Below are 57,093 nucleotides of genomic sequence, written 5' to 3'. Positions count from 1 at the left end.
GGCAGATTGACCCCGATCGAGTACGAAGCGATCATGACCACGGCAGCCACTCAGGCCGCCTGACCGAACCCGTCACCAACTCGTGCAGCAGTCCCCCGCGACCACGCTGGGGCGTCTACTGGGCGAGACCGGCCGCCATGCCAAAGCATTCCCTGTCCTCGTCGAGGCCGCCATCGGCTGGTGGCGTACGACCGGCGTGTCCGACACCGGCGACATCGAACTGTTGAACCAACAGCGCCGCCACCTCGACCAGCACACCGTCGATGCGGTGATCGACGCACTCGACCCTGCTACCGCGACCGCACTCCGGAACCAACTCGACCAACACAACAAGACCTAGGCTGAGTTCACCACGCAACCGGGGCGGTTCAGACTTCGTCCTCGGTCCGGCCCCGAGACGCTCTTACAACCGTTGTCGGTTAGCCATCGCGACTGGTACCCGGCAGCGAGCACGAGACAGGCCAGTCCACGCCCCCTTATCGGGGAAGGGCACGTTCAGACGCCCTGACGGCCCACTGAAGGCGAGTAATGAATGCACTCTTCCTGACCTGCGGCAACGGTGGCTGGCGTATGTGTGCTCGCAATTGTGACCTGATTGGAACCGTTTCAGATGTCCCGCGTGTGCCCTCGGCAGGATTCGAACCTGCGACACCGGCTTTAGGAGAGCCGTGCTCTATCCCCTGAGCTACGAGGGCGGGGCCGGGGCCGTCGAGCGGTCCGGGTAGGCGGGAGTCTACCGGGTGGGGGCGGCGGGAGCCGCATCGCGGGGTGGGTGGTCAGTAGGGCGGGTCGAGGCCGCCGGGGTCGTAGGCGCCGCCTTCGTAGCCGCCGAGGTCTTCGTAGCCGCGGGGGCCGCGGGGGCGGTGGCCGTTGCGGGTGCCGGTGTATTCGGCGCCGTTGTTGCCGGGGGCGGGGTGGGCGGCGGTGATGCCGTAGCCGCTGGCGCGGTACTGGGGGTCGTCGTAGGGCAGGTCGCGGGGGTTCGGGGTGGGGGTGGGTGGTGAATGCCGCTCGGGATCCGGGGGTTTCGAGGTACTGCTGTGGCGTGGGGTGGATCGGTCGGTAGCTGCGGGATCTGCGTCGGCTGGCGTTGCGTCAGGAGCCGGTGCTCGGCCGGGCGGGTCGGCGGGGGCCGCCGGTGTTCGGGTGGGTTGAGGGGGAGTGACCTGCTCTGTGTGGTCGAGGCCGATTCCGGCGCCGGGGCGGGGGGATTCCGGGAGTTCGGGGGAGGAGAGGGCGGTGAAGAGGGCGTCGGAGCCGGGAGGCCAGGTGCCGGTGGCGAGGGCGGGGCGCCACCACTGTTCGGAGTACCAGCCTGCGGGGATCGGGCGGTCGGCGATGCGGCCGCCGGGGTGGTGGTGCGGAGTGGTCGGGGAAGGGGTGGGGGAGATGTCGATTCGGTGGTTCAGGAAGGTGAGGGTTCGTGCCTCGGTGATCTCGCCCGCTTCGGCTTGGGCGGGGAGGGCGGGCAGGTCGGGGCCGGGGTCCATGCGCATGGCGGTTCGGGCCGCGCGGATGTAGAAGAGCCCTTCCAGGGCTACGAGTTCGGCTTGTTCGGTGTCGGCGCGGGCGAGGAGGAAGCCGGCGACGCGGCGGCGGTCGGCGGCGGCTTCCAGTGCTTGGCGGGCGGCTTCGGTGCGCGGGGTGTGCACGTCCAGTGCCTGGTTCAGTTGAGTGAGGGTGCGGTGTGCGGGGGAGAGGGGCTCCGAGGGGGGAGCTGGGCCGCGGGGTGCGGCCGGAACGTCGGCGGGGAGGGCTGGATCGTCATCCGCCGGCACCTCCGCGACGTCCGCGGAATCACCCCGCCCGACCCCGCGCTCCCGCAGCAGGTACAACCCGACGACGGCGACGACCAGCACAGCGAGCAGCACCCACAGCATCGCGCACCTCCAGGTCGGAACCGGTGCACCTCAGATTACTGGAGAATTGCTACGGCAGTGCAGAACCGTGGTTACGAGGCTTTTGTGTATTCGCTGTAGTCGGCGGGGTCGAACTTCCTGGTGCGCCACCGGTAGAGCACGGTGGCGCCGGGCCAGTTGTTGGTGATCCGCCCGGCGGCATTCCGGTACCAGCTGGTGCAGAAGTTCCAGGGGGTGTCCTTCAGGCGCCGCTGCAGGTAGTCGTCCCAGTCCTGCTCCGCCTCGACCCGGGCGGCGACGGCGGTCCCGGGCCGCTCGGCGAGGTGACTCACCACCTGGCGGATGTACCGAGCCTGGGATTCCAGCATGTAGATGACCGAGCCCGCCCCGATATTGGTGTTCGGGCCGTACATCATGAACAGGTTGGGAAAGTGCGGCACGGAGAGGCCGAGGAACGCGCGGGCCCCCTCCTCGCCCCAGACGTCGGCGAGCTTGCGGCCGCCGACGCCGGAGATGTTCATGGGCGCGAGGAACTCGGTGCCCTTGAACCCGGTGCCGTAGATGATCACGTCGACCGCGTGCTCGACGCCGTCGATGGTGCGGATTCCCGCAGGCGTGACCTCGGTGATGGCGGCGGTCTCGACGGTGACATTCGGCCGCGCGAGCGCGGGGAAGTACTCGTTCGAGAACAGCCCGCGCTTGCAGCCCGCCGCGTAGTCGGGGGTGAGCTTGGCGAGCAGCTCGGGGTCGGTGACCTGCGTCTTCCGGTGCCGGTCGGCGAGCGCGACGACCGGGCGCTTGATGCCGGGCAGGTCGGTGAGGCCGAGGGCGAGGAACTCGAAGAAGGCCCAGATGGCGAAGCGTTCGGCGAGCCGGGTGGGGGGCAGGTACTTGAAGAGCGCGTGGTGCAGGCGGCTGTACTCGACGTCGGCCTTGGGCAGCACCCAGGCGGCGGAGCGCTGGAACAGGGTGAGGTGCGCGGCGTCGGGGGCGATCCGCGGGATGTACTGCACGGCACTGGCTCCGGTGCCGATGCAGGCGATCCGCTTGCCCGCGAGCTCGACCGAGTGGTCCCACTCGGCGGAGTGGAAGGCGGCGCCGGTGAAGGTGTCGATGCCGGGGATGTTCGGGAGCGCGGGGCGGGAGAGCTGGCCGACGGCGGGAATCAGGACGTCCGCCTCCAGCCGGTCGCCCGCGGCCGTGCGGACGGTCCAGCGGGCGGTCTGCTCGTCGTACTCGGCGTCGGTGACCTCGGTGCCGAAGCGGATGAAGCGCGCCAGGTCGTGCTTCTTCGCGACGCCGCGCATGTACTCGTGGATGTCGCGCTGCTCCGAGAAGCGGCGCGGCCAGTCGGTTCTCGGCTCGTAGGACCACGAGTAGAGCGGCGACGGCACGTCGCAGGCCGCGCCGGGGTAGGTGTTCTCCCGCCAGACGCCGCCGAGGTCGGCCGCGCGCTCCAGGATGGTGAAGTTCTCCAGTCCGGCGCGGCGCAGCTCCATGGCGAGACCGAGGCCGGCGAACCCGGCCCCGATGACGATGATCGACGGCGAAGTCATGCACCCAGCCTAGGGCGCTCCGGTGCTGGTCCGAAGAGAACGACGGACACTGAATCGAGATTTCCGGCCAGAATGGGGTCTTGCGAATTGAAGTCCCCACTTCACTGCTGCATGTGCATTTGTTCACGCACTCCGGCGCTGATCGCGCGGTAATAACCGCAGTTCAGGACGTTTCGTGCATTCTGCTCCCCGGTCCGTTCATCTCGATCAGGTCGCCCTCCGGCGAACAGCTGGTCACCGCGGCGGCCGCCGGGTTACAACGGAGCACGGCTCGACCGGCCGGACCGGCGGTCGGCGGCGTCGCAGGGGGTGTCGCCGGCACCCGGTCCGGCTCACCACCCCTTCGCAACCGAGGGCGGCCGCCCTCATTCCGGTACGTCCCATTCTCCGCCTACTCTTCGGTAGCATCGCCGGTGTGATCTGGCTCATGACCGAAAACCGCTGGTAGCGGCGGGCACGGGCCCCGAGAAGGGAGTTTTGCGGATGTTGAGCACCATGCAGGACGAGCCGTTGTCGCTGGCGACGTTGCTGCGGTACGCGTCGACCTTCCTCGGGGATTCCTCGGTCTCCACCTGGACCGGCTCCGGCGTGCGGACCATGACCTACCGCGAGCTCGGCACCGAGTCGGCCCGGCTGGCGAACGCGCTGCGCGGGCTCGGGGTCGGCGTCGGCGACCGGGTCGGCACCTTCATGTGGAACAACAACGAGCACATGGTCGCCTACATCGCGGTGCCCGCCATGGGCGCGGTGCTGCACGCGCTGAACATCCGGCTCTTCCCGGACCAGCTGGTCTACGTGGCGAACCACGCCGAGGACCGGGTCGTGATCGTGGACGGCACGCTGCTCCCGATGTTCGCCCAGTACCTGCCGAACCTGAAGACGGTGCGGCACGTCATCGTGGCGAACGGCGACGCCGCCGCGCTGGAGGCGCCCGCGGGCGTGCAGGTGCACTCCTACACCGAGTTGCTCGCGGCCCAGCCGGAGAGCTACGACTTCCCGGTCATCGACGAGCGCTCCGCCGCCGCCATGTGTTACACCTCGGGCACCACCGGCGACCCCAAGGGCGTCGTCTACTCGCACCGCTCGAACTGGCTGCACGCCATGCAGGTGCTGAGCCCGGCCAGCATGAACTTCTCCGAGCGCGACAACGTGCTCGCCATCGTCCCGCTGTTCCACGCCAATGCCTGGGGGCTGCCGTACGCGGCGCTCATGTCCGGGGCGAATGTGCTGATGCCGGACCGCTTCCTGCAGCCGGGGCCGCTGCTGGAGATGATGGCCGACCAGCGGCCGACCTTCGCCGCCGCGGTGCCGACCATCTGGGGCGGCGTGCTCGCCGGGCTGGCGGCCAAGCCGCAGGACATCAGCCACCTGCGCTCGGTCGTGGTCGGCGGCTCCGCGGTGCCGCCCGCCATGATGAAGGCCTTCGAGGAGCAGCACGGCGTGAAGATCGTGCACGCCTGGGGCATGACCGAGACCTCCCCGCTCGGCAGCGTGGCGCAGCCGCCCGCCCGGGTGGGCGAGGAGGAGGAGTGGGGCTACCGGATCAGCCAGGGCCGTTTCCCGGCATCGGTGCAGGCGCGGCTGGTCGACGACTCCGGCGCGGTGGTGGCGAACGACGGCAAGTCGCTCGGCGAGCTGGAGGTGCGCGGGCCGTGGATCACCGGCTCCTACTACGCCCCCGACGGCGGCGCGGTGGACCCGGACAAGTTCGACGACGGCTGGCTGCGCACCGGCGACGTCGGCATCATCAGCCCGAACGGCTACCTGACGCTGGTGGACCGGGCCAAGGACGTGATCAAGTCCGGCGGCGAGTGGATCTCGTCGGTGGACCTGGAGAACGCGGTCATGGCGCACCCGGCGGTCGCCGAGGCGGCGGTGATCGGGGTGCCGGACGAGAAGTGGGACGAGCGGCCGCTGGTCGCCATCGTGCTCGCCGACGGCAAGCAGGCCGAGCCGGACGAGCTGCGCGACTTCCTCGCGGACAAGTTCGCCAAGTGGCAGCTGCCGGAGCGCTGGACCTTCATCCCCGAGGTGCCGAAGACCAGCGTCGGCAAGTTCGACAAGAAGCGGCTGCGGGCGCAGTACGCCGACGGCGACCTGGTGGTCAGCACACTGACCTAGCGGGTCACCACTCCAGCATGGGCAGCGGCGACGTGGGGTTGGTGCGCAGCCGCTGCCCGGCCAGGGCGACGAGGCGCCTGTGGAAACCGGCGTCCGGGTAGCGGCGGGTGAGCGCGCGGTAGTCGCGGCGGCGCACGCCGAAGCGGCCGAGCAGGGCGAGCTCCACATCGATGGCGTCGGCCCGGCGGAAGATCTCGACCGGGTCGTCCGCCGGGCCCGCCCGCCTGAGCTTGTGGTGGTGCTCGATCATGCCGGTGACCGTCGGGATCAGCTCCGCCGCACCGGTTTCGCGCAGGTGCGTTTCGGCGAGCGCGACGGACGGCGGCAGGTAGTCGAAGGTGCCCGCGGACCAGATGCCGAGGTCGTGGAAGACGGCGGCGACCCGGAACTCGGTGCGCCCGCTCGGGGGCGGGACGTTCGGCGGTGCCACCAGGTCGCACAGCGTCAGGACCCGCAGCACGTGGTGGGTGTAGGCGGTCTGATCCGCCCCCATCGCCGTGGCCCACGGTGCGAGCCGCGCCGCGATGTCGGCGGCGAGCTCGTCGCCGGGCGAGGTGCTGTCGGTGCCGCTCATGCGCGGAGCCTACGCGCGTCAGCGCGCGCGAAATCCGCGGGAGAGGGCGCGCTTGAGGGCGTCCTTCGCCTCGGCGGCCAGCTTGCGGGTGAGTTCACCCGCGGGGAGTTCGGGGGCGAGCGTATGTGCCTGACCGGCCCAGAGGTTCACCGCGTCCGGATTTCCGGCAGCCCGGGCGGCGGCCCGGAGGCCGGCGGTGGCGTAGTGGATCTCCGGGTAGGCGACCGGCGCCGACGCCCCGAACTCGGCCATGAAGGCATTGCGGATCCCGCGTGCCCTGCGGCCGGTGAAGGCGCGGGTGAGGGCGGTCGGCGCGGCCCCGCCGATCGCGGCGCGGTGCACCGCGTTGGTCCCCGCCTCCGGCGAGCGCAGGTAGGCGGTGCCCACCTGCGCGGCGACCGCGCCCGCGGCGAGTGCGCCCGCGATGCCCGCGCCGGTGGTGAGCCCGCCGGTGGCGACCAACGGCAGCTCGACCGCGGCGCCGACCACCTGCAGCAGCGCGAGCAGGCCGAGCGGGTCGGTCGCATCGTCGGCGACGTCGTCCCGGAAGACGGCGCGATGCCCGCCCGCCTCGGCGCCCTGCACGACGAGCACATCGGCCCCGGCCGCGGCGGCGAGCTCGGCTTCGAAGGCCGAGGTGACCGTTACCCAGATCTCGGTGCCGACGCCGTGCAACCGCTCGATCTCGGCCGCCTCGGGGCACCCGAAGGTCACCGTGACCACCGGGACGGGCTCCCGGACGAGCAGCTCGAGCTTGGCGGACCAGCCATCGCTGTCGTGCCGCGCCGGACTCAGCTCGAACCGGGCGCCGAGCGCCGCCAGGTACTCGGCGTACGCCGCGGGTGCACTGGCGGGCCCCGGCGCGAAGAGGTTCACCCCGAACGGCCCCGAGGTCAGCTCCCTGACCGCGGCGATCCGCTCCGCGGCCTGCTCGGCGCCGAGATAACCGGCGGCCAGCAACCCGAGCCCGCCCGCATCGGTGACGGCCGCGGTGAGCTCGGGGGTGGAGGGGCCGCCCGCCATCGGGGCGAGCACGATGGGCAGGCTGATCCGGTCGATGATCACGGCCCCAGTCTCGCCCATGACCTGCTGTGATCCGGATCGCGCGGCGGATTCGGCGACCGAAGGTTGCGGAATGGTCACGACAGGGTAGAGTTCCCGTCACGACGGATGCCGAAACGTTATCCGAACAGGTTTCGCCGGGCGCCCGTTCTTCTGTCGGTTCGAACGCAAGGACGAGCTTTGTCGCAGCACCGGGTTGGCCCCGATTCGATCACCGTCATGGACCTCATCGGTGCCGCCGAGACCGGCAGGCCCACCCGGCACCGGGCCGAGATCTCGACGGTCGACCGCGTGAAGAACGCCGCGAGCGTCGCGGTCGCCGCGGGCGCCCTGATCGGCACCGCGGGCCAGATCGCCCCCGCGCTCGCGCACGCCGCCCCGCTGCTCCCCACGCACGACGACAACACCGCGTCCGAGCCGATCGCGTTCAAGAGCATCGCCGAGGCGCCGCTCGCCGAGCAGCTCGCCGCCGCGGTGCGGCCGGTGGCGCAGCCCGCCCCCGCGCCGGAGCCGGTGGCGCAGGCCGCCCCGGTGGCGCAGCCGGTGGCCGCGCCGTTCGGCATCCAGAACCTGCCGCCCGAGCTGGCCGCCCCGCTGGCCCAGGTCGAGGACATGATGCGCGGCGTGACCCAGCAGGTCGCCCCCGCGCAGGCCGTCCGCCCGGTGGCGGGCGCGGTCAGCTCCGGCTTCGGCACCCGCTGGGGCGCCTTCCACTACGGCGTCGACTTCGCCGACGCGATCGGCGCCCCGATCCACTCGGTCAGCGGCGGCACCGTGATCGAGGCGGGCCCCGCCTCCGGCTTCGGGCTCTGGGTCCGGGTGCTGCAGGACGACGGCACCACCGCCGTCTACGGCCACGTCAACGAGATGCTGGTGCACGAGGGGCAGCGGGTGAACGCGGGCGACGTGATCGCCACCGTCGGCAACCGCGGCCAGTCCACCGGCCCGCACCTGCACCTGGAGATCTGGGATCAGGGCGGCAACAAGACCGACCCCATCGCCTACCTGGCCGCCAAGGGCGTGCCGCTGCACTGGGGTCCGTCCGCGCACTGAGCGCCGCACCCGGCGTGTGACACGGCACGCCGGGCTCCCGCGCGCCCGCGGCAGGCGGCGCAGCCGCGCCATGTCGCCGGGTGGTGCGCACGGGCCGCACCATTGTGACCTCGGTCATGCCGGGGCAACGGCCGGACTCACGCCCCCGATAACCATCGGTCCGCCGCGAGCAGCACCCGAGCCGGATCGGCGCACCATGCCTTGCTTATATGATTGCCAAGCTGTGCCCACCGGGACGAGCCACTTATTCCTGGGGCTTTCCGGCGGACCCGTCGAAGTGTGGCAAGGCTCGAAGCGAGAGGTGAGATCAGTCGAATGGATGGTGTCCGTCGTTCTGCTCGGGGCAACCGCCGACGGCGTCCGGGGAGCCCGCTGTTCGGACAGCTGCTCACCGCCGCGGTCGAATCCGCCGCCGGGTCGGTGGCCATCCGCTACAACCCCACCGGCGACCCCGCCGACCAGCGCGAGCTGACCTACCACGAGCTGGACCAGGCCTCCTCCCGGTTGGCGCGCGAGCTGATCGACCGCGGCATCGGCCCCGGCGACGTGGTCGCCGTCGGCATCGCGCGCAGCGCCGACTCGGTGCTCGCGGTGTGGTCGATCGCCAAGACCGGGGCGGCCTACGTCCCGGTCGACCCGAACTACCCGGCCGAGCGGATCGGGCACATCGTCGCCGACTCCGGCGCGGTGCTCGGGCTCACCACCGCCGCGCACCGCGGCGCGCTCGGCGACGGCGTCGAGTGGCTGGTGCTGGACGAGCCGGAGCAGGCGGCGCGGATCGCGGCGCGGCCGGAGCACCCCGTCTCCTACACCGACCGGGTGCGCAGGCTGGACGAGCGGCACCCGGCCTACGTCATCTACACGTCGGGCTCCACCGGCAGGCCCAAGGGCGTCGTGGTCACGCACGCCGGGCTGAACGGCCTGGTCGCGGCCGAGCGCGAGCACTACGGGGTCACCGGCGAATCGCGGGTGCTGCACGTCTGCTCGCCGAACTTCGACGTCTCGGTATTGGAGCTGCTGCTCGCCTTCTCCGCGGGCGCGACCCTGGTGATCGCGCCGCCCGCGGTCTTCGGCGGCTTCGAGCTGGCCGACCTGCTGCGCCGCGAGCGGGTCACGCACATGCTGATCACCCCGGGTGCGCTGGAATCGGTGGACCCCGAGGGCCTGGACGACCTGCGCACCGTCGTGGTCGCGGGCGACAAGTTCGGCCCGGAGCTGGTCGGCCGCTGGGCCACGGACGAGCGCGAGTTCTACAACGGCTACGGCCCCACCGAGGCCACCATCCTGGCGACCAGCACCCCGCCCATGGACCCGGCGCAGCCGGTGACCATCGGCGCCTCCATTCCGGGCGTCGGCGCCTTCGTGCTGGACAACCGGCTGCGGCCGGTGCCTGCCGGCGTGGTCGGCGAGCTGTACCTGACCGGGCCCGCGCTGGCCCAGGGCTACCTGAACCGGCCGGGGCTCACCGCGGAGCGCTTCGTGGCCAGCCCGTTCGGCGCCGACTCCGGCAACCCGGGGCTGCGGCTCTACCGCACCGGCGACCTGGTGCGCCGCACCGAGACCGACGGCCCCGACGGCGGGATCATCGAGTACCTGGGCCGCTCCGACTTCCAGGTCAAGGTGCGCGGTTTCCGGATCGAGCTGGGCGAGATCGACAACGCGCTCACCGCGCACCCGGACATCGACTTCGCCGCCACCATCGGCCGCACGCTGCCCTCCGGCGCGACGGCGCTGGTCTCCTACGTGCTGCCGCGCGCGGGCACCGAGGTGGACGTCCCCGCGCTGGACGCGCACCTGGCGGAGACGCTGCCCGGCTACATGATCCCGGCCGCCATCATGGCGCTGGATGCCATCCCGCTCACCCCGGTCGGCAAGCTGGACCGGGCCGCGCTGCCGGAGCCGGTCTTCGCGGCGCGCGAGTTCCGCGCGCCGTCCACCCCGGTCGAGGAGATCGTGGCCGAGGTCTTCGAGGCGCTGCTGATGCCGGGCGCGCCGGACGAGGGCCGGGTCGGCGCGGACGACGACTTCTTCGAGCTCGGCGGCAACTCGCTGCTCGCCGCGCAGGCGGCGGCCAGGATCGGCACCGCGCTCGGCGCGCGGGTGCCGGTGCAGCTGCTCTTCGAGGCGACGACGGTGGCGGCGCTGGCCGAGCGGGTCGAGCACCACACCGGCTCCGCGGTCGGTGCGGAGCTGACCGCGGGCGCGCGCCCGGACCGGGTGCCGCTCTCCTACGCGCAGCAGCGCATGTGGTTCCTGAACCGCTTCGATCCGGAGTCGGCGGTGAACAACATCCCGGTGGCGGTGCGGCTCACCGGCGCGCTGGATGTCGCGGCGCTGCGCACCGCGGTCACCGACCTGGTGACCAGGCACGAGGTGCTGCGCACGGTCTACCCGGAGGTGGACGGCGAGGGGTACCAGCTGGTGCTGCCGGTGCACGACCCGCGCGCCGTCCCGCTCTTCGAGCCGGAGCCCGCGGCCGAGTCCGCGGTGCCCGGGTTGGTCGTCGCCACCGTGACCGGCGGCTTCGACGTCACCGAGGCGCCGCCGCTGCGGCTGCGGCTGCTGCAGCTCAGCGAGACCGAGCACGTGCTGATCTGCGTGGTGCACCACATCGCGGGCGACGGCTTCTCCATGGGCCCGCTGACCCGCGACCTGATGACCGCCTACGTGCGCCGCCGGGACGGCGACGAACCGGACTGGGCGCCGCTGGCCGTGCAGTACGCCGACTTCGCGCTCTGGCAGCGCGCAGTGCTCGGCACCGAGGAGCAGCCGGATTCGCTGCTCGCCCAGCAGATCTCCTACTGGCGGGAAACGCTGGCCGGGCTCCCGGAGCAGCTGGAGCTGCCCGCCGACCGCCCGCGCCCGCCCGCCGCCTCGAACCGCGGCGCCGTGCTCCGCTTCGAGATCGACGCGCACACGCACGCCGGGCTCACCGCGCTGGCGCACCGCGGCAACGCCACGCTCTTCATGGTGGTGCACGCCGCGCTCGCCGTGCTGCTCGGCAGGCTCTCCGGCACCGCCGACGTCGCCGTCGGCACGCCGACCGCGGGCCGCGGCGAGGCCGCGCTGGACGACGTGATCGGCATGTTCGTCAATACCCTCGTGCTGCGCACCGAGATCGACCCGGCGGCGCCCTTCACCGAGCTGCTCGGCGAGGTCAGGGCGAAGGACGTGGCCGCGTTCGGCCACGCCGACGTCCCGTTCGAGCGGCTGGTCGAGCTGCTCGACCCGGTGCGCTCGCCCGCGCGGCACCCGCTCTTCCAGGTCATGCTGACCTTCCAGAACCTGGCCCGCACCGAGCTGGAGCTGCCCGAGCTGACCGTCGGCGGGCTGGACCTCGCGGTGCCGCTGGCCAAGTTCGACCTGCAGTTCTCGCTCGCCGAGCACCTCGACCGACAGGGCACCGCGCACGGCATCGCGGCCGAGATCACCTACGCCACCGACCTCTTCGACGAGGAGACGATCGCGCGCGTCGCCGCGCGCTTCCAGCGGGTGCTCGCCGCCGTCGCTGCCGACCCGCAGGTGCCGGTCGGCGCCATCGAGCTGCTCGACGCCGACGAGCGGAAGGCGGTGCTCACCGGCTGGAACGACACCGCGCGCGAGCTGCCGGACGGCGAGACGCTGGTCTCGCTCTTCCAGGCGCGGGCCGCCGCCACCCCGGACGCGGTCGCGCTGGTCGGCGCGGACGGCGAGCAGCTCACCTACGCGCAGTTCGCCGCGCGGGTGCACCGGCTGGCCCGGGTGCTCACCGCCGAGGGTGTGGAGCCGGATTCGCTGGTGGCGCTGGCCATCCGGCGCTCGGTGGAGCTGGTCGTCGCCATGTACGCGGTGCTGGAGGCGGGCGCGGGGTACGTCCCGCTCGACCCGGACCAGCCCGCCGACCGGATCGACTACGTGCTGGAGACCGCCCGCCCGGCCATGGTGCTCAGCACCGCGCGCGACGGGTTCAGCACCGCCGCGGCGCCGGTCACCGTGCTGGACACGCTGGATCTCACCGACACCGCCGACACCCCGCTCACCGAGCCGGAGCGCGGCGGCCCGGTGCGCGCAGGCTCGATCGCCTACGTCATCTTCACCTCCGGCTCGACCGGGCGGCCCAAGGGCGTCGCGGTGAGCCACCGCGCCATCGTGAACCGGCTGCTCTGGATGCAGGACGAGTACGCGCTCACCGCCGACGACGCGGTGCTGCAGAAGACGCCCGCCACCTTCGACGTGTCGGTGTGGGAGTTCTTCTGGCCGCTGCAGGCGGGCGCCCGGCTGGTGGTCGCCACCCCGGACGGCCACCGCGACCCGGTGTACCTGGCGGAAACCATCGCCGCGCACGGCATCACCACCGCGCACTTCGTCCCCTCCATGCTCGCGGTCTTCGTCGCCACGCTGGACGAGGCGGCGGGGGCGTCCGGCAGGCACGGGGGGCTGCGCCGGGTCTTCGCTTCCGGCGAGGCGCTGCCCGCGGCGACCGCGGCCAGGCTGCGCGAGCTCACCGGGGCCAGGCTGCACAACCTGTACGGCCCCACCGAGGCCGCGGTCGACGTCACCTACCACGAGGTGGTCGCCGCCGACACGGTGAGCGTGCCGATCGGCCGCCCGGTCTGGAACACCACCCTGTACGTGCTCGACTCCCGGCTGCGGCCGGTGCCGCCCGGCGTCCCCGGCGAGCTGTACCTGGCGGGCAGGCAGCTGGCGCTCGGCTACCTCGGCCGCGCCGACCTGACCGCCGACCGCTTCGTGGCCGATCCCTTCGGCCCGGGCGGCGCGCGCATGTACCGCACCGGCGACCTGGTGCGCTGGAACGCGCGCGGCGAGGTGGAGTACCTGGGCCGCACCGACTTCCAGGTGAAGCTGCGCGGCCTGCGGATCGAACTCGGCGAGATCGAGGCGGCGCTGCTGGAGCAGCCCGGCGTCGACCGCGCGGTGGTCGTGCTGCGCCGGGACACCCCGGCGGGCGAGGCGCTCATCGGGTACGTGGCGGGCGCGGGCGTCGAGCCCGAGGCGGTCCGCACCGCGCTCGGCGCGCGGCTGCCCGGGTACATGGTGCCCGCGGCGCTCGTCGTGCTCGACGAGTTCCCGCTGAACGCCAGCGGCAAGCTGGACCGCAAGGCGCTGCCCGCGCCGGTCTTCGTCGGCGCCACCGGGTTCCGCGCCCCGCGCACCCCGATCGAGCAGACCGTGGCCGACGTCTTCGCGAGCCTGCTCGGCGGCGGCGAGGTCGGGCTGGACGACGACTTCTTCGCGCTCGGCGGCAACTCGCTGCTCGCCACCAGGGTGGTGGCGCGGGTGAACGAGGCGCTGCACGCCGACCTCTCGGTGCGCACCCTGTTCGAGGCGCCGACGGTGGCCGCGCTGGCCGGTCGGATCGTGCCAGGCTCGCGCACCGGTGGCCGCCCCGCGCTGGTCGCCGCCGCGCGCCCGGAGCTGATCCCGCTCTCGCCCGCGCAGCAGCGCATGTGGGTGCTGAACCGGTTCGACCCGGAGTCCGGCGTCTACAACATCCCGTTCGCGCTCCGGCTCACCGGCACGCTGGACCTCGGCGCGCTGGAGCGCTCGGTCTTCGACGTGCTGGAGCGGCACGAAGCGCTGCGCACCAGGTTCCCGGTGGCGGGCCCCGACCAGCAGCCGGTGCAGGAGATCCTCGCCCCCGCGGCGGCGCTGCCCGGCGGGCTGCCGGTGGAGCAGCCCGGCGACCTCATGGGCCGGGTGATCGAGCTGATGTCGGCCGGGTTCGACGTGACCGCGGCGCCGCCGGTGCGGATCGCACTGCTGGAGGGCGACGCCCCGGGCGAATACCTGCTGGTCGTGGTGGTGCACCACATCTCGGGCGACGGCGCGTCGCTGGCGCCGCTGGCCCGCGACCTGATGACCGCCTACCTGGCCCGGCTCGCGGGCGACGCGCCGAACTGGGCGCCGCTGCCGGTGCAGTACGCCGACTACGCGCTCTGGCAGCGCGCGGTGATCGGCACCGACGACGACGAGTCGAGCGTCGCCGCCCAGCAGCTCGGGTACTGGAAGCAGCACCTGGCCGGGCTGACCGGCGCGCTGGAGCTGCCGCAGGATCGGCCGCGCCCCGCGCTGCCCTCCATGCGCGGCGCGGCGAGCACCTTCACGCTGCCCGCCGAGGTGCACGCCGGGCTGGCCAGGATCGCCCGCGAGCACAACGCCTCGCTCTTCATGGTGGTGCACGCGGCGCTCGCGGTGCTGCTGGCCCGGCTCTCCGGCAACCGCGACATCGCCATCGGCACCCCCATCGAGGGCCGCGGCGAGCGCGCGCTGGACGACCTGGTCGGCATGTTCGTCAACACCCTGACGCTGCGCACCGCGGTGGACGCGGGCAGCACCTTCGACGCGCTGCTGGAGCAGGCGCGCGAGGTCGACCTGGCCGCCTTCGCCAACGCCGACCTGCCCTTCGAGCGGATCGTCGAGGTGCTGCTGCCCGGCCGCAGCGCCGCCTTCCACCCGCTCTTCCAGGTGGTGCTCGCCTTCCAGAACACCGAGCAGGCCACGCTCGACCTGCCGGGGCTGCAGGTGTCGGCGCTGGACGCCGGGGCCGCGCAGGCCAAGTTCGACCTGCAGCTCAGCGTCTCGCCGACGCACACCGCGGACGGCGCCCCTGGCGAGCTGGTCGCCCAGTTCACCTACGCCACCGACCTCTTCGACGAGGCCACCGTGGCCGGGTTCGGCCGCAGGCTGGCGCGGGTGTGCGCGGCGGTCGCCGCGGACTCGCAGGTCGTGGTCGGCGACATCGACATCCTGGACGAGGCCGAGCGGGACCGCGCGCTGGCCGCGCCGGAGCCGGAGCCGGTGGCCGCGAGCACCAGGGGCACCGCGCTCACCCAGGCGCTCTCGCTGGCGGTGGAGGACGACCCGGAGGGGCCCGCCGTGGTCTCCGGCGAGGACGCCGTCAGCTACCAGGAGCTCGACGCCAGGTCCTCGCAGCTGGCCAGGGTGCTGATCGGGCGCGGCTGCGGGCCGGGGGTCGGGGTCGCGGTGCGGCTGGAGCGCGGGGTGGAGCAGGCGGTCGCGCTCTGGGCGGTGCTCAAGGCGGGCGCCGCGGTGGTGCCGGTCGGGGTGGACGAGGCGGCGCTCCCGCCCGGCGCCGACATCAAGGTCGGGCTGGTGCTCGGCGCCGCGCCGGGGTCGGCGGAGAGTCTGGAGTGGATCGCGCTGGACGACCCGGCGGTGCGCGCCGAGATCGGCAGCGAGTCCGGGCGGCCGGTCACCTACGCCATCCGGACCAGGGCGCTGCGCGGCGCCGACCCGGTCTTCCTCGGGCCGGTGCCCGCCGCGGTGGCGGGCACCAACGGGGCGACCAGGTCGGTGAGTTACGACGGGCTGGCCGCGATCGTGGACCGGCTGCGCGCGCGCACCGAGCTCACCTTCGAATCGCGGACCTTCCAGCACGGGCGCCCCGAGGCGTTCGCCGCGCTGGTCGAGGTGGCGGCGGCCGGGCTGGCCGGTGCCGCGCTGGTGGTGCCGGAGCACGGCCTCGGCGCCGACCCGGCGGCCGCGCTGGCCGACGAGTGGGTGACCCACCTGCTCACCGACCGCGCCGGTTTCGACCGGATCGACAGCGCTCCGCTGGCCGACCTGCAGGCGGTCGTCCTGGACGAGGGGTCGGTCACCGATCCCGGGCACTGGGCCGAGGTGCCCGCGGTGCTCGGCATGCACGATCTCGCCGGTGGTACCGGCCCCGTCGAGTAAGTGAGTTCTCCCATGCCCCCGGTGCCGCGATGACCCGCCCCGCCCGTACCCGCCCGACCCGCACCAGGGGACCGCGCACGGTCACGCTGCCGCAGCTGCTCGCGACCGCGGTCGAGGCGAACCCGGAGGGTGCGGCGCTGGTCTTCGCCGAGGCGGAGGGGAGCGGCCCCGCGGTTGGTTACGCCGAGCTGGACGCGCGCTCCAGCAGGCTGGCCCGGCTGCTCATCGGGCGCGGGATCGGCCCGGAGGACCTGGTCGCGGTCGGCATCCGGCGCTCGGTGGAGTCGGTGCTCGCGGTCTGGGCGGTGGCCAAGACCGGGGCCGGCTTCGTCCCGGTCGACCCGAACTACCCGGCCGACCGGGTGCGGCACATGCTCACCGACTCCGGCGCCGCGCTCGGCCTCACCGTCGCCGCCGCGCGCGGCGCGCTGCCGGACGACACCGAGTGGCTGGTCCTCGACGACCCCGATACCGTGCGCCGCCTGGCCGAGCAGCCCGCCGACGCGGTCACCCAGGCCGATCGGGGGCGCCCGGTGCGCGCCGAGCACCCGGCCTACGCCATCTACACCTCGGGCTCCACCGGGCTGCCCAAGGGCGTGGTGGTCACCCAGGCCGGGCTGGCCGGGTTCTGCGCCGAGCAGCGCGAGCGGTACGGCGTCGACGCCGGCTCCCGCACGCTGCACTTCGCCTCGCCCTCGTTCGACGCCTCGGTGCTGGAGCTGCTGCTCGCGCTCGGCGGCGGCGCGACCATGGTGGTGGTCGCGCCGGAGGTCTTCGGCGGCACCGAGCTGGCCGAGGTGCTGCGCCGCGAGCGGGTGACGCACGCCTTCGTCACCCCGGCCGCGCTGGCCTCGGTCGATCCGGCCGGGCTGGACCGGCTGCGGGTGGTGGTGACCGGCGGCGAGGCCTGCCCGCCCGACCTCGTGCGGCGCTGGGTCGCCCCGCTGCCGGACGGCACGCAGCGGCACTTCCACAATGCCTACGGCCCCACCGAGGCCACCGTCGCCACCCATATCAGCGCCCCCATGCGCCCCGGCGAGCCGGTGACCATCGGCGCGCCGATCCGCGGCATCGCGGCGCACGTGCTGGACGCCAGGCTCATGCCGGTGCCGGACCGGGTGGCGGGCGAGCTCTACGTGGCGGGCCCGGCGCTGGCCCGCGGCTACCACGGCAAGCCCGGCCTGACCGCCACCCGCTTCGTCGCCGACCCGCTCGGCGCGCCCGGCTCCCGGCTCTACCGCACCGGCGACGTGGTGCGCGGCGCGGGCGCGGGGGAGCTGGAGTACCTGGGCCGCAACGACTTCCAGGTGAAGATCCGTGGCTTCCGGATCGAGCTGGGCGAGATCGACGCGGTGCTCGCCGAGCAGCCGGGTGTCGACTTCGCCGCCACCGTCGGGCACGAGCTGGACAGCGGCGCCACGGTGCTCGTCTCCTACGTGCACGGCGACCGGCCGGACACCGCCGCGCTGGCGAGCGCGGCCGGGCAGCGGCTGCCCGCGCACATGGTGCCCGCGGCGATCGTCGTGCTCGACGAGATCCCGCTCACCCCCGGCGGCAAGCTGGACCGGAGGGCGCTGCCCGCCCCGGTCTTCGCCGCCAGGGAGTTCCGCGCGCCCGCGGGCAGGCTGGAGGAGCTGGTCGCCGGGATCTTCACCGAGCTGCTGCGCGCCAGAGAGATCGGCGCCGACGACGACTTCTTCGAGCTGGGCGGCAACTCGCTGATCGCCACCCAGGTGATCGCCAGGCTGAACGACGCGCTGGAGACCAGGATCCCGGTGCCGGTGCTCTTCGAGGCGCCGACCGTGGCCGGGCTGGCGCTGCGGCTGGTGGAGTTCACCGAGAACCCGGAGCGGCTGGCGCTCACCGCGGGCCCGCGCCCGGACCGCATCCCGCTCTCCCCCGCGCAGCGGCGCATGTGGTTCCTGAACCGCTTCGACCCGGAGTCCACCGCCTACAACATCCCGATCGCGGTGCGGTTCAGCGGCGCGCTCGACGTCGACGCGCTGCGCGCGGCCGTCGCCGACCTGGCCGCCAGGCACGAGGTGCTGCGCACGCTCTACCCGCAGACCGAGGACGGCCCGGTGCAGGTGGTGCTGCCGGTCGCGCAGTCGGTGCCGGAGGTGGAGTACCGCACGGTGCCCGCCGAGCGGCTCCGCGACGCGGTCGCCGAGGTGATCGGCACGCACTTCGACGTCACCGCCGAGGTGCCGCTGCGGGTGGCGCTGATCGCGGTGCGGCGCGCGGACGGCGCGGAGCCGGACGAGCACGCGCTGGCCATGGTGGTGCACCACATCACCGCGGACGGCTCCTCGATCGGGCCGCTCACCCGCGACCTGGTCACGGCGTACGTGGCGCGGGCGGGCGGCGCCGCACCGGAGTGGGCGCCGCTGCCGGTGCAGTACGCCGACTACAGCCTGTGGCAGCAGGAGCTGCTCGGCAGCGAGCGCGACCCGGACTCGGTGGCGGCGCGGCAGATCGCCTTCTGGCAGGACGAGCTGGCCGGGCTGCCGGACCAGATCGAGCTGCCCGCCGACCGGCCGCGCCCCGCGGTGCAGTCCTACGCGGGCGGCATGGTCGAGGTGCGGATCGACGCCGAGACGCACCGGGCCCTCGGCGAGCTGGCCAGGGCCAACGGCGCCACGCTCTTCATGGTCGTGCACACCGCGCTCGCGGTCTGGGCCGGGCGGCTCTCCGGGGCGGACGACGTCGCCGTCGGCACCCCGATCGCGGGCCGCGACGAGGTGGCGCTGGAGCAGCTCATCGGCATGTTCGTGAACACCCTGGTCTTCCGGACCAGGCTGGACCTCGGCGCGCCCTTCACCGAGCTGTTGAAGCGGCAGCGGGACACCGACATCCAGGTCTTCGCGCACGCCGACGTGCCCTTCGAGCGGCTGGTCGAGGTGCTCAACCCGGAGCGCTCCACCGCGCGGCACCCGCTCTTCCAGATCGGGCTCTCCTTCCAGAACCTCGCCCCGACCACCCTCGAACTGCCCGGGCTGACCGTCTCCGGGGTCGACTTCGAGACCGCCATCTCGCAGTTCGACCTGCACTGGATGATCGGCGACGGCTACGACGCCGACGGCGCGCCGACCGGGATCGGCGGCGTCGTCACCTACGCCACCGCGCTCTTCGACGAGTTCACCGTGCGCGGCTTCGTCGACCGCTTCGTGCGGGTGCTGCGCGCCGTCGCGCAGGCACCGGAGACGGCGGTCGGCGACCTGCCGCTGCTGCAGCAGCACGAGCGCGACCGGCTTCTGCTCGCCCGCAACGCCACCGCGCACCCGGTAGACCCGGCGGCCACGCTGGTCGCGCTGCTCGACGCCGCCGTCGCCGAGTCCCCGGCGGGCACCGCGCTGATCGACCCCGCCGGCGGCACGGTCGACTACGCCGCGCTCGGCGCGCGGGTGAACCGGCTGGCCAGGCACCTGATCTCGCTCGGGGTCGGCCCGGAGACCAGGGTGGCGCTCGCGCTCCCGCGCTCGGTGGAGCTGGTCGTCGCCATGTACGCGGTCGCCGTCGCGGGCGGCGCCTACGTGCCGCTCGACCCCGCGCAGCCCGCGCAGCGCACCGGGTACATCCTCGACACCGCGGCCCCCCTCTGCGTCGTCACCGACCTGGCCACCGGCTTCACCGCGCCGGAGACCCCGGTGCTGGTCCTCGACGACCTGCCGCTCGACGGCTACGCCGACGGCCCCGTGCGCGACGCCGAGCGGCGCGCGCCGCTGCGCCCTGCGCACACCGCCTACGTCATCTTCACCTCCGGCTCCACCGGCCGCCCCAAGGGCGTCGCGGTGCCGCACGGCGCCATCGTCAACCAGCTGCTCTGGAAGCGCGCGGAGTTCCGGCTCGGCGCCGAGGACGCGGTGCTGCTCAAGACCGCGGCCACCTTCGACCTCTCGGTGTGGGAGTTCTGGTCCGCCGCGGTGTGCGGCGGCACGCTGGTGATCGCCGACCCCGAGGGGCACCGCGACCCCGGCTACCTGAACGAGCTCATGGCCAGGGCGAAGGTGACCACGCTGCACGTGGTCCCGTCCATGCTGGACGCGCTGCTCACCGAGGCGGACGGCGCGCTGCCCGGCTCGCTGCGCCGGGTGCTCGCCATCGGCGAGGCGCTGCCCGCCGCGGTGGCGCAGCGCTTCCTGCGGGCGAACCCGGCCGCCGAGCTGTTCAACCTCTACGGCCCTACCGAGGCCGCGGTCTCGATCACCGCGCACCGGGTGACCAGCGCCGACCAGCACGCCGTCTCGATCGGCGACCCGGAGTGGAACTCCCAGGTCTACGTGCTCGACGCGCGGCTGAACCCGGTCCCGATGGGCGTGGCGGGCGAGCTCTACCTGGCGGGCGCGCAGCTGGCCCGCGGCTACTTCGGCAGGCCGGACCTGACCGCGGACCGGTTCGTCGCCAACCCGTTCCGGGCCGGGGCCCGCATGTACCGCACCGGCGACCTGGCCGCCTGGAACCCGCTGGGCGAGCTGGAGTACCGCGGCCGCACCGACTTCCAGGTGAAGGTCCGCGGCTTCCGGATCGAGCTGGGCGAGATCGAGGCCGCGCTGCGGGAGCAGCCCGCAGTGGCGCAGGCGGCCGTGCTCGCCAGGCCGGGCCCGGACGGCACCGGCGAGCGGCTGGTGGCCTACCTGGTCGGCGCCGCCGACGTCGACGCGGTGCGCACCGCGCTCGCGGCCAGGCTGCCCAGCTACATGGTGCCCGCCGCCTTCGTCGCGCTGGACGCGCTGCCGCTGACCGTGAACGGCAAGCTGGACCGCGCCGCGCTGCCGGAGCCGCAGGCCGAGCAGGCCGCCTTCCGCGCGCCGGAGGGCAAGGCCGAGCTGGTGCTGGCCGAGGTCTTCACCGAGCTGCTCGGCGTCGAGCGGGTCGGCGCCGACGACGACTTCTTCGCGCTCGGCGGCGACTCCATCGCCTCCATCCAGGTGGTGGCGCGGGCCCGCACCCGCGGCGTGACGATCAGCCCGCGCGAGGTCTTCGAGCACCGGACCGTGGCCGCGCTGGCCGCCGCCGCGACCGCCGAGCCGCCGGACGACGGGCTGCTCCCGCTCACCCCGGACGGGCTGCGGCTGCTCGCCGACGCCCCCGGCGGGATCGAGCTGCGCGCCATCGAGCTGGAGGTCCCGGCGGGCACCGCCACCGACCGGGTCTGGGCCGCCGCCGACGGCGTGCTGGCCAGGCACCCCATGCTCTCCGCGCGGCTGGTGCGCACCGAGGAGGGCGAGCCCGCCTTCGAGCTGGTTCCGCCCGCGGGCCGCCCGGGCGAGCCGTACTGGCTGCTCGACGCCGCCGAGGTGGAGCCCGCCGAGTACGACCAGGTGGTCGAGGCCGTCGCCGCGCAGCTGGACCCGGCCACCGGAGCCAATGCCAGGTTCGTGCTGATCACCCCGGCCGAGCCGAACCGGGGCGGCACGCTGCTCGTGGTGGCGAACGGCCTCGTCGTGGACGACGCCGCGTGGCGGATCGTGGTGGACGAGCTCAGCGCGGCCTGGTCCGGCGGGCACGCCGCGCCCGCGGCCACCGGGGCGGGGTCGGGCGGGTTGATCCGCGCGCTCGCCGCGCGCGCCACCGACCCGGCGACCATGGCCGAGCTGGAGTGGTGGCGCTCCGCCGTGCCGCGCGGCGGCAGGCTGTACCCCGGCGACCTGCGCATCCGCGGCAGGCTCTCGGCCAGGATCACCAGGGAGGCCGCGGGCGCGGTCGCCACCGTCGCCGACGCCTACCACGCGACCGTCGAGGAGGTGCTGCTCACCGCGCTGGCGCTGGCGCTGGCCGACCCCACCGCGCCGGAGCAGATCGGCACCGTGGTCCGGCTGACCGCGGACGCCAGGGTCGGGCTGCCCACCGACTTCAGCGGCGGCGGCACCGACGCCGCCGACCTCGTCGCGGCCTTCACCACCACGTACCCGCTGGCGCTGCGGCTGACCGGGATCGACTTCGCCGAGGTGCTGGACGGCGGCCCGGCCGCGGGCGTCGCGCTCGGCCGGGTCAAGGAGATGTGCCGCGCGGTGCCCGCGGGCGGCGTCGGGTTCGGGCTGCTCCGGCACGCCAACCCGGCCACCGCGGGCGAGATCGCCCGGCTGGACCGCGGCCTGCTCGGGCTGCGCTACCGGGACCTGCGCCCGGCCCGGGTGCGGGCCGACTCACCCGTGGACGACCTGGTGCTCGACCTCACCGTCGACGCCACCACGGACGGCCTCGTCGCCCGCTTCGACTACGCCGCCGCGGTGCTCGACCTGCCCGACGTGCAGACCTTCGCCGAGCGCTGGGTGCGCGCGCTCGGCGGGCTCGCCGAGCACGGCAGGCGCCCGGACGCGGGCGGCCACACGCCCTCCGACTTCCCGCTGGTGTCGCTGGTGCAGCGCGATGTGGACCAGCTCACCCGGGGCTACCCGGAGCTGGCCGACGTCTGGCCGGTGACCCCGCTGCAGTCCGGCATGCTCTTCCACGCGCTGCTCGCCGCGGGCTCGGTGGACGCTTACACCATGCAGTTCGGGCTGCACCTGACCGGGCCGGTGGACGCCACCCGGCTGCGCGCCGCCGCCGAGCTGGTGCTGGTGCGCTACCCGAACCTGCGCGTCGCCTTCGCCGAGGACAGCGCGGGCGAGCCGGTGCAGGTGGTGCTGGACGCGGTCCGGCTGCCGTGGCGCTTCGTCGACCTCGCGCACCTGGCCGAGCGCCCGGCCGAGGCCGCGCGGGTGCGGGTGGTCGCCAACGACCTGGCGACCCCTTTCGACATGCACGCCGCGCCGATGCTGCGCTTCACCCTGATCCGCACCGCCGCCGAGCGGCACCAGCTGCTGGTCACCGCGCACCACATCCTGGTCGACGGCTGGTCCATGCCGCTGCTGCTGCGCGACCTGCTCACGGTGTACGCGCTGGTCGGACGGGTGCGGCGGCCGCTGGGCGAGCCGATCGGCTCGTACCGCGACTACCTGCTCTGGCTCGCCGCGCAGGACCGCGCCGCCGCGCGCACCGCCTGGCAGGCCGCGCTGAGCGGGGTCGACGAGCCCACCGCGCTGGTGGCCGCCGTCCCGGAGCCGGGCGCGGCCGAGGCCGGGGTCGGCGAGGCCGAGTTCACCCTCTCGGTCGCCCGCTCCGAGGCGCTGAGCAGGCTCGCCGCCGAGCTCGGGGTCACGGTGAACACCGTGGTCCAGGCGGCATGGGCGCTGCTCATCGGGCGCAGCACCGACCGGGACGACGTGGTCTTCGGCGCCACCGTCTCCGGCCGCCCGCCGCAGCTGCCCGGGGTGGAGACCCTGGTCGGGCTGTTCGTGAACACCGTCCCGGTGCGGGTCCGGCTGGAACCGGGCAGCACGCTGGCCGGGCTGCTGCGCACGCTGCAGCTGGAGCAGGCGGCGCTGCTCGACCACCACCACATCGGGCTGGCCGAGATCCAGGAGCTCGCAGGCGTCGACCCGCTCTTCGACACGCTCGTGGTCTTCGAGTCCTTCCCGATCGACAAGGCGGCGCTGGAGCGCGCCGGGCTGGAGCAGCCGGGCGGCATCGACGGCATGCACCTGGCCGGGGTGGACGTCGTGAACAACACGCACTACCCGATCACCGTCATGGTGGTGCCCGGCAGGCAGCTGCAGGTGACGCTGAAGCACCGCAGGGAGCTGGTGGACGACGCCGCCGCCGCGCTGCTCGCCGAGCGCTTCGCCGCGGTCATCGACCGCTTCGTGCGCGACCGCAACGCCCGGGTCGCCGAGGTGAACCTGCTGACCGACGCCGAGCGCGCGGTGCTGGCCACGGCGAACGCCACCGAGGTCCCCGAGTTCCTGGACGAGGCGACGCTGCTCACGCTCTTCGACGCGCAGGTGGCGCGGACTCCGGACGCGCCCGCCGTGGTGTACGAGGACACCAAGCTCAGCTACAGCGAGCTGGACCTGCTCTCCCGCGCGCTGGCCCAGGTGCTCACCGAGCGCGGGGTCGGGCCCGGCAGCCTGGTCGGCATCGCCATGCGGCGCTCGCTGGAGCTGGTCGCCTCGATCTACGCGGTGCTGCGCACCGGCGCCGCCTACCTCCCGATCGACCCGGACCACCCGGCCGAGCGCAGCGAGCACGTGCTGGCGAGCGCGGCGCCGCTCTGCGTGCTCACCACCGCGCGGGACCGCTTCACCACCGAGGGCGGGGTGCAGGTCGTCGAGCTGGACTCGCTCTGGCTGCCGGACCCGGACTCGCTCGCCGCCGACGAGCCCGCCACCCCCGCGGTCCGGCCGGACGGCGCCGCCTACGTCATCTACACCTCCGGCTCCACCGGCCGCCCCAAGGGCGTGGTGATCACGCACCGGCAGATGGTGAACCAGTTCCGCTGGGCGCAGTGGACCTACCCGCACGGCGCGGGCGACCTGGTGCTGCACAAGACCCCGATCACCTTCGACATCTCCACCTGGGAGCTGTTCTGGCCGCTGCAGACCGGGGCGACGGTGCTGATCGCGGAGCCGGACGGCCACCGCGACCCCGCCTACCTGCTGCGCGAGCTCACCGAGCGGCGGGTCACCGCGGTGCACTTCGTGCCGTCCATGCTGGCGGCCTTCCTGGACGAGATCGCCGAGCTGCCGCAGGTCGCGCTGCCCGCGCTGCGCTGGATCTTCGCCGCGGGCGAGGCGCTCACCGCCGAGCTCGCGGCCCGCTGCGCCGCACTGCTGCCCGATGCCTACCTGGTGAACTGGTACGGCCCGGCCGAGGCCACGGTGGTGACCGCGTACGCGGTGAGCGGCCGGGCGCGGCGCGGCGGCATCCCGATCGGCGCGCCGGTGGCGAACACCGAGGCGCTGGTGCTGGACCGGCAGCTGGCGCCGGTGCCGTTCGGCGCCCCCGGCGAGCTGTACCTCGCAGGCGTGCAGCTGTCCCGCGGCTACGCGAACGCCCCCGCGCTCACCGCCGAGCGCTTCGTGGCGCACGGCGGTGGGCGGCGGCTCTACCGCACCGGCGACGTGGTGCGCTGGCAGCGGCCGGGCGGCGACGGCGCACCGGTGCTGGAGTACTTGGGCCGCAGCGACTTCCAGGTCAAGCTGCGCGGCCAGCGGATCGAGCTGGGCGAGATCGAGAGCGTCTTGCTCGGCCACCCCGCGGTGCGCAAGGCGGTGGTCACGCTGGTGCGCGGCGAGGCAGGCGACCGGCTGGTCGGGTACGTGGTGTCCGAGCCGGAGGCGGGCGACATCCGGCGCGCGGTGCTCGCGCACGCGAAGGCCGCGCTGCCGTCCTACATGGTGCCGTCGGCGCTCGTGCTGCTGGACGCCATGCCGCTCAACGCCAGCGGCAAGTTGGACCGCAAGGCGCTGCCCGCGCCCGAGTTGACCGGCAGGCCGTACCGGGCGGCGCTCTCGCCGCTGGAGCAGACCGTCGCCGGGCTCTTCGCCGAGGTGCTGGAGCTGCCGCGGGCCGGGATGGACGACGACTTCTTCGAGCTCGGCGGCAACTCGCTGCTCGCCACCAGGCTGGTGGCCAGGCTGCGCGCGGTCACCGGCGTCGACGTCCGGGTGCAGTGGCTCTTCGCCGACGCCACGGTCGCCGCGGTCACCACGAAGGTGCGCGCGGTCTCCGCGGGCGAGGTCGAGCCCGAGCACGGGTCGGACGCCGCGCTCGGCGTGCTGCTGCCGCTGCGCGGCGGCGGCAGCCGGGAGCCGCTCTTCTGCCTGCACCCCATGTACGGCCTGGCCTGGAGCTACGCCGGGCTGGCCGGGCACATCGACGCCGACCGCCCGATCATGGGCATCCAGTCGCCCGCGCTCACCGAGGACGGCTACCTGGCCGAAACGCTGCCCGAGATCGCCGAGCGCTACCTGGCCGAGATCCGCGCGGTGCAGCCGCACGGCCCGTACCACCTGCTCGGCTGGTCGCTCGGCGGCATCGTTGCGCACGCCATCGCGACCACGCTGCAGGCGGCGGGCGAGGAGGTCGCGCTGCTGGCCATGCTGGACAGCCACCACGAGATCGACATCTCCGACTTCCGCTCGGCGCTGAAGGCGGCGCTCGGCGAGCTCGGCATCGACGACGCGGTGCTCGGCGCGCTCCCCGACGACCCCGAGCACGACCTCGCCGAACTCACCGACGAGGCGCTGGCGCTGCTGCACGCCGCGGTGCCCGCCGAGGCGGCGGTGCTCACCCCCGAGCGGGTGCGGCGGATCTACCGCAACGCGGTGCGCTCCGCCGAGCTGATCAACCGGTACCGGCCCGAGGTCTTCCGGGGCGCGCTGCAGTACTTCAGCGCCGCCGTCGACCCGCGGCCGGGCGCGGCGGCGGCCTGGCGGCCGTACGTGGACGGCGAGGTGGTCGACCGGCCGGTCCCCGCCACGCACGACCAGATGGCCGACCCGCGCGCGCTCGCCGAGATCGGGCCGCAGCTGAACCGGCTGCTCGATCGCCGCTGACCGGTAGCCGGTTGCTCGCTGTCCAGTTGCTACAGCTGCATCCCCCGCGATGGCGCGGCGGGCGCTCCTGAGACCCGTCTCTCAGCCGTCAGCTTGCGTTTTTCGGGAAGCAACCGGCACCCTGTAAGCGGTCGAAGTCTTCAGAGGACTTCGATCAGGCAATTTATCCCCACATGGTTTGGTGAACGGCGGGTAGGAGCCCATCGCACGCGTTTCGCGGCGATAGGGAACGTTCATCACCGCGGCCTCGCGTGGGGTCTCCGATGCGTGCAGTGCTCTTCGATGACGGGCGGGTAATCGTGTTGCTGGGTGGTATGCGAGAGGGAAGCTCGATCGGCGGGGGGTCCCGCCCGTGACCAGCTCGACCCGGACCAGGCCCACCCGTACCCGCCGCGCCAGGCTGGTCGCGCTCCCGCAGCTCATGGCCGCCGCCGTCGAGGCGAACCCGGGCGGCACCGCCGTGGTCTTCGCAGGCGCGGAGCGCAGCTACGGCAGCCTCGGCTACGCCGAGCTGGACGAGCGCTCGAACCGGCTGGCCCGGCTGCTGCTCGACCGCGGCATCGGCCCCGGCGACCTGGTGGCGATCGGCATCCCGCGCTCGCCGGAGTCGGTGCTCGCGGTCTGGGCGGTGGCCAAGACCGGGGCGGGCTTCGTCCCCGTCGACCCGCGCTACCCGAGCGACCGGGTCGCCTACATGGTCCGCGACTCCGGCGCGGTGCTCGGGCTGACGGTGAGCGGGGAGCGCGCCGGGCTGCCCCGCGAGGTCGAGTGGCTGACCATCGATACCCCGGCCGCGCAGCGCTTCTCGCTGGAGCCGATCTCCTCCGCCGACCGGCCGCGGCTGCTGCGCGCCACCGACGCGGCCTACGTCATCTACACGTCGGGTTCCACCGGCCGCCCCAAGGGCGTCGTCGTCACCCAGGCCGGGCTGAAGGGGTTCTGCGACGAACAGCACGAGCGGTACCGGGTCGGCACCGACTCCAGGACGCTGCACTTCGCCTCGCCCTCGTTCGACGCCTCGGTGCTGGAACTGCTGCTCGCGCTGGGCGGCGCCGCCACCATGGTGGTGGTCGACCCGGCGATCGTCGGCGGCGACGAGCTGGCCGGGCTGCTGCGCCGGGAGCGGGTGACGCACGCCTTCATCACCCCGGCGGTGCTCGCCTCGCTCGACCCCGCGGGGCTGGACGAGCTGCGCGTCGTGGTCGCCGGCGGCGAGGCCTGCCCGCCGGAGCTGGTGCGGCGCTGGGTGCAGCCGCGCGGCAACGGCCGGTTCCGCGAGTTCTACAACGGCTACGGCCCCACCGAGACCACCATCATGACCAATATCAGCGGCCCGCTGGTGCCGGGCGAGACGGTCACCATCGGGGCGCCGATCCGGCGCGTGGTCGCGTATGTGCTGGACGAGCGGCTCGGCCCGGTGCCGGAGGGGGTGGCGGGCGAGCTGTACCTCACCGGTGCGCAGCTGGCGCGCGGCTACCACGAGCGGCGCGGGCTCACCGCGGCCAGGTTCGTGGCGAACCCGTTCGACGACGGCGGCTCCCGGCTCTACCGCACCGGCGACCTGGTGCGGCGGCTCGCCTCCGGCGACCTGCAGTACCTCGGGCGCAACGACTTCCAGGTGAAGGTCCGCGGCTTCCGGATCGAGCTCGGCGAGATCGACGCGGTGCTCGCCGCGCACGAGACGGTCGACTTCGCGGTGACCACCGGCCACCAGCAGGCGAACGGCGCCACCGTGCTCGTCGCCTACGTGCACGCGGCCGCGGGCGCCGCGGTCGAGCCCGCCGAGCTGACGGCGTGGGCGGAGTCCAGGCTGCCCGCGCACATGGTGCCGACCGCGATCGTCGTGCTCGACGCCATCCCGCTGACCCCGGTCGGCAAGCTGGACCGGGCCGCGCTGCCCGCGCCGGTGCTGGAGCACCGCGCCTACCGGGCCCCGGAGACCGAGGTGCAGCGGGTGGTCGCCGGGGTGATCGCGGCGGTGCTCGACACCGACGGGATCGGGCTGGACGACGACTTCTTCGAGCTGGGCGGCAACTCGCTGCTCGCCACCCAGGTCGCCACGCGAATCGGCGCGGCGCTGGAGACCAGGGTCCCGGCGCGCGCGCTGTTCGAGAACAGCACGGTGGAGAAGCTGGCGGCCGCGGCCGAGCAGCTGGCGGGCCGCGGTGCCAGGCCCGCGCTGACCGCGGGGCCGCGGCCCGCGCGGGTGCCGCTCTCGCCCGCGCAGCAGCGCATGTGGTTCCTGAACCGGTTCGACAGCCACTCGGCGGCGTACACCATCCCGGTGGCGGTGCGGCTGCACGGCGAGGTGCGGGTCGAGGCGCTGACCGCGGCGATCGAGGATGTGGTGCGGCGGCACGAGGTGCTGCGCACGGTCTACCCGGAGACCGACACCGGGCCGATGCAGGTGGTGCTGCCCGCGAGCGCGGTGCCCGCACCCGACGTCCGGCGGGTGTCGGCGGCGGAGCTGCCCGCCGCGCTGGCCGAGCTGATCGCCACCTCCTTCGACGTCACCACCGAGGTGCCGCTGCGGGTCGCCGTGTTCGAACTCGGCGCGGACGAGTGGGTGCTGGCCATGGCGATCCACCACGTCAGCGGCGACGGCTCCTCGATCGCCCCGCTGACCAGGGACCTCATGGTTGCCTACGCGGCCCGCGCCGCGGGGGAGGAGCCGGGCTGGGCGCCGCTGCCGGTGCAGTACGCCGACTACAGCATCTGGCAGCGCGCGCTGCTCGGCGCCGAGGACGACCCGGAGTCGGTCGCGGCCGCGCAGATCGCGCACTGGCGGGCGGCGCTCGCCGACCTGCCGGAGCAGCTGGAGCTGCCGACCGACCGGCCCCGGCCGCCGGTGCAGTCCTACGCGGGCAGCTCGGTGCCGGTGGTGATCCCGGCCGCGACCCACCTGGCCCTGACCGAGCTGGCACGGGCAGGCGGCGCGACGCTGTTCATGGCGCTGCACACCGCGCTCGCGGTGCTGCTGGCCCGGCTGGCGGGCACCGACGACGTCGCGGTGGGCACGCCGATCGCGGGCCGCGGCGACGCCGTGCTCGACGACCTGATCGGCATGTTCGTGAACACCCTCGTGCTGCGCACTCGGCTGGCGCCGGGCGACCGCTTCGACGAGGTGCTGGCCAGGCAGCGGGAGAGCGACATCCAGGCCTTCGCCAACGCCGACGTCCCGTTCGAGCGGCTGGTCGAGGTGCTCGACCCGGCCCGCTCGCAGAGCAGGCACCCGCTGTTCCAGGTCGGGCTCTCCTTCCAGAACTTCGGCACCACCGAGTTCGAGCTGCCCGGGCTCACGCTCTCCGGCCTCGACCTGGAGATCGAGCTGTCCCAGTTCGACCTGCACCTCGTGGTGAGCGACGAGTACGCGGAAGACGGCGCGCCCGCGGGCATCTCCGGCGTGCTGACCTACGCGACCGCGCTCTTCGACCGCGGGACCGCGGAGCAGCTGGTCGGCCGCTTCCTCCGGCTGCTCGACGCGGTCGTCGCCGAGCCGGGCATCCCGGTCGGCGACATCCCGCTCATGGACGCCGAGGAGCAGCGGCGCGCCCTGGCGTGCAACGCGACCGCGCACCCGGTGCGCTGGACCCGGCTGCACCAGGGCTTCGACGAGCACGCCGCCGTGGCGCCCGACGCCACCGCGCTGGCGGGCGAGTTCGGCGAGATCGGCTACGGCGAGCTCTCCGCGGCCGCGAACCGGGTGGCGCGGCTGCTGCGCGCCACCGGCGTCGGCCCCGAGGTCTCCGTGGTGCTCGCGCTGCCGCGCGGCCCCGAGCTGGTCACCGCCATGCTCGGGGTGCTGCGCGCCGGTGGCGCCTTCGTCCCGCTCGACCCCGCGCATCCGGCCGACCGCGTGCGGCACATCCTCGACACCACCCGCCCCGCGGTGCTGATCGCCGAGCCCGGCGCCCGGCTCCCGGTCGAGCCGAGCCCGCGGACCACCCGGCTGACCGTCGCCGACGCCGCCGGGTACCTCGGCGACCCGCTGCCGCAGGACACCGTCCCGGACCGGCGGCACCCGGCCTACACGCTGTTCACCTCCGGCTCCACCGGGCGGCCCAAGGGCGTGACCGTGCCGCACGGCGCCGCCGCCAACCAGATCGCCTGGCTGGTCGCCGCGTACGGCATCGGCCCGGCCGACCGCTACCTGCAGAAGACCGCGCCCACCTTCGACCTGTCGATCTGGGGCTTCTTCGCGCCGCTCGCGGCGGGGGCGCGGATGGTGCTGGCGGAGGAGGGCGGGCAGCGCGACGCCCGCTATATCGCCGAGCTGATGCACCGGCACGGCGTCACCGTCACCGACTTCGTGCCGTCGCTGCTCGCGGTCTTCGCCGAGCACGCCGAGCCTGCGGAGCTGACGGCGCTGCGCGACGTCTTCGTCATCGGCGAGGCGCTGCACCCGGAGACGGTGGCGGCGTTCCGGCGGGTGAGCCGGGCCCGGCTGCACAACCTGTACGGCCCGACCGAGGCCGCGGTCTCGATCACCGCGCACGCGGTCACCGAGCGCGACACCGCGGTGGTGCCGATCGGCGCGCCGGAGTGGAACAGCACCGCCCACGTCCTCGACGCCAGGCTCCGGCCGGTGCCGCCCGGCGTGCGCGGCGAGCTGTACCTGGGCGGCGCGCAGCTGGCGCGCGGCTACGCGGGCCGCCCCGACCTGACCGCGGAGCGCTTCGTCGCCGACCCGTTCGGCGCCGGGACGCGGCTCTACCGCACCGGCGACCTGGTGACCAGGCGCGCCGACGGCGAACTCGTCTACGCGGGCCGCGCCGACTTCCAGGTCAAGTTCCGCGGCCAGCGCATCGAGCTCGGGGAGATCGAGACCGCGCTGCGGGCCGTGGACGGGGTGGCGCAGGCGGTGGTGCTGGTCGCCGACGGGGACGTGGGCCAGTTCCTGGCCGGGTACGTGACCCCGGAGCCCGGGCGCGACCTCGACGGCGACGCCGTCCGGGATGCGGTGCGCGGCGCGGTGCCCGGGTACATGGTGCCCGCGGTGGTCACCGTGCTGCCGCGCTTCCCGCTCAACCCGTCCGGGAAGCTGGACCGGAGAGCGCTGCCGGTCCCCGCCTTCCGGGCGCGGGAGTTCCGCGCCCCGGTGACCCCGGTCGAGGAGCTGGTCGCCGGGGTGTACGGCGAGGTGCTCCGGCTGGAGCGGGTCGGGGCCGACGACGACTTCTTCGAGCTCGGCGGCAACTCGCTGCTCGCCACCCAGGTCGCGGCCAGGATCGGCGCCGCGCTGGACACCACGCTGCCGGTGCGCGCGCTCTTCGAGGCGGGCAGCGTCGCCGCGCTCGCCGCCCGCGCCGAGCAGCACGCGGGCAGCGGCGGCCGCCCGGCCCTGACCGGCGTGTGCAGGCCGGATCCGGTGCCGCTCTCGCTGGCCCAGCAGCGCATGTGGTTCCTGAACCGCTTCGACCCGGACTCGGCGGTCTACAACATCCCGATCGCGGTCCGGCTCAGCGGCGACCTCGACACCGCCGCCATGGCGGGCGCCGTGCGCGACCTGGTGACCAGGCACGAGGTGTTGCGGACCGTCTACCCGGAGACCGAGGACGGCCCGGTGCAGCGCGTGCTCCCCGCGGACTCGGCGGTCGCCGGGCTCTACCCGGTGCCGGTGCGGCCCGGCGAGGTCGCGGAGCGGGTGGCGCGGATCGCCACCGCGGGCTTCGACGTGACCGCCGAGGTGCCGCTGCGGATCGCGCTCTTCGAGGTGGCGGGGGCCGCCGAGTACGTGCTGGTCTTCGTCGCACACCACATCGCCGCGGACGGCTGGTCGGTGGGCCCGCTGACCCGCGACCTCATGGTGGCCTACGCGGCGCGGGCCGCGGGCGCCGCGCCGGAGTGGACCCCGCTGCCGGTGCAGTACGCCGACTTCAGCGCCTGGCAGCGGGAGCTGCTCGGCGCCGAGGACGACCCGTCGAGCCTGCTCGCCCAGCAGACCGGGTACTGGCGGGAGACGCTCGCGGGGCTGCCCGACGAGCTGGCGCTGCCGACCGACCGGCCGCGGCCCCCCGCCTCGCAGTTCGCCGGGGCGAGCCTGGACTTCGAGATCCCCGAGGAGCTGCACCGCGGACTGAAGCAGCTCGCCGCCGAGCACAATGCCACGCTCTTCATGGTGGTGCAGGCCGGGTTGGCGGTGCTGCTGGCCCAGCTCTCCGGCACCGACGACATCGCCATCGGCACCCCGGTGGCCGGTCGCGGCGAGGCCGAGCTGGACGACCTGATCGGCATGTTCGTCAACACCCTCGTGCTGCGCACCCCCGTCGCGCCCGGGGACGGGTTCGACACGCTGCTGCGCCGGGTCAGGGAGACCGATCTCGCGGCCTTCGCGCACGCGGACGTTCCGTTCGAGCGGCTGGTCGAGGTGTTGGCGCCGCCGCGCTCGCAGGCGCGGCACCCGCTCTTCCAGACGGCGCTGACGCTGGTCAACGCCCCGGCGACCGAGTTCGAGCTGCCCGGGCTGAAGGTCGCGGGCATCGAACCGCCCGCGCAGCCGGCCAAGTTCGACCTGCAGTGGACGCTGCAGGAGCGGCGGGCGGGCGGCATGGCGGGCTCGGTGATCTACGCGACCGACCTGTTCGACGCGGAGACGGCGCAGTCGTTCGCCGAGCGGTTCGTCCGGGTGCTGGCCGCGGTGGTGGCCGATGCCGCGGCCCCGGTCGGCTCGGTCTCGCTGCTCGCTCCCGCCGAGCACGCCGACCTGGTGTCCAGGGCCTATCCGCCGCCGCCGTCGCAGCGGCTGCTGCCCGAGCTGTTCACCCTCGGCGCGCCGGACGCGACGGCGGTGGTCTTCGAGGGGCGGACCCTGACCTACCGGGAGCTGAACGAGCGCGCGAACCGGCTGGCCCGGCTGCTGATCGCGGCGGGCGTCGGGGCCGAGGACGTTGTCGCGCTGGCGATCCCGCGCTCGATCGAGTCGGTGGTCGCGGTCGCGGCGGTGTCCAGGACGGGCGCGGCCTTCCTGCCGATCGACTCCAGGAACCCGGTCGACCGGATCGAGTTCATGATCGCCGACTCCGGCGCCCGGATCGGGCTGACCGCGAGCGGCGTGCGCAGGACGCTGCCGGACACGACGTGGTGGCTGGTGGTGGAGGACCTCGATACCCGCGGCTTCGACGCCGCGCCGGTCACCGATGCCGATCGGCGGGTGCCGCTGCACCCGGACCACCCGGTGCACGTCATCTACACCTCCGGCTCCACCGGCCGCCCCAAGGGCGTCGTGGTGAGCCACCGGGCACTCGCGAATTTCGCCGCTGACCAGGACGGACGCTTCGGGCTGAGCGCGCGCACCAGGGCGCTGCACTTCGCCTCGCCCTCGTTCGACGCCTCGCTGCTCGAGCTCTGCCTCGGAATCCTGCGCGGGGGCACGCTGGTGGTGGTGCCGCAGACCGTGTACGGCGGTGAGGAGCTGTCGGAGCTGATCCGCGAGCAGCGGGTGACCCATGCCGTCATCCCGCCCGCCGCGCTGGCGACCTTCGACCCCTCCGGACTGGACACGCTGCGCGTGGTCATCGCCGGTGGCGAGGCCAGCCCGCCGGAGCTGATCGCCCGGTGGGCGGTCCCGCTGCCGGACGGCACCGTACGGGCCTACCACAACGGCTACGGCCCCACCGAGACCACGGTCGACAGCAATATCAGTGCTCCGCTGCTGCCGGGCGCGCGGGTGACGATCGGTGAGCCGCAGCACGGGACGCAGTCGCTGGTGCTGAACGCGCGGCTGCAGCCGGTGCCGGTTGGGGTGGCCGGTGAGCTGTACATCGGTGGCGTGCAGCTGGCGCGCGGCTATCTCGCCAGGCCCGGGCTCACCGCCGACCGCTTCGTCGCCAACCCCTACCGCGAGGGCGAGCGCATGTACCGCACCGGCGACGTGGTGCGCTGGACCCGCGGCGGCGAGGTCGAGTACGTCGGCCGCTCCGACTTCCAGGTCAAGATCCGCGGCTTCCGGATCGAACTCGGCGAGATCGACACCGCGCTCGCCGCGCACCCGAGCGTCGACGTCGCCGTCACCATCGGCCACCGCGGCGAGACCGGGGTCGCGAACCTGGTCTCCTACGTGGTCGCCGCGCGCGGCCGCACGGTCGACACCGGCGCCCTGGCCGCGCACCTGCGCGAGACGCTGCCGGTCTACATGATCCCCGCGGCCATCGTGGTGCTGGACCGGCTGCCGCTGACCACCGTCGGCAAGCTGGACCGCAAGGCGCTGCCCGAGCCGGTCTTCACCTCCGAGGTCGCTTTCCGTGCGCCGCGCACGCCGATCGAGCAGACCGTCGCCGATGTCTTCGGCCGGGTGCTCGCCGTCGAGCGGGTCGGGCTGGACGACGACTTCTTCACCCTCGGCGGCAATTCGCTGCTCGCCACCCGGGTAGCCGCCCGGCTCGGGGCTGCGCTGGACACCAGGGTGCCCGTGCGCACCCTCTTCGAGTCCTCGACCGTCGGTGAGCTCGCCGCGGTGCTGGAGCGGGAGCGCGGCACCGGCGCCCGCCCCGCCCTGGTCGCGGTCGAGCGGCCGGAGCGGATTCCGCTCTCGCTGGCCCAGCAGCGCATGTGGTTCCTGAACCGCTTCGACCCGGACTCGGCGGTGTACAACGTGCCGATCGCGGTCCGGTTGACCGGCGAGCTCGACACCGCCGCCATGGCCGGGGCCGTGCGCGACCTGGTGGCCAGGCACGAGGTGCTGCGGACCGTCTACCCGGAGACCGAGGACGGGCCGGAGCAGCGGGTACTCCCGGTCGGCGCGGTGGACATCGCGCTCACCCCGGTGCCGGTGGCGGCCGACGAGGTGCCTGCCAGGGTCGCCGAGCTCGTCACCGCCGGTTTCGACGTGACCGCCGAGGTGCCGCTGCGGGTGGCGCTCTTCGAGGTGCCGGGGGCGGGCGAGTACGTGCTGGTCTTCGTCGCGCACCACATCGCGACGGACGGGTGGTCCATGAGCCCGCTCACCCGCGACCTCATGGTGGCCTATGCCGCGCGGGCGGCGGGGGCCGCGCCGGAGTGGGCGCCGCTGCCGGTGCAGTACGCGGATTTCAGTGTGTGGCAGCGGGAGCTGCTCGGGGCGGAGGACGACCCGTCGAGCCTGCTCGCGACGCAGACCGGGTACTGGCGGGCGGCGCTGGCCGGGCTCCCGGACGAGCTGGCGCTGCCGACCGACCGGCCGCGGCCGAGTGCCTCCCGGTTCGCCGGGGCGAGCGTGGATTTCGAGATCTCCGAGGAGCTGCACCGGGGTCTGCGGCAGCTGGCCGCCGAGCACAATGCCACGCTCTTCATGGTGGTGCAGGCCGGGTTGGCGGTGCTGCTGGCCCAGCTCTCCGGCGGTGACGACATCGCCATCGGCACGCCCGTGGCGGGCCGCGGCGAGGCCGAGCTGGACGACCTGATCGGCATGTTCGTGAACACCCTCGTGCTGCGCACGGCGGTGCTGCCGGAGGACGGCTTCGCCGCGCTGCTGCAGCGGGTCAGGGAGACCGACCTGGCGGCCTTCGCGCACGCGGACGTGCCGTTCGAGCGGTTGGTGGAGGTGCTGGCGCCGCCGCGCTCGCAGGCCAGGCACCCGCTCTTCCAGACGGCGCTGACGCTGGTCAACGCCCCGGTGACCGAGTTCGAGCTGCCGGGCTTGAAGCTCGCGGGCATCGAACCGCCCGCGCTGCCCGCCAAGTTCGACCTGCAGTGGACGCTGCGGGAGCTGCTGACCGCCGATGGCGCCGCCACGGGGATCGCCGGTTCGGTGCTCTACGCGACCGACCTGTTCGACGAGCGGACGGCGCGCTCGTTCACCGAGCGGTTCGTCCGGGTGCTGGCCGCGGTGGTGGCCGATGCCGCGGCCCCGGTCGGCTCGGTCTCGCTGCTCGCTCCCGCCGAGCACGCCGACCTGGTGTCCAGGGCGTGCCCGCCGCCGCCCGCGCCGCGGCTGCTGCCCGAGCTGTTCGAGACCGGGCTGCCGGATGCGGCAGCCGTGGTCTTCGAGGGGCGGACCCTGACCTACCGCGAGCTGAACGAGCGCGCGAACCGCCTGGCCCGGCTGCTGATCGCGGCGGGCGTCGGCGCCGAGGACGTTGTCGCGCTGGCGATCCCGCGCTCGATCGAGTCGGTGGTCGCGGTCGCGGCGGTGTCCAGGACGGGCGCGGCCTTCCTGCCGATCGACTCCAGGAACCCGGTCGACCGGATCGAGTTCATGATCGCCGACTCCGGCGCCCGGATCGGGCTGACCGCGGGCGGCGTGCGGGCGCAGCTGCCGCGCACGTCCTGGTGGCTGGAGCCCGCGGAGTCGGAGCTGCGCGAGTTCGACGGCGGGCCGGTCACCGATGCCGACCGGCGGGTGCCGCTGCACCCGGACCACCCGGTGCACGTCATCTACACCTCCGGCTCGACCGGGCGCCCCAAGGGCGTCGTGGTGAGCCACCGGGCGCTGGCCAACTTCGCCGCGGACCAGGATCGGCGTTTCGGGCTCAGCGCGCAGACGCGGGCGCTGCACTTCGCCTCCCCGTCGTTCGACGCCTCGCTGCTGGAACTCTTCCTGGCGATCCTGCGCGGCGGGACTCTGGTGGTGGTGCCGCAGAGCGTCTACGGCGGCGAGGAGCTCTCCGAGCTGATCCGCGAGCAGCGGGTGACCCATGCCGTCATCCCGCCCGCGGCGCTGGCGACCTTCGACCCCGCGGGGTTGGACACGCTGCGGCTGGTGATCGCGGGCGGCGAGGCCAGCCCGCCGGAGCTCATCGCCCGGTGGGCGGTCCCGCTCGCCGACGGGACCGTGCGGGCGTACCACAACGGCTACGGCCCGACCGAGACCACGGTGTGCAGCAACACCAGCGCGCCGCTGGTGCCCGGCGAGACGGTGACCATCGGCGGCCCGCAGGACGGCACGCAGTCGCTGGTGCTGAACGCGCGGTTGCAGCCGGTGCCGGTGGGGGTGGCCGGTGAGCTGTACATCGCGGGTGTGCAGCTCGCGCGGGGTTACCATGCGCGGCCGGGGCTCACCGCCGACCGGTTCGTCGCCAACCCGTACCGGAGCGGCGAGCGCATGTACCGCACCGGCGACGTGGTGCGCTGGACCCGCGGCGGCGAGGTCGAGTACGTGGGCCGCTCGGACTTCCAGGTCAAGATCCGCGGCTTCCGGGTCGAGCTGGGCGAGATCGACGCCGTGCTCGCCGCGCACCCGAGCGTGGACTTCGCGGTCACGGTCGGGCACCGCGGCGAGACCGGGGTCGCGAACCTGGTCTCCTACGTCGTCGCCGCCCGCGGGCACGTGATCGACACCGGGGCGCTGGCCGCGCACGTCCGCGAGACGCTGCCCGCCTACATGGTCCCCGCCGCCTTCACGGTGCTCGACCGGCTGCCGCTGACCACCGTCGGCAAGCTGGACCGCAAGGCGCTGCCGGAGCCGGTCTTCGCCTCCGAGCAGGTCTTCCGGGAGCCGCGGACGCCGATCGAGCAGACCGTCGCCGAGGTGTACGGCCGGGTGCTCGCCGTGGAGCGGGTCGGGCTGGACGACGACTTCTTCGCCCTCGGCGGCAACTCGCTGCTCGCCACCCAGGTGGCCGCCCGGCTCGGGGCCGCGCTGGACTCGCGGGTGCTGGTCCGCACCCTCTTCGAGGCCTCGACAGTCGGGGAGCTCGCCGCGGTGCTGGAGCGCGAGGCGGGCAGCGGTGCCAGGCCCGCGCTCACCGCGGGGGAGCGGCCGGAGCGGATTCCGCTCTCGCTGGCGCAGCAGCGCATGTGGTTCCTGAACCGCTTCGACCCGGACTCGGCGGTCTACAACGTGCCGATCGCGGTCCGGCTCACCGGCGTGCTCGACGTCGCCGCCCTCGGCGCCGCGGTGCGCGATGTCCTGACCAGACACGAGGTGCTGCGGACGGTCTACCCGGAGACCGAGGACGGGCCGGAGCAGCGGGTGCTGCCCGCGGCCGAGGTGCTGCCCGAGCTGCCGGTCGTGCCGGTGCCCGCCGCCGCGCTCCCCGCCGAGCTGCGCGCGATGGTGTCCGGTGGCTTCGACGTCACCGCGGCGGCGCCGCTGCGCGTGGCGCTGTACGCGCTCGACCCGCCCCCCGGCCGGGACGCCGAGTACGTGCTGGTCTTCGTGGCGCACCACATCGCCGTGGACGGCTGGTCGGTCGGGCCGCTCACCCGGGACCTCATGGTCGCCTACATCGCCAGGTCCGGGCAGGCGGCGCCGGAGTGGGCGCCGCTGCCGGTGCAGTACGCCGACTACAGCATCTGGCAGCGCCGGGTGCTCGGCGACGAATCCGACCCGGAGAGCGTGCTCGCCACCCAGGCCGAGTACTGGCGCCGCACGCTCGCCGGGCTCCCCGAGGAGCTCGGGCTGCCCACCGACCGGCCGCGGCCCCGCACCGCGGGCTTCGCCGGCGCCCGCGCGCCCTTCGCCGTCGACGCCGAGCTGCACGCGGGCATCCTGCGGCTGGCGGCCGAGCGCCAGGCCACCGTGTTCATGGTGGTCCAGGCGGCGCTCGCGGTGCTGCTGGCGCGGCTGGCCGGGACGACGGACGTGGTGCTGGGGACGCCGGAGGCAGGCCGCGGCGAGGCGGAGCTGGACGACCTGGTCGGGATGTTCGTGAACACCGTGGTGCTGCGGACGCCGGTCGAGCCGGACGACGACTTCGACGCGGTGCTGGCGCGGGTGCGGGAGACGGACCTGGGTGCCTTCGCGCACGCCGACATCCCGTTCGAGCGGCTGGTCGAGCTGCTCGACCCGGTGCGCTCGCAGGCGCGGCACCCGCTGTTCCAGGTCGCGCTCTCGCTGACCAACCTGCCCACCTCGAGCTTCGAGCTGCCGGGGCTGCGGCTCGGCGCGGTGCCGACCGACGAGGTCGTCGCCAAGTTCGACCTGCAGTGGACGCTCGTCGAGCGGCACGGCCCCGACGGCGAGCCCGCGGGTATCGACGGCATGGTCGACTACGCCACCGACCTCTTCGACCACGGCACGGTCGTGTCCTTCGCCGACCGCTTCCTGCGGGTACTCCGCGGCGTGCTAGCCGACCCGTCGGTGACCGCGGGCGCGGTCGAGCTGCTCGACCCCGCCGAGCAGGTGGACCTGGTGTCGCGCGCCGGGGCGGCCGCGGTCGCGCCGCGGCTGCTGTCCGAGCTGTTCACGCTCGGTGCGCCGGACGCGCCCGCGGTGGTCTTCCAGGGGGAGACGCTCACCTACGGCGAGCTGAACGCGCGCTCGAACCGGCTGGCGCGGGTGCTCGTCGCCGCGGGCGTCGGAGCCGAGGACCTGGTCGCGGTCGCCGTGCCGCGGTCGGCCGATTCGGTGCTCGCCGCCTCGGCGGTCACCAGGACCGGGGCCGCCTTCGTGCCGATCGACCCGAACTACCCGGCCGACCGCATCGCGCACATGGTCACCGACAGCGGCGCGCCGATCGGGGTCACGGTGCGGTCGGTGCGCGACCGGCTGCCGGACTCGGTGCGCTGGCTGGTGCTGGAGGACCTGGACGCTGCCGCCTACGACGCCGCGCCGCTGACCACCGCCGAGCTGGTCCGCGCCCCGCGCCCGGAGCACCCGGCCTACGTCATCTACACCTCCGGCTCGACCGGCGCCCCCAAGGGCGTCGTGGTCACGCACGCGGGGCTGGCGAACTTCGCGACCGAGCAGGCCGAGCGGTATGGCCTCGACGCGCGGACCCGCGCGCTGCACTTCGCCTCGCCGAGCTTCGACGCCTCGATCCTCGAGCTGCTCCTCGCGCTCGCGCGGGGCGGGGCGCTGGTCGTCGCGCCGCCCGACGTCTACGGCGGCGCCGAGCTCGCCGAGCTCATCCGGCGCGAGCGCGTGACGCACGCCTTCATCACCCCCGGCGCGCTGGCGACCTTCGACGGGCGCGGCCTGGATTCGCTGCGGGTCCTGGTGGCCGGTGGCGAGGCGTGCCCGCCGGAGCTGGTCGCGAAGTGGGCGGCCCCGCTGCCGGACGGCACGGTTCGGGCGTTCCACAACGGCTACGGGCCGACCGAGACGACCATCATGACCAATATCAGCGCCCCGCTGGTGCCGGGGGAGCCGGTCACGATCGGCGGCCCCACCCGCGGGATGCGGTCGCTGGTCCTGGACGCGCGGCTGCGGCCGGTGCCGGTGGGGGTGGCGGGCGAGCTGTACCTGTCCGGTATCCAGCTCGCGCGCGGCTACCACGCGCGGCCCGGGCTCACGGCGGCGCGGTTCGTGCCGAACCCGCACGTCCCGGGAGAGCGGATGTACCGCACCGGCGACGTCGTGCGCTGGACCCGCGCGGGCGAGGTCGAGTACCTCGGCCGCTCCGATTTCCAGGTCAAGGTGCGCGGCTTCCGCATCGAGCTGGGCGAGATCGACGCGGCGCTGGCCGCGCACCCGGATGTCGACTTCGCGGTCACCGTCGGGCACGGCGGCGCGGCCGCGACCGTCCTGGTCGCGTACGTGGTCGCGGCGCCCGGCCGCGCGCTCGACCTGCCCGCGCTCGGCACCCACCTGCGGGAGCGGCTGCCCGGGTACATGGTGCCGTCCTCGATCACCGTGCTGGATCGGGTGCCGCTGACCCCGGTGGGGAAGCTGGACCGCGGTGCGCTGCCGGCGCCGAGCTTCGAAGCCGACCGGTACCGCGCGCCGTCGACCCCGGCCGAGGAGACCGTCGCCGCGGTCTTCGCCGAGGTGCTCGGCGTCGAGCTGGTCGGCGCCGACGACGACTTCTTCGAGCTGGGCGGCACCTCGCTCAGCGCCACCAGGGTCGTCACCCGGCTGCGCGAGCGCACCGGCACCGAGCTCAAGGTCGCCGCCTTCTTCGACGACCCCACCGTCGCCGGTATCGCGGCCAGGGTGGTCGCGGCGCACTCCGGGGACGAGGCCGCGCTGGGGGTGCTGCTGCCGATCCGGCGCACGGGCGGCAGGCCGCCGCTCTTCTGCTTCCACCCCTACACCGGGCTGGCCTGGAGCTTCGCCGGGCTGACCCACTTCCTCCCCGCCGACCAGCCGATCTACGGCCTGCAGACGCCCGCGCTCGCCGAGGAGGGCTGGCACCCGGAATCGCTCGACGACTTCGTCACCCGGTACCTGGCGGAGATCAGGAAGGTGCAGCCGGAGGGGCCGTACCGGCTGCTCGGCTGGTCCATCGGCGGAGTGCTGGCGCACGCCGCCGCGGTCCGGCTGCAGCGCGAGGGCGCCGAGGTCGAGCTGCTCGCCGTCCTGGACGGCACGCCCGAGGTGGATCTCGGCGACTTCCGGCGGGCGGTGCGCTCCGCCTTCGCCGAGGTCGGGATCGCGCCCGAGGCACTGCCGCCGGAGGAGGAGCTGGGTGCGCTGAGCGACGAGGCGCTCGAGGTGCTGGCCGCGGGCATCCCCACCGAGCTGGCGGTGCTCGACGCCGACCGGCTGCGGCGGATCTACCGCGGCGCCATGACCGTCGTCGAGCTTGCCACCCGGTACGACCTCGGCGTCTTCCGCGGCCGGATCGAGTTCTTCCGCGCGACGAAGACCGACCGCGGCGGGGCGCTCGTCACCCCCGCCGCGTGGTGGCCCTACACCGACACCGCCGTCGCCGACCACCCGGTCGACGCGACACACCTGCTCATGACCACCCCGGAGGCCTTCGCCCGACTGACCCCGACCCTGATCGAACTGCTCGACACATAGCGCCACGCCCGGCGCTGTGAACTGCATCTCGCGCGGCATTCTTGCGATGCTGTGCGGATGCCCTGCACCCTGGAGTGCGCAGCGTCCGCCAACTGGGTCGAGTGCCCGGAGCGCGGTTTCCCGCGGAGCCCGCAACCGCGCGTACGCTGCTCGGCTGTGCCCGCGCGGATGGTAACGGACCCGGTGTCCGCATTCGATGCTTGTTCTGGGGGCCAGTCGGTGTTGACAGGGGAGCAAACGATCGGTGGGTGTGACGTGCTGGCTGGTAGGCGACGGGGAGTCGGAGCTGTCGGGGTGAGCTGGGCATGACCAGTGCCGCCCGGCCGAGGGCTGCGCGCACCCGCAGGTCGCGCCTCGTTTCCCTGCCCCAGCTGATGACCGCGGCGGTGGAGGCCAACCCGGAGGGCACGGCTGTCGTCTTCGCGGGCGCGGACGAGACCAACGGCAGCCTCGGCTACGCCGAGCTCGACGAGCGCTCCAACCGGCTCGCCCGGCTGTTGCTGGCCCGCGGGGTCGGGCCGGGGGATCTGGTCGCGGTCGGCATTCCGCGCTCCCTGGAGTCGGTGCTCGCGGTGTGGGCGGTGGCCAAGACCGGCGCCGGGTTCGTCCCGGTCGATCCCAGGTACCCGCGGGAGCGGGTGGCCTACATGGTGCGCGATTCCGGCGCGGTGCTCGGGCTCGCGGTGGGCGCGATCCGGGACGAGCTGCCAGCGGCGGTCGAGTGGATCACCATCGACGGCGAGCCGGACCTGGAGGCGTGGTCGCCGGAGCGGGTCACCACCCTGGACCGGCGCCGGGCGCTGCGCGCGGACGACGCCGCCTACGTCATCTACACCTCGGGCTCCACCGGGCTGCCCAAGGGCGTCGTCGTCACCCAGGCCGGGCTGCAGAGCTTCTGCGACGAGCAGCGCGACCGGTACCGGGTCGACAGCACCTCCCGCGCACTGCATTTCGCCTCGCCGTCCTTCGACGCCTCGGTGCTGGAGCTGCTGCTCGCGCTGGGCGGGGCGGCGGCGCTGGTCGTGGTCGACCCCGCGATCTTCGGCGGCGACGAGCTGGCCCGGCTGCTGCGCCGGGAGCGGGTGACGCACGCCTTCATCACCCCGGCGGTGCTCGCCTCGCTCGACCCCGTCGGGCTGGACGAGCTGCGCGTCGTGGTCGCGGGCGGCGAGGCCTGCCCGCCGGACCTGGTGCGGCGCTGGGCCTTCGGCGACCGGGAGTTCTACAACGGCTACGGCCCCACCGAGACCACGATCATGACCAACATCAGCGACCCGCTGGTGCCCGGCGAGCCCGTGACCATCGGCAGGCCGATCCGCAATATCAGCGAGTTCGTGCTGGACGAGCGGCTCGGCCGGGTGCCGAACGGCGTGGTCGGCGAGCTCTACATCACCGGCGCGCAGCTGGCGCGCGGCTACCACGCGCGCCCCGCGCTCACCGCAGCGCGCTTCGTGGCGAACCCGTTCGGGGAGAACGGCTCCCGGCTCTACCGCACCGGCGACGTGGTCCGCAGGCTGCCCTCCGGCGAGATCGAATATCTGGGGCGCAACGACTTCCAGGTGAAGATCCGCGGCTTCCGGATCGAGCTCGGCGAGATCGACGCGGTGCTCGCGAGCCACCGCGACATCGACTTCGCGGTCACCGTCGGCCACGAACTGGACAGCGGCGCCACCATTCTCGTCTCCTACGTGCACGCCGCCGCGGGCGCGGCGGTGGACACCGCGGCGCTGACCGAGCTGGCCGAGGCGCGGCTGCCCGGCCACATGGTGCCGACCGCGATCATGGCGCTCGACACCATCCCGCTCACCCCGGTGGGCAAGCTGGACCGGCGCGCGCTGCCTGAGCCGGTGCTGGAGCACAAGACCTACCGCGCCCCGGAGACGCCGGTGCAGCTCGCCATCGCCGAGGTGCTGGCCGAGGTGCTCGGCGCCGAGCGGGTCGGGCTGGACGACGACTTCTTCGCGCTCGGCGGCGACAGCATCACCGCCATCCAGGTGGTCTCCCGCGCGCGCACCCGCGGCGTCGTCTTCACCCCGCGCGAGGTCTTCGAGAGCCGGACGCTGGAGGCGCTGGCCGGGCGCGCGCACACCGCCGAGCCGGTGGCCGACGAGGCGGCGCTCGCGCTCGCCCCGGTGCCGGAGGCCGAGAGGGAGCGGCTGGCGCTGCGGTACCCCGGGCTGGCCGAGGTGTGGCCGCTGACGCCACTGCAGTCGGGGATGCTGTTCCACGCGCTGCTGGCGGAGTCGTCGATCGACGCGTACATGACGCAGTTCGTGATCGACCTGGGTGGTCGGGTGGACGGGCAGCGGCTGCGGGACGCGGCCGCCGCGGTGCTGGACCGGCACGACAACCTGCGGGTGGCCTTCGCCGAGGACGGCGCGGGCGTCGCGGTGCAGGTGGTGCTGGACCGGGTCGAGTTGCCCTGGCGGGCGGTCGATCTCGCGCACCTGGACGCCGACACCGCGGCGGTCGAGGTCGACCGCTTCCTCGCCGCCGACCTGGCCGAGCGGTTCGACATGCGGCGGGCGCCGCTGCTGCGCTTCGCCCTGATCCGGACGGCACCGCGGGCGTGGCGGCTGCTGGTGACCGCGCACCACATCCTGATCGACGGCTGGTCCATGCCGCTGCTCATGCAGGACCTGCTCGCCGTCTACGCGCTCGGCACCGCGGCCGCGCTGCCGCCGGTGCGCTCCTACCGCGCGTACCTGGCCTGGCTGGGCGGGCGGGACCAGGGCGAGTCGGTCGAGGCATGGCGCGCGGCGCTGGCGGGCTTCGACGAGCCGACGCCGCTCGCCCCCGCGCGGCGCGGCCGGGAGCTGGCCGAGGGGATCGGCGAGTTCGGGTTCGCGCTGAGCGCCGAGCAGACCGCCGGGCTGGCCCGGGTCGCGAGCGAGGTCGGGGTCACGGTCAACACCGTGGTGCAGGCGGCATGGGGGCTGCTCGTCGCCCGGTCGGTGGACCGCGACGACGTGGTCTTCGGCGCCACCGTCTCCGGGCGGCCGCCGCAGCTGCCCGGTGTCGAGTCGATGGTCGGGTTGTTCCTGAACGCCATCCCGGTCCGGGTGCGGCTCGGTGCGGACAGCACGCTGACCGAGGTGCTGCGGGCGCTGCAGGCCGAGCAGGCCGGGCTGCTCGACCACCACTACGTGGGGTTGAGCGAGATCCAGGCGGCCGTCGGGGTGCCCGACCTCTTCGACTCGCTGCTGGTCTTCGAGTCCTTCCCGGTGGACGCCGCCGCGCTCACCGACGCGGCCGCCGCACTGGACGGAATGGAGATCACCGGCGCGACCGGGGTCAACGGCTCGCACTACCCGCTCACCGTCATGGTGGTGCCGGACGCGCGGTGGCAGGTGACGATCAAGTACCTGCGCGAGGTCTTCGACGACGAGCAGGTGCGGGTGCTGGCCGATCGGTTCGCCGCGCTGCTGGCGCGGTTCGTGGCCGAGCCGGGGGCCAGGGTGGCCGAGGTCGACGTGCTCACCGCGGGTGAGCGTGCGGTCCTGGCGCAGGTGAACGACACGGCCGTGCCGGAGTTCGCGGACGGGGCGACGCTGGTCTCGCTCTTCGACGCGCAGGTCGCGCGGACCCCGGACGCCACCGCGGTCATCGCCGAGGGCGAGACGCTGTCGTACCGGGAGCTGGACGTCCGGTCGCGCGAGCTGGCCGGGTACCTGGCCGGGCGCGGGGTCGGCCCGGAGTCGCTGGTGGCGGTGGCCATGCGGCGCTCGGTGGAGTTGGTGGTCGCGGTCTACGCGGTGCTGCGGACCGGTGCGGGGTATGTGCCGATCGATCCGGACCACCCGGCCGAGCGCAGCGAGTACGTGCTCGGCAGCGCCGGGCCCGCCCTGGTGCTGACCACCCGGCGGGACGGGTTCACCACGGCGATCGACGTGCCGGTGGTCTCCGTCGACGACGTTGCGGGACAGGCGTTCTCGGGTCGCGCACCGCAGCAGGGGAATGTCGCGTACGTGATCTACACGTCCGGCTCGACCGGGCGGCCCAAGGGCGTCGTGATCACCCATCGGCAGATGGTGAACCAGTTCCGGTGGGCGCAGCGGGAGTACCCGCACGGCGTCGGGGACGTGGTGCTGTTCAAGACGCCGATCACCTTCGACATCTCGACCTGGGAACTGTTCTGGCCGTTGCAGACCGGTGCCGCGATCGCGGTGGCCGAGCCGGAGGGGCACCGGGATCCGGTGTACCTGGCGCGGGTGCTGGCCGAGCACGCGGTGACGGCGGTGCACTTCGTGCCGTCGATGCTGGAGGCGTTCCTGGACTCGGTGGCGGATGCGACGCTGCCCGCGCTGCGTTTCGTCTTCGCCGCGGGTGAGGCGCTGTCCAGGGAGACGGCGGCGCGGGCCGCGGCGCTGCTGCCCGGGGTCAGGGTGGACAACTGGTACGGGCCCGCCGAGGCGACCGTGGTGAGCGCGTTCCCGGTCGCGGAGGCGCGCGGGGGGACGGGTGTGCCCATCGGGGCGCCGGTGGCCAATACCGCTGTGGCCGTGCTGGATCGGCAGTTGGTGCCGGTCCCGGTCGGCGCCGCGGGCGAGCTGTACGTGTCCGGGGTGCAGTTGGCGCGCGGGTACGCCGCCGCGCCGGGGCTGACCGCCGAGCGATTCGTCGCGGGGCCGGACGGGACGCGGCTCTACCGAACCGGCGACGTGGTGCGCTGGGTGCGCACCGGTGCGGGTCTGGCGCTGGAGTACCTGGGGCGCAGTGACTTCCAGGTGAAGTTGCGCGGGCAGCGGATCGAGCTGGGTGAAATCGAGAGCGTGCTGCTCGCGCACCCGGCGGTGCAGCGGGCCGCGGTGCAGCTGCTGCGCGGTGCCACCGGGGACCGGCTGGTCGGGTACGTAGTCCCCGCGCCGGGCGTGGAGATCGCCGGTGGCGCGTCCGGTCCTGCGGAGTCCGGGGGCGGTGCGCAGGAGTGGCCGGGCGTTGCCGGACCGGGCTCGGCACCCGACGGCGGCCGCGCGTCCTGGTCCGAGGCGGAGCTGCTCGCGCATGTCGGCGCGGGCGTCCCGTCGTACATGGTCCCGTCGGCCCTGGTCGTGCTGGACGCCTTCCCGCTCAATGCCAGCGGCAAGCTGGATCGCCGCGCGCTGCCGGTCCCGGAGGCGGTGGCCCGGGTCTACCGCGAGCCCGCCACCGAGGCCGAGCGCGCGGTGGCGGCGGTGTTCGCCGAGGTGCTCGGGGTCGAGCGGGTCGGCGCCGACGACGACTTCTTCGAGCTGGGCGGCAACTCACTCGTCGCGACCAGGGTCGCGGCCCGGCTCGGCGCGCTGACCGGCGCGCGGGTGCCGGTGCGCACGGTGTTCGAGCAGACCACCGTCGCCGGGCTGGCCGCCGCGCTGCCGAGCGGGCAGCCGAGCGAACGGCTTCCGCTGGTCGCGGGGGTGCGCCCGCCGCGCGTCCCGCTCTCCCTCGCGCAGCAGCGCATGTGGTTCCTGAACCGCCTCGACCCGGAGTCGGCGGTCAACAACCTGCCGATGGCGGTCCGGCTCACCGGCACGCTGGACACCGCCGCGCTGGCCCGCGCCGTCGCCGATGTCGTCGCCAGGCACGAGACGCTGCGCACGGTCTACCCGGCCGACGCCGACGGCGTCCCGCACCAGGTGGTGCTCCCGGTCGACCGGGTCGCCCCCGAGCTGGCCCCGATCCCCGCGGGCGACCTGGACGAGCAGCTCGCCGCGGTGCTCGGCACCGGCTTCGACGTCACCGTCGACCCGCCCTTCCGCGCGGCCCTGCTCGAGCAGGGCCCCGGCGCCTACGTGCTCGCCTTCGTCGCGCACCACATCAGCGCCGACGGCTGGTCCATGGGCCCGCTGACCCGCGACATCATGCTCGCCTACGCCGCCCGCGCCGCCGGGCAGCCGCCCGCCTTGACCCCGCTCCCGGTGCAGTACGCCGACTTCAGCCTCTGGCAGCGCGCGGTCCTCGGCGCCGAGGACGACCAGGAGAGCCTGCTCTCCGCCCAGGCCGCCTACTGGCGCGACCGGCTCGCCGACCTCCCCGCCGAACTCGCGCTCCCCACCGACCGCCCGCGCCCGGCCACCCAGTCCTTCGCGGGCGGGCAGCACGAGTTCCTGATCGACCCGGCGCTGCACACCGCGCTGACCGAGCTGGCCCGCGCACAGAACACGACCCTGTTCATGGTGCTGCACGCCGCGCTCGCGGCCCTGCTCGCCCGGCTCGCGAACAGTACCGACGTGGTCGTCGGCACCCCGGTCGCCGGGCGCGGTGAGGCCGAGCTCGACGACGTCATCGGGATGTTCGTCAACACCCTGGTGCTGCGCACCGAGATCGCCCCCGACGCCGGGTTCGACGCCCTGCTCGCGCAGACCCGCGACCACGACCTTGCCGCCTTCGCGCACGCCGACATCCCCTTCGAGCGGCTGGTCGAGATCCTGGACCCCGAGCGCTCCACGGCGCGGCACCCGCTGTTCCAGGTGATGATCTCGCTGCAGAACCTGCCCGACGCGAGCCTGGAGCTGCCGGAGCTGCGGGTCGAGGCGGTCGACTTCGCCATCGACACCGCCAAGTTCGACCTCATGCTCGCACTGCGGGAGGCGGGCGAGCACGGCATCGCCGCCGAGTTCTCCTACGCCCGCGACCTCTTCGACCCGGAGACCGTCGCCGGTTTCGCCGAGCGCTACGTCCGGCTGCTCACCGGCATCGCCGCCGACCCCACCGCCCCCGTCGGCGACCTGCCGCTGCTCTCCGCGGCCGAGGCGGCGCGCCTGCCGCACACCATCGAGGCCAGGGACATCGGCCCCGACCCGCTGCTCCCCGAACTCCTCGCCGCGCAGCTCCGCCGCACCCCCGACGCCACCGCGCTGGTCGACCCGGACGGCGAAACCCTGACCTACGCCGAGTTCGGCGCGCGGGTGCACCGCATGGCCCGCCGCCTCACCGCGGCGGGTGTCGGCCCGGAGACCCTGGTCGCGCTCGGCCTGCGCCGCTCGGTGCGGCTCGTGGTCGCCGCGCACGCGGTGCTGGCGGCGGGCGGCGGCTACGTCCCGCTCGACCCGGACCAGCCCGCGGACCGGATCGGCCACATCCTGGACACCGCCGCCCCGGTCCTGGTCCTCACCGCCGACGGCTTCGACGCGGGCGCACACCCGGCGCTCGACCTGGACACCGTCGACCTGGAGGGCTACGCCGACACCCCGCTCACCGACGCCGACCGGAACGCCCCGCTGCGCCCGGAGCACCCGGCATACGTCATCTTCACCTCCGGCTCCACCGGCCGCCCGAAGGGCGTCGCCGTCCCGCACGCCGCGGTGGTGAACCAGATCCGCTGGATCACCGCCGAGTACGGCATCGGCGCCGACGACGTGGTGCTGTTCAAGACCCCGGCGACCTTCGATGTCTCGGTGTGGGAGCTGTTCGGCCCGCTGAGCGTCGGCGGGCGCATGGTGGTCGCGAGCCCGGACGGCCACCGCGACCCGCGCTATCTCGCCGAGGTGATCGCCGCGCAGCGCGTCACCATGACCTCCTTCGTCCCCTCCATGCTGAGCGTCTTCGCCGCGGGCGCCGACGCCGAGGCGCTGACCTCGCTGCGCGCGCTGCTCATCGCGGGCGAGGCGCTGACCGGCGCCGTGGTGCAGGCGGTCCGCCGGATCACCCCGGCCGCGCTGTACAACCTGTACGGCCCCACCGAGTTCACCGTGCACGCCACGCACACGCCGGTCCCGGCGGAGGTGCCCGGCGCGGTGCCGATCGGCGCGCCGGTCTGGAACGCCGCCGCCTACGTCCTCGACGCCAGGCTGCACCCGGTGCCTGCGGGCGTCGCGGGGGAGCTGTACCTGGCGGGCGCCCAGGTGGTGCGCGGCTACCAGAACGACCCCGCCCGCACCGCGGACCGCTTCGTCGCCGACCCGTTCGGCCCGGCGGGCAGCCGCATGTACCGCACCGGCGACCTGGTCCGCCGCGGCCCCGACGCCGCCCTGACCTACCTGGGCCGCACCGATTTCCAGGTCAAGCTGCGCGGGTTGCGCATCGAGCTGCCGGAGATCGAGGCCGCGCTGACCGCGCACCCCGCGGTGAGCCAGGCCGTCGTGGTGCTGCACACCGACCCGCACACCGGCGACCGCCTGGTCGGCTACGTGGTGCCCGCGACGGCCGACCCGGCCGCGCTGCGCGAGCACCTCGGCGCCCGACTGCCCGGCTACATGGTCCCGGCCGCGCTGGTCCCGCTGGACGCCATGCCGCTCAACCCCAGCGGCAAGCTGGACCGGAAGGCGCTGCCGCAGCCGGTCTTCGAGAAGGCGGCCTTCCGCGCTCCGGTCACCCCGGTGGAGCAGATCGTGGCCGGGGTCTTCGCCGAGGTGCTCGGCACCGAGCGGCGGATCGGGCTGGACGACGACTTCTTCGGCCTCGGCGGCAACTCGCTGCTGGCCACGCAGGTGGTCGCCCGGATCGGGGCCGCGCTGGACGCGCACCTGCCGGTCCGGGTGCTCTTCGAGATCGCGACCGTCGGCGGGCTGGCGGCACGGGCCGAGCAGGCCGCGGGCGGCGGGGCGCGGCCGCCGCTCACCGCGGGGCCGCGTCCGGCGCACATCCCGCTCTCGCCCGCGCAGCAGCGCATGTGGTTCCTGAACCGCTTCGACCGCGGCTCGGCCGCCTACACCATCCCGGTCGCGGTCCGGCTGCGCGGCGCGCTCGACACCGCCGCGCTGCACGCCGCGATCGCCGACGTGGTGGAGCGGCACGAGATCCTGCGCACCGTCTACCCGGAGACCCCCGACGGCCCGGCCCAGGTGATCCTGGCGCCGGAGCGGGCGCGCCCCGAGCTCCCGATCCGCCCGCTCGCCGCGGACGCGATCCCCGGCGCGCTGGCCGAGCTCGTCACCACCGCCTTCGACGTCACCGCCGAGGTCCCGCTGCGGGTGGTGCTCTTCCAGCTCGCGCAGGACGACTTCGTGCTGGCCATGGCGATCCACCACGTCTCCGGCGACGGCGCCTCGGTCGCCCCGCTCACCCGCGACCTGATGATCGCCTACGCGGCCCGCACCCGGGGCGACGCGCCCGGCTGGGCGCCGCTGCCGGTGCAGTACGCCGACTACGCGCTCTGGCAGCGCGCCCTGCTCGGCGCCGAGGACGACCCGGAGTCGCTCGCCGCCGAGCAGCTCGCCTACTGGACCGAGACCCTGGCCGGGCTGCCGGACCAGCTGGAGCTGCCCACCGACCGCCCGCGCCCCGCGGTGCGCTCCTACGCGGGCGGCATCGTCCCGGTCGAGATCGACGCCGAGACGCACGCCGCGCTCGTCGACCTGGCCCGCGAGCAGGGCGCCACCCTGTTCATGGTGGTGCACACCGCGCTCGCGGTGCTGCTCGCCCGGCTGGCCGCCACCGACGACGTGGTGATCGGCACGCCGATCGCGGGCCGCGCCGAGCCGGGGCTGGACGACCTCATCGGCATGTTCGTCAACACCATGGTGCTGCGCTCGCGGATCGCCCCCGACGAGCGCTTCACCGAGTTGCTGGCCCGGCAGCGCGGCACCGACATCCAGGCCTTCGCGCACGCCGACGTGCCCTTCGAGCGGCTGGTCGAGGTGCTGAACCCGGCCCGCTCGCCGGGCAGGCACCCGCTGTTCCAGGTCGGGCTCTCGTTCCAGAACTTCGCCGCCGCCGAGTTGGAGCTGCCCGGGCTCAGCCTCTCCGGGGTGCAGATCGACACCGCGCTCTCGCAGTTCGACCTGCACCTGATCGTGGGCGACAACTACGACGCCGACGGCGTCCCCACCGGCATCGTCGGCGGCGTCACCTACGCCACCGACCTGTTCGACCCGGCGACGGTGACCGAGTTCGTCGCCCGGCTGCAGCGGGTGCTGCGCGCGGTGGTCGGCGACCCCGGCACCGTGGTCGGCGACATCCCGCTCGCCGGCGCGGCCGAGTCCGAGCGGCTGCTCCGGCAGTGGAACTCGACCGCGCACCCGGTGCGGAGCGCACTGCTGCACCAGGGCTTCGAGGAGCGGGTGCGCACCGACCCGGAGGCCACCGCGCTGGTCACCGAGACCGAGCAGCTGACCTTCGCGGAGCTCTCCGCGCGGGTGGAGCGGCTGGCCAGGATCCTCGCGGCGCGCGGCGTCGGGCCCGAGGTGCCGGTGGCGCTGGCCCTGCCGCGCGGCATCGAGCTCGTGGTCGGCATGTACGCCGTGCTGCGCGCGGGCGGCTGCTTCGTGCCGATCGACCCCGGCCACCCGGCCGAGCGGATCGGGCACATCCTGGACACCGCGCGCCCCGCGGTGGTGCTGACCTCCGCCGAGACCGGCTTCCCGGTGCCGGTCGAGTCCCCGCTGGTGGTGCAGGAGTTGGCCGGTGAGCCGGGCTTCGACGGCCCGCTGCCGGTGCCCGCCCCGGACAACACGGCCTACATCCTGTTCACCTCCGGCTCCACCGGCCGCCCCAAGGGCGTGACCGTCACGCACCGGGCGGTGGCCAACCAGATCGCCTGGATGGCCGAGCACTACGGCTTCGGCCCGGACGACGTCTACCTGCAGAAGACCGCCTCCACCTTCGACGTCTCGATCTGGGGGTACTTCCTGCCGCCCGCGAGCGGCGCCCGGCTGGTGCTCGCCGCCGACGGCGCGCAGCGCGACCCGCGGCACATCGCCGAGCTGGTGCGGGCGCACCGGGTGACCCGCACCGACTTCGTGCCGTCCATGCTGAACGTCTTCGCCCAGTACGCGGCCCGCGCGGACCTGGCCACGCTGCGCGACGTCTTCGTGATCGGCGAGGCGCTGCCGCCGGAGACCGTCACGGCGCTGGCCAAGGTCTCCGACGCCGCCGTGCACAATGTGTACGGCCCCACCGAGGCCGCGGTCTCGGTGACCTACCACGAGGTCACCGCCGCCGACACCGCCGTCGTGCCGATCGGCGTCCCGGAGTGGAACTGCACCGTCTACGTGCTGGATTCGCGGTTGCGGCCGGTTCCCGCCGGTGTCTCCGGCGAGCTCTACCTGGGCGGGGTACAACTGGCGCGCGGCTACGTCCGGCGCCCCGACCTCACCTCGGACCGCTTCGTGGCCGACCCGTTCGGCCCGCCCGGATCCCGCCTCTACCGCACTGGTGACGTGGTGTCATGGCGGGCCGACGGCGTGCTGGTCTACGGCGGCCGGGTCGACTTCCAGGTCAAGTTCCGCGGCCAACGCATCGAGCTCGGCGAGATCGAGACGGCGCTGCTCGGCGTCGCCGGGGTCGCGCAGGCCGCGGTGCTGGTGGCGGCGGGCGCCACCGGCGAGTTCCTGGCCGGGTACGTGATGCCGGAGCCCGGCGCCGGACTCGACCCCGACGACGTGCGCGAGCGGGTCACCGCGGCGCTGCCCGGGTACATGGTGCCCGCGGTGGTCACCGTGCTGCCCGAGTTCCCGCTGAACACCTCGGGCAAGCTGGACCGCAAGGCGCTGCCGGTGCCGGAATTCCGCTCCCGCGAGTTCCGGGCGCCCGCCACCCCGATCGAGGAGATCGTGGCCGGGGTCTTCGCCGATGTGCTCGGGGTCGAGCGGGTCGGCGCGGACGACGACTTCTTCGCGCTCGGCGGCAACTCGCTGCTCGCCACCCAGGTGGTGGCCAGGATCGGCGCCGCGCTGGACGCAACCGTCCCCGTGCGCGCGGTCTTCGAGGCGGGCAGCGTGGCCGCGCTGGCCGCGCGGGCCGAGCAGCACGCGGGCTCCGGGGCGCGGCCGCCGCTGGTCGCGGTGGAGCGGCCGGAGCGGCTGCCGCTCTCGCTGGCGCAGCAGCGCATGTGGTTCCTGAACCAGTACGACCCCGGCTCGGCGGTCTACAACATCCCGATCGCGGTCCGGCTCACCGGCGCGCTCGACGTGCCCGCGCTGGAGCAGGCCGTCGCCGACCTGGTCGGCAGGCACGAGGTGCTGCGCACCAGGTACCCGCGCACCGCCGAGGGGCCGGTGCAGGAGGTGGTCTCGGTGCGCGCGGCCTTCGACGGGCTCTCCGCCGAGCTGGTCACCGTCGACGACCTGCTGCCCTGCGTCGAGTCGGTGCTCACCGACGGCTTCGACGTCACCGCCGAGGTGCCGGTGCGGGTGGAGCTGTTCCGGGTCATCGGCACCGACGAGCACGTGCTGGTCGTCGTCGCGCACCACATCGCCGCCGACGGCTGGTCGGTCGGGCCGCTGACCAGGGACCTCATGGTGGCCTACACCGCCAGGGCGGCCGGGGCCGGCCCGGCCTGGGCGCCGCTGCCGGTGCAGTACGCCGACTACACGCTCTGGCAGCGCCGCGTGCTCGGCGCCGAGGACGACCCGGAGAGCGTGCTCGCCGCGCAGGCGGGGTACTGGCGCACCGCGCTCGCCGGGCTGCCGGACGAGCTCGCGCTCCCCGCCGACCGGCACCGGCCAGGCACCGCGAGCTTCGCGGGCGCGCGCACCGCCTTCACCGTCGACCCCGAGCTGCACCGGGCGCTGCGCGCGCTCGCCGCCGAGCAGAACGTCACGCTCTTCATGCTGGTGCACGCCGCGCTCGCGGTGCTGCTCGCCCGGCTCTCCGGCGGCGACGACATCGCCGTCGGCACGCCGATCGCGGGCCGCGGCGAGCCCGAGCTGGACGACCTGGTCGGCATGTTCGTGAACTCGCTGGTGCTGCGCACCGGCATCGAGCCCGCCGAGCCCTTCACCGAGCTGCTCGGCCGGGTCAGGGAGGTGGACCTGGCCGCCTTCGCGCACGCCGACATCCCCTTCGAGCGGCTGGTCGAGCTGCTCGACCCGGTGCGCTCGCAGGCCAGGCACCCGCTCTTCCAGGTGGTGCTCTCGCTGGCCAACCTGCCCGCCACCGAGTTCGAGCTGCCCGGGCTGCGGGTCGCCGGGGTCGAGTCCGACACCGCGGTGGCGAAATTCGACCTGCAGTGGACGCTCAGCGAGGTCACCGGCGCGCACGGGGAGCCGGGCGGTATCGCCGGGCTGCTGGAGTACGCCACCGACCTGTTCGACCCGGAGACCGCCGCTGGCTTCGCCGAGCGGTTCGTCCGGGTGCTCGGCGCGCTGGTCGCCGATCCCTCGGCGCCGGTCGGCGCCGCCGACGTGCTCGCGCCGGGGGAGCGGGCCGAGCTGATCGCCAGGTCGGGGCCTGCCGCCGTCCCGGCGCGTCCGCTGCCGGAGCTGTTCACCATCGGCGCGCCCGACGTGCCCGCGGTGGTGTTCCGCGGGGAGACGGTTACCTACGGCGAGTTGGACGAGCGCTCCAACCGCCTGGCGCGGTTGTTGATCGAGGCCGGGGTCGGTACCGAGGACCTGGTCGCGGTCGGTGTTCCGCGGTCGGCGGATTCGGTGCTGGCGGCGTGGGCGGTCGCCAAGACCGGTGCCGCGTTCGTTCCGGTGGACCCGAACTACCCGGCCGAGCGGATCGCGCACATGGTCACCGACTCGGGCTCGCCGCTCGGGTTGACCGTGCGCGAGGTCCGCGACGGGCTGCCGGAATCGGCGCGCTGGCTGGTGCTGGAGGATGTGGACCTCTCCGAGTGGGACGGTTCGCCCATCACCGACGGGGAGCGGTTGCGGCCGCTGCGTCCGGAGCATCCGGCCTACGTCATCTACACGTCGGGGTCGACCGGCGTGCCCAAGGGCGTGGTGGTCACGCATTCGGGCCTCGCGAACTTCGCCGAGGAGCAGGCCGAGCGCTACGCCCTCGACTCCGATTCCCGCGCACTGCACTTCGCCTCGCCGTCCTTCGACGCCTCGATTCTCGAGCTGCTGCTGGCACTGGCCCGCGGCGGCACGCTGGTGGTCGCGCCGACCGACCTGTACGGCGGCGCGGAGCTGGCCGAGCTGATCGCGCGCGAGCGGGTGACGCACGCCTTCATCACCCCGGCGGCGCTGGCCACCTTCGACCCGTCCGGCCTCGACACGCTGCGCGTGCTGGTCGCCGGCGGCGAGGCGTGCCCGCCGGAGCTGGTCGGCCGGTGGGCGACGCCGGGCCGCGCCTTCCACAACGGGTACGGCCCGACCGAGACCACGATCATGACCAATATCAGCGACCCGCTGGTGCCGGGCGAGCCGGTGACCATCGGCGGCCCGGTGCGCGGCATGCGCTCGCTGATCTTGGACGCGGGGCTGCGGCCGGTGCCGGTGGGCGTCGCGGGTGAGCTGTACCTGTCGGGCATCCAGCTGGCGCGTGGCTACCACGCCAGGCCGGGGCTGACCGCCGAGCGGTTCGTCGCCGACCCGTTCGTGGCCGGGGCGCGGATGTACCGCACCGGTGACGTGGTGCGCTGGACCCGCGCCGGCGAGGTCGAGTACGTGGGCCGCTCCGACTTCCAGGTCAAGGTGCGCGGTTTCCGCATCGAGCTGGGCGAGATCGACGCGGCGCTGGCCGCGCACGAGAGCGTGGACTTCGCGGTCACCGTCGGGCGCGACGGCAGGCTCGCGGCGTACGTGGTCGGCCGCGACATCGACACCGCGGCGCTGACCGCGCACGTCGCCGCCCGGCTGCCCGGCTACATGGTGCCGTCCGCGATCACCGTGCTGGACAGCGTCCCGCTCACCCCGGTCGGCAAGCTGGACCGGGCGGCGCTGCCGGAGCCGGTCTTCGCCGCGCGCGCGTTCCGTGCACCCGCCACGCTCAGCGAGGAGCTGGTGGCCGGGGTCTTCGCCGAGGTGCTCGGGGTGGACCGGGTCGGCGCCGACGACGACTTCTTCGAACTCGGCGGCAACTCGCTGCTGGCGACGAAGGTGGTGAACCGGATTCGCGAACTCGGCGGCGCCGAGCTGCGGGTCGCGGTGTTCTTCAGCGACGCGACGGTGGCCGGGGTGGCGGCGCGCGCCGCCGAGGCGCTCGCCGCCGACGGCGACGGCAACGCCGCCATGGGGGTGCTGCTGCCGATCCGGCTCGCGGGCTCCGCGCCGCCGCTCTTCTGCGTGCACCCCATGTCCGGATTGGCCTGGGCCTACGCCGGGTTGGCCCGGTTCCTGCCCGCGGAGCAGCCGATTATCGGCATCCAGTCGCCCGCGCTCTCCGAGGACGACTGGCGGCCGCTCTCCGTCGCCGACATCGTCACCAGGTACGTGGCCGAGATCCGCGCGGTGCGGCCGGAGGGGCCGTACCGGCTGCTCGGCTGGTCGCTCGGCGGGGTGCTGGCGCACGCGATCGCGGTGCGGCTGCGCGAGCAGGGCGCCGAGGTGGAGCTGCTGGCCGTGCTCGACGGCGTGCCCGGGATCGACCTGGACGA

At 74.2% G+C, this 57,093-nt stretch carries 9 protein-coding genes, 1 tRNA gene and 2 pseudogenes (1 of these 12 running past the window's edge); 7 read left to right on the top strand and 5 right to left on the bottom strand.

What is annotated here, in order from left to right; genetic code table 11:
* Positions 1-82 precede the first annotated feature (82 nt).
* On the top strand, positions 83-340 hold the full coding sequence (locus tag ACFUUZ_RS04310; RefSeq protein WP_378692413.1) for a hypothetical protein: 258 nt from the start codon (positions 83-85) through the stop codon (positions 338-340).
* 282 nt (positions 341-622) lie between these two features.
* Here the strand turns inward: ACFUUZ_RS04310 and ACFUUZ_RS04305 are convergent.
* The 3 genes from ACFUUZ_RS04305 to ACFUUZ_RS04295 form a co-directional block, all read right to left on the bottom strand.
* A tRNA-Arg gene (locus ACFUUZ_RS04305) sits at positions 623-695 on the bottom strand.
* A gap of 81 nt (positions 696-776) precedes the next feature.
* Positions 777-1,880, bottom strand: coding sequence for a hypothetical protein (locus ACFUUZ_RS04300; protein WP_378692411.1), 1,104 nt, complete (start codon positions 1,878-1,880; stop codon positions 777-779).
* A gap of 71 nt (positions 1,881-1,951) precedes the next feature.
* Entirely contained in the window at positions 1,952-3,415 is a 1,464-nt protein-coding gene (locus ACFUUZ_RS04295; RefSeq protein ID WP_378692409.1) for a flavin-containing monooxygenase, read from the bottom strand.
* Between the two features lie 483 nt (positions 3,416-3,898).
* On the opposite strand from ACFUUZ_RS04295, the gene ACFUUZ_RS04290 reads away from it, so the two are divergent.
* The gene (locus ACFUUZ_RS04290; RefSeq protein ID WP_378692407.1) at positions 3,899-5,536 is read left to right on the top strand and encodes a long-chain fatty acid--CoA ligase; all 1,638 of its coding nucleotides are present in this window, start codon (positions 3,899-3,901) and stop codon (positions 5,534-5,536) included.
* Between the two features lie 4 nt (positions 5,537-5,540).
* On the opposite strand, the gene ACFUUZ_RS04285 is transcribed toward ACFUUZ_RS04290, so the two are convergent.
* On the bottom strand, positions 5,541-6,110 hold the full coding sequence (locus tag ACFUUZ_RS04285) for a hypothetical protein (protein WP_378692405.1): 570 nt from the start codon (positions 6,108-6,110) through the stop codon (positions 5,541-5,543).
* An 18-nt stretch (positions 6,111-6,128) separates the two neighbouring features.
* Entirely contained in the window at positions 6,129-7,175 is a 1,047-nt protein-coding gene (locus ACFUUZ_RS04280; protein ID WP_378692403.1) for an NAD(P)H-dependent flavin oxidoreductase, read from the bottom strand.
* Between the two features lie 216 nt (positions 7,176-7,391).
* On the opposite strand from ACFUUZ_RS04280, the gene ACFUUZ_RS04275 reads away from it, so the two are divergent.
* The 5 genes and pseudogenes from ACFUUZ_RS04275 to ACFUUZ_RS04255 form a co-directional block, all read left to right on the top strand.
* Positions 7,392-8,225 (top strand): M23 family metallopeptidase, encoded by an 834-nt coding sequence (locus tag ACFUUZ_RS04275; protein ID WP_378692402.1) that lies wholly within the window; start codon positions 7,392-7,394, stop codon positions 8,223-8,225.
* A 315-nt stretch (positions 8,226-8,540) separates the two neighbouring features.
* Positions 8,541-15,923, top strand: a complete 7,383-nt coding sequence (locus ACFUUZ_RS04270) for an amino acid adenylation domain-containing protein (RefSeq protein ID WP_378692400.1) — start codon at positions 8,541-8,543, stop codon at positions 15,921-15,923.
* Between the two features lie 38 nt (positions 15,924-15,961).
* Positions 15,962-26,302, top strand: a pseudogene (locus tag ACFUUZ_RS04265) (amino acid adenylation domain-containing protein); the annotation flags it as partial.
* A gap of 352 nt (positions 26,303-26,654) precedes the next feature.
* Positions 26,655-41,906 carry an amino acid adenylation domain-containing protein gene (locus tag ACFUUZ_RS04260; protein WP_378692399.1) on the top strand — a complete coding sequence of 5,084 codons (15,252 nt, stop codon included), beginning with the start codon at positions 26,655-26,657 and terminating at the stop codon, positions 41,904-41,906.
* A gap of 374 nt (positions 41,907-42,280) precedes the next feature.
* Positions 42,281-57,093, top strand: a pseudogene (locus ACFUUZ_RS04255) (amino acid adenylation domain-containing protein) (its annotated part continues 451 nt past the right edge of the window); the annotation flags it as partial.

This window comes from Nocardia sp. NPDC057353 (assembly GCF_042667085.1).
Lineage (GTDB): Bacteria > Actinomycetota > Actinomycetes > Mycobacteriales > Mycobacteriaceae > Nocardia.
The sequence above is the reverse complement of the archived record's forward strand: the minus strand, read 5'-3'. Positions and strand labels throughout refer to the sequence as shown.

What these genes read in the sequence shown, in the direction of transcription:
- ACFUUZ_RS04300 (WP_378692411.1), bottom strand. Translation starts at nt 1,880, where the DNA reads ATGCTGTGGGTGCTGCTCGCTGTGCTGGTCGTCGCCGTCGTCGGGTTG.
- ACFUUZ_RS04295 (WP_378692409.1), bottom strand. Translation starts at nt 3,415, where the DNA reads ATGACTTCGCCGTCGATCATCGTCATCGGGGCCGGGTTCGCCGGCCTC.
- ACFUUZ_RS04290 (WP_378692407.1), top strand. Translation starts at nt 3,899, where the DNA reads ATGTTGAGCACCATGCAGGACGAGCCGTTGTCGCTGGCGACGTTGCTG.
- ACFUUZ_RS04285 (WP_378692405.1), bottom strand. Translation starts at nt 6,110, where the DNA reads ATGAGCGGCACCGACAGCACCTCGCCCGGCGACGAGCTCGCCGCCGAC.
- ACFUUZ_RS04275 (WP_378692402.1), top strand. Translation starts at nt 7,392, where the DNA reads ATGGACCTCATCGGTGCCGCCGAGACCGGCAGGCCCACCCGGCACCGG.
- ACFUUZ_RS04270 (WP_378692400.1), top strand. Translation starts at nt 8,541, where the DNA reads ATGGATGGTGTCCGTCGTTCTGCTCGGGGCAACCGCCGACGGCGTCCG.